Below are 57671 nucleotides of genomic sequence, written 5' to 3'. Positions count from 1 at the left end.
CATATAAGACATATACATCACCACAGACGACGCGCTGGCGATCGGCAACCAGCGTCGAATCATTGTTTTTGTACAAAAAAATCCGGAAGCGGTACTCTGCCGGTTCGGCCTTGATCAGGGCTGATAACTGAAACGGCTGACTAGCAGCGGCCATCGATAGCGTCTGACTGACAACGGTGCTCAGCTTACCCTCCCGCCAGAGCTGTACGCTGATCTGCCGGAATCCAGTGGCATTTACCGTACCGCTGATAGGTACGCTGGCCTGATTCTGACTGGTACGGGGGTAGAGTTGTAAGTCTTTCGGTAGCTGACCGAAACGCACCTGGGCCAGACTTACATTCACCAAAAACAACAGGACAGCAGGATAGATATGCTTCATGCAGCTTTTTATGATCTTAAAAAAGTGATAGTATTGCGTTGTTGTTCAATGGCTGGATGGCCAAACGAAAGTACAGGCTTTAACCGACTCGTTTCGCCCGCCAAGTACACTATTTAGGCAACGGATTACACTTATTTATGACCGACGTATCCGTCATTATTCTGACTCACAACGAGGAAAAACACATCGTTCGGTGTTTGGAAAGCCTGCTACCGTTTACCGATAAAATCTTTATCGTCGATTCATTTTCGACCGACCGTACCGTCGACATTGCCCGCTCAATGGGGGCCGTTGTCGTGCAGAATCCGTGGGTCAACTACGCCACTCAGTTCAATTACGGCATTGCCAACGTACCGTTTGATACCACCTGGCTGATGCGGATGGATGCCGACGAATATGTGCTGCCTGAACTGGCCGATGAGATCAACCGGCGCATGAGCACGCTGCCCGATTCAGTATCGGGCGTGTACGTCAAACGACGCGTTTTTTTCATGGATCGCTGGATGAAGCACGGCGGTTTTTACCCGATCTGGCTGCTTCGGCTCTGGCGTCGGGGGCAGGGCATGTGCGAACAGGTCTGGCACGACGAGCACATCAAGCTCTCGCAGGGCGATTCAATTCAGTTCGAGCATGATCTGGTCGATCACAACCTGAACAACCTGACCTGGTGGACGCAGAAGCACAATCATTATACCATTCTGGAAATGATTAACCTGCTCAATTACCGGTATCAGTTCGACCCGGAAAAAGCAGAAACCGTACAGCCTAAGTTATTCGGCACGCAGGATCAGCGCGTTCGGTATATCAAGCTGAAATACGCGTCGCTGCCCCTATTCACCCGGCCCATTCTTTACTTCCTGTACCGTTACTTCATTCGGCTGGGCTTTCTCGATGGCAAGCCCGGTTTCGTGTGGTGTTTTTTCCAGGCCCTCTGGTACCGTATGCTCGTCGATGCCAAGCTGATGGAAGTATTTCTCCGGGCCGGTCGCGACAAACAGGCCATTATCGACTATTTCCGCGAACAGTATGGAAAAGACCTTGCCCCACCCAAATCAGCCTGATACCGGGCCCGGCCGCACCGACCTGTCGCGCTACGACAACAGTTGGTTTAATCCCGGCCCGCGCTGGAAAATCCTGCTTTGGTTTATCGTTAATTCAGTCACGCTGAATACCTATTTACCGCTACCGGTGGCCTTGAAGCGATTCGTACTAAAGGCGTTCGGTGCCCGACTGGGTACGGGCGTCATGATCAAGCCGGGCGTCAACATCAAATATCCGTGGCTGCTCACCATCGGTAGTCACGTCTGGATTGGCGAAGAAGTCTGGATCGACAATCTGTGCCCCGTCACGATCGAAGATAACGTTTGCCTGTCGCAGGGCGCCATGCTGCTGACCGGCAACCACGACTATCGCGTACCAACATTCGACCTGATTGTGCGGCCGATTACCCTGCGAACGGGTGCCTGGATTGGGGCGCGGGCCATTGTGTGTCCGGGCGTCGAGGCCGGGTCGCACGCGGTACTGTCTGTCGGATCTGTGGCTACGCGCGCGCTTGAGCCGTACGGCGTTTACCAGGGAAATCCAGCCATTCGCGTGCGTGAGCGGACAATCAGCTGACACACGTCAGAACATAGTTTGTTGTATTTATCCAACGTGGTTACCTTTGTAGAAGTGGCAGGGTCATAATCGGCTTATTTTTGTCCAACATTCACGTGAAAATCTCGCTGATAACCGTTGTCTTTAACGGAGCCGCTTTCATCCGCGACTGTATAGATTCTATTGTTGGTCAGACGTACGACAATATCGAATACATCGTCATCGATGGCGGGTCGACCGACGGTACCGTCGACATTGTCCGGTCGTACGGCGACAAGATCAGCCACTTCATCTCCGAGCGCGACAACGGCCTGTACGATGCCATGAACAAAGGCATTGGTATGGCCACCGGCGACGTGGTCGGTATTCTCAACGCCGATGATTTTTACCCGCACGCTAACGTTATCCGTGACGTCATGGCGCTTTTCAGTCAAAGTCAGTGCGATGCGATCTACGGCGACATTGTCTACGTAGATCGATTGAATACGGAGAAGGTGACACGCTACTGGAAATCTGGCCCATTCCGACCCAATGCCTTTTTATGGGGCTGGATGCCGGGGCACCCGTCTTTCTTCGTTAAACGTAACCTGTACGAACAGCACGGGCTATTCCGTCTGGATATGAAAAGCGCGGCCGATTACGAACTGATGCTGCGCTTCATTCATAAACACCGGGCGACACTGGCTTATCTGAACGAAATTATCGTGGTGATGCGGGCCGGCGGGGTCAGCAACGCCAGCGTCGGCAACCGGCTCCGGGCCAATCGGGATGATCGGCTTGCCTGGCAATTGAATAGCTTACGCCCGTACACCGTCACGCTCTGGATGAAACCGTTGCGGAAAATTGGGCAGTTTTTTAGCAAGCCCCCGGCTACCTACCGGAAAACTGAATGATCGACTGCTAGTCCGTTTAATCGAATTATTCGTACGTTTTATTAGGATCGTATAAAATTTGTGCCCGACTACCAATCACGTTCAGCCTATCGGCACGATCCATGTCTGAACAAAAAAGCAGGAATCAGCCCGGCCGATTCCTGAATTCAGTAAGCAGTTGTGTGTCGATTGCCTTGAACCGAACCGCCTATGAACCCTGATTTAGTCATTGCCTACCTACAGAACAGACTGAGCGACGATCTCTTTAAGCTAGGGATGTACCAGTGCATTCTGTCTTTTCTGGTGGCCTGTTTCGTATCGGTACTAGCCATACCAGTCGTCATCAAGATTGCGGAACTGAAGTCGCTGATGGAGAAGCCCGGTGAACGCCGGTCGCACAAAGTACCGACGCCAACCCTCGGCGGTGTCGCCATTTTTGCCGCTATCCTGATTGCTTATTTTCTGTGGCCCAGCCTGGATCAGACCGATGTATATCGCACCAACCTGTCGATTGCCGGGATGACCGTCCTGTTTTTTACGGGTATCAAAGACGACCTTGTCGGCATCGACCCCAACAAAAAGATCGTTTTTCAGGTGCTGGCGGCTCTGATCCTGATTTTCTTCGGCGATCTCCGCGTCGATTACCTGTACGATATCATGGGTTTCCACCATATCAATATCGTCATCAGCATTCTACTTACCTGCTTTATTTTCATTGCCTTAACCAACGCCATTAACCTCATCGACGGCATCGACGGGCTGGCAGCGGGCATCGCGACCATCGCCAGCGGCACATTTGGCGGCTGGTTTCTGCTGACCAATCACTTTGCAATGGCTTGTATGGCGTTTACGCTGGCCGGAGCGCTACTCGGTTTTATGCGGTTCAACTTCTCGCGAACCAGCAAGATATTCATGGGTAATACCGGTTCGCTGATTATTGGCTTCATGCTGGCCTTTTTCGCCGTCCGCTTCGTCAGCCTCAACGCATCGTACCGGTACGAGCCAACGGCCTTTTTCAACGCGCCGATCATCGCCATCGTTATTCTGATCGTCCCGATTTTCGATACACTTCGGGTGTTTCTGGTTCGGATTCTGGCGGGTCGTTCGCCGTTCTCCGCCGACCGGAACCACATGCACCATATTCTGCTCGACAACGGCTTATCGCATATTCAGACCACGGCCGTAATGTGCTTTGCGTCGCTGCTAAACACGGTGTTGTTTCTCTTCTTTCACCGCGACATAACCAACACGGCTTCACTGCTGATTCTCGCCGGCATGTTTGGCCTGTATATGCTGACCAGCTTCACGCTCAAAATGCGGGCTATGTACGTAAACACCCACCCACGCCGTCGGCTGGCGGTATTACGTCGCGAAATTCTGCACGGCGTGTTCGGTCGCCGGATTGTAGAGTACCTCTAACTGTACTGTCTGCAAACGCAAAAAGACGCCAGAACGGCGTCTTTTTGCGTTTGCGTCAATTCTCTTCGCGAGCGGAGAACAGCCGCTTAAGCCAACTTTTCTGCTCGTCAGCCTCTGCCTGATTGTCTTTCAGCGACAGCTCGCGTTTGGCAAGTTTCGCCATGTCGGGCTGCCCCGCATCGACCCAGCAGGTGAACCAGAAATCACCCACCATCTTGACAGACGCCCGCATCTGCCGCTCGACCTGTCCGCTCAGCCGGGCGTGGTAACGCTGCGAGAAATCAGTAGCGTACACTTTATTAGTTAGACCGTTTCGCTCATCGAAGCCAAACTTACGCGTCTCCCCTACCTCGCCTGTCAGCTCCCGCTCCATCCGCAGTACGGAGTCGAGCGCGGCATTGGCCCGGAATACGGCCTGCCACGCGCTCCGCTGTGGTGAGGATACATACGCTGCCGAACCAACCAGAAAGTCGTAGTCCTGACTAAACAACTCGGGTAAGCGAGACTCCCAGAAACCGTGGATCCCCTGCTGCCCCGTCAGCTGACCGTTGTAATTACGGGTGGTATGCAGCGGTACGTTAGCATCGGCAATGTAGTGACCCAAATCAGCAGCTACGCGCAGAATCTGCCGGACGTTCTGCTGCCGGAACGCTTCCGTAAGCTGGTATTTAGTCAGCTGAATCTGCCACGGTACCAGTCCATGCAGCGCCAATGTATCGGGGCCGTATCGGTCGGCAGCGTCTTTATAAAACCGGGGCAGCGTAGCCGACGACGTATCTGGGTAAGCGTCGAGGTCAATGAAGTGCCGGGGTGCCTCACCTACTACCGCGTATCGCCGTTTGTCGGGGTTGACCGCGTTATCGATCAGGTAGTGGCTATGTTTCTTGAAGAATGGCATCATATCGGCGGGTAGCGTAAATATGGCCAGCCGATTAATCTGCTGATGCGCGTAAAAACCCCACTGAGGCTGCTGCTGATACCCTGTTCGACGCACGGGTCTGGGTAAACCCTGCGTTACTGGCAGGGCCACAAAGAAGAAAATTGTGACCCACGCGAACAACCAAATAAATCTATAGTACATTTGTCTAATCATGGTACTTTACAAGCAAATAATTAAACTATTCAAAAAAAACTTGTTTTGTATCAGAATAAAATTCTGAAATCAAAGAAAACACAGATAATCATGAATACCAAATCACGCGGTTACTTATTAGTTGTTGTCCTGATGTGTGCTTTTGCCCTTACAATCTATGGTGCGTACTCTCCGGCCCGGAAAGCGCAGAAACAGCAGATTGTGTGCATAAAATTTAAAAAAGGGGTCGAAAGTGCAGCAGTTGAGCAGCATATGAACGGTTTTGCCGCCCTGAAAGCCGAAATTCCACAGGTAGTAGGTTATACGTCTGGCAAGACTATTTTGCCAAATAAGGCCGCTGCGGAGTACGATGTGGTTCACTACATCACGTTTCAAACCGAGGCTGACATCAAGAAATTTGAAAATAGCCCGGCTTACCAGCAGTTCGTGAAAGAAAACAGCGCAAACTGGAGCAAGAAGCTGATCGTCAATGCCGATATTCGGTCGTAATCCGGGTAACAGTGAGAAAATTCGGCGGGAGAGATTGCTTTCTCCCGCCGAATTTTTTATTTTTGCGCCCTCATATCGCGACAACGAACTTATAGTACATACCGATGGCAAATCATAAGGCAACCAAAAAAGCAATCCGGTCGAGCGCAAAGAAGCGGCTGTTGAATCGCTACCAACACGTTACAACCCGGAACATGGTTAAGAAACTTCGTGCTACTACCGACCACGCAATGGCTGTTGAGCTGTTCAAATCGGTATCGTCGGCACTTGACAAACTGGCCAAGCGCAACATCATTCACAAGAACAAAGCGGCTAACAACAAGTCGAAACTGGCTCGGCTGGTTAACGGCCTGAAGCAGGCAGCGGCTTAGTTTGTCACTGGCAAACGCCCTTCTGAAACCTTACCTGTTGACGGGTAAGGTTTTTTTATGCACTTTGGTAGCCCCACCACCACAACTGGCTACCAATCATGCCTTACGAAACCTCCGGCACTATTCAGAGCTGGGCAGAAGAAGATCGGCCGCGCGAAAAATTGATGCTCAAAGGCAAAGCGGCCCTGTCGGAAGCCGAGCTGATTGCCATTCTGATTAACTCCGGCACAGTCGATCTGACGGCCGTCGACGTAGCCAAAATCATTCTTAAAAGCGTTGGCAACAACCTGAATGAGCTGGCCCGGCTGAGCATCAAAGACCTTTCTAAATTTCGGGGTATCGGCGAAGCGAAAGCGATCAGTATCGTAGCTGCTCTCGAACTGGGTCGCCGACGCCGGGAGCAGGACCGCCCCCAGCGCGCCCGCATCACCTGCTCGCGCGATGCTTACAACGAGATGCTGCCGCACCTGCTCGACAAACCCCACGAGGAGTTTTGGATTCTGGTACTCAACCGGGCCAACGAAGTGCTACGTCCGGTTCAGATCAGCACGGGGGGCGTATCGGGCACGGTAGCCGACCCGAAACTTATTTTCCGACACGCCCTCGAACAGCTTGCCTCGGGCCTGATTTTATTCCACAATCACCCGTCTGGCAATCTGACGCCCTCGCAGGCAGACAAAGACCTGACCCGCCGATTGAAAGATGCCGGTCGGCTACTCGACATTCCCGTGCTCGACCATCTCATATTTACCGACAAGGCCTATTACAGCTTTGCTGACGAGGGCATCCTGTAAACGAATGTGCTCTTCGCCCGGCTTTACACGGTATTCGCGCCCCCGGGCGACAACTATACAGCGTACAAGGCGTTGACACAGGTACGTATCGCCCACTACCTATGTCTGTTCCAATTGCCAAGTTGATAAGTGCGCTCAGGAAGAACTGGAAAAGTTATCTGGCCGAAGCAGGTGGCGTAACTTTATTTATGATTGCATCGTGCGCTACGGCAGTCGTGATTCATCACCCAGACTCCCCTGTCCGGCAGTTTCTGGGCGACTCGAAGATGTGGCGCCGGACAGTACAGGCGTTCATAATCGGGCTCTTTCTGATCGCCGTTAACTTCAATCCGTGGGGCAAAAAGTCGGGGTCGCATATCAACCCGGCCGTTACGCTGTCGTTTCGCTATCTGGGCAAAATCTCCGCCATCGATGCCTTCTGGTACATCACGTTTCAGTGCGGGGCCGCCGTTATTGCTGGTTGGGTTATGTTTACCATCCTTGAGCCGTGGTACAGCCATCAGGAGGTCAACTTCAACCTCAGCGCGCCGAAACCGGAGAACGGCGGCTGGCCGGTCGCGCTGGGGGCCGAATTTGTTATTTCGTCGTTGCTGATGATGGTTACGCTCATCACGCTGCACACGGAGAAGATTCGGAAGCAAAACAGCTGGTTCAACATCGTGCTGATCATGCTGTTTGTCATTTTCGAAGCACCTTTTTCGGGCATGAGCACCAATCCGGCGCGTTCGCTTGGAGCCGCAGCCGCTGCCGCCACCTTTCGGGATTACTGGATCTACGTGCTTTCTCCTGTCAGCGCCATGCTGCTGATGACCTGGTTGTTTAAGCACTACTGGAAGCCTAAACTGGAGGAAGCCGATCAGGGCAAACGCCCCAAACCAACGGGTATTTTTGAAACGACAGCCAACCCACCCGACTTCCCGATCGAGAATCCGAATGCCTAGGTCAGCACAAATGGTTTTGGGCTGAAGCTGATGATGAACACCACGAGGGCCAGCCAGCCCAATACCGTGCGTTTCAGATCGAGGGGTTCCTGTAATTCGGTGTCGGGGTGGTAGATGCCCAGAAAACGGCCCAGCACGAAGACGAACACCAGAAAACCGGAGTAGCCATTCCAGTCGGGTTGTAGCGTCGACACAAGGAGTTGCAGGGCTACTACACTCAGCGCAATCATCAGGGCAGTCATGCGCTGCTCGCTGATGCGCGTAAACACCAGATACATAAAGAAAACGTACAGCCCGAACGAGCCGAGTTCACTAAAGAACGCTTCGTCGGTTGGTACCGCAAAATCGACCGGCTTGAACACGCCCAATCCGGCGTAGAACGCGAAAACGATAAACAGGGCCGGTGCAACCCAGCGAAACCGCTCCTTGCCGATCAGCGCGTAAAGAATGTGTCCGCCATCGAGCTGCCCGATAGGAATCAGGTTCAGCGACGTAAAGAACAAAGCCAGATAGCCCGCCAGCAGATACGGATAGTGAATCATCTCGTAGGGATGCGGCAGCAAAGCCGGATCGGCCACGTATCGTTTGAAAAACGAAAATAGCAGGTTGTCGCCCATCGCAATGACGCCCCCTTCGGGCATCTTCTGGTAGGCATACTTCCCGTAGTCGAGTCCCCACTTTTTGTATTCGGGGTGAATGGTGAAGATGTACTCGGCGGGGGGCAGATGCGTGAACCCGTACCACAAAACGATCAGCGCCAGCACGAAGCCCGCCAACGGTCCGGCAATACCAATGTCGAAATACTTACGGCGGCTGTTTATGTAGTCTTTTATGCGAATAAACGCGCCAAGCGTACCGATACTTTCACCGATACCGAGCCAGAGCGGAATGTAAAACGGCAGGGTTACGCGAACCTTGTTGATTCGGGCGACGATGTAGTGCCCGAACTCATGTACGGTTAGAATCGCCAGAAACGGAATGGAGAAGTTCAACCCGGCCAGAAATTCATCCCAACCGAGCGTTTGCATACCCGGTACCGGAATAAATAACCGACCGTACATCCATTCGGCCCCGGCCATCGTCGTGGTGACAAGGGTAAGTAAAAAAAGACCTCCATGAAGGAGGTACGTTTTCAATTGTTGATTCATAAATCCGCGGTGTACTCCAGAATCGTCTTTGGCGGCTGCACATGCACAGCCTGAATACCTAACGCACCCGCAGCCTGTATGTTGGCGGCATTATCATCGAAAAACGCCGTTTCTTCGGCTACCAGTCCGGCTTCGGCCAATACGTGCTGGTAAATACCGGGCGACGGCTTTATCATCTTCACGTCGTAGGAGTAAAACACCCGCTCGAACAGTTCTTCGAGCGTCGGCTGATGCAATTCGGTCAGCATCCGATTGACCTGCCGGATATGCACCGGATTGGTGTTGCTCAGCAGAAACAGCCGGTACCGGCTTCCCAGCTCCCGAACCCGCTCCACGCGCGACACCGGCAGATCGAGTAATACCGAGTTCCAGGCAGTGTCAATTACTTCATCAGCCCAGCTTTCGGGTGCTCCGGTGCGGTTATGCAGCACTTTCCGGACGTGCTCGCGAAAGTTATCGTCATCAATCAGGCCCGTTTCGTACCGGTTCCAGATGTCATGTTCTTTCCAGATTGCTTTGACTTCTTCTTCCGGCAGATTGGCCAGCATCGCAAAGTTGCGCAGCGGGGCCGTCAGGTCAATCGGAATGATAACGTCGCCAAGGTCGAAGATCAGATTCTTGAGGGGGACTTATTCTCCATTCGCAGTAGGCGGTTCGTCAGTGGTGAACCGAAAGCCAAAGATACCGTTAGATTTGCAGAACAGGCATATACAGCGAATGGCAAAGTTAACGGTCAGGAACGTCGGCCCGATTCGGGAAGCGGAACTAGAAGTCAAAAAGCATACGGTTTTTATCGGTCCACAAGGCACCGGCAAAAGCACGTTGGCCAAATTGATTGCCATGTGCTACGATAGTAACTTATTCAAAGACGAAGATCGGAAGAGTTTGTTACGTAAATATGCATTCAACGGATGGTTAAATGAGAATTCTGAACTATTATTTGTACATGAAAATTACGAGATTATACTGAATGAATACATGGAGGCTATTGTCAACGATACTGAGTTTTCCTCCGTTTTTTCGAAGAGAAACAATTGGCTATTACGAAAGAAAGATCTTGCTGATATTGAAAATGGTGTTGATGATACAATCTTCTGGAAAAGACTTGAAGACGCTGAAGAAATCCTGAGCGATATCATCAAAAGAATGATACCATTTAGCTCTGAATATATCCCTTCCGAAAGAAATCTCATGGCTCTTCTCTCAGCGAATCTATGGGCTCTTAATTCATCTAATACAAGCATCCCCCTCTTGTCACCTATTTTGGCAGAAAATTCGAAATCGCCAGACGTCAAAATAAAGCTCTACCAATAGATTTTTTATCGATAATATATAAAAACATCAATGGAAATGACCAGATAGTTTATAATAATAATGACACAATTCCACTTTCTCAGAGCGCGAGCGGTTATCAATCTGCTGTTCCGTTAATTCTCACAGCGGAATATCTCAGGCAATTTGGTCGCTTGTTCATTGTAGAAGAACCAGAACTCAACTTGTACCCAACTGCGCAAAAAGAATTAATCTATTCGTTGATAGGTGGTTTGCAGCCTAATGTATCTTACCAAGATGCGGAGTGGGTGATTACGACGCACAGCCCCTACGTACTCAGCTCGTTCAATACGCTGATGCTAGCGTATAAAGTTGGGAATCAAAGCGATGAGCTAAGAGCAGAGGTTGAAAAAATAATACCGTCACGCTGCTGGATTAACCCGGATGAATTTGCCGCTTACTACGTCGACAAGGGAACAGTTCGCAGCATAGTTAGCGAACAAACTGGCATGATCGCTGACAACGAACTTGATGATGTTTCAGATGACTTAGCTGACGAACAGGATAAACTATTTGCACTTAGACGCTCCGTAACCCGTGCTTGATTTATTTACAAACACTTTCCCACAATTAAAATATAGTGACTGCTTAACCTCATTAACTGACAGTGAATTCTATATATACGATCACGAAACAGAAAAGCGTTGCTATCTGCAAGATGACGAACGTGGTATTAAGCATTTTCGAGTAACAAACACATCAGAAAATGCTGTTCACTTTCTAGCAATAGATAAGTGTTTACTGATGGATGATGCTAAAACGCAGCGTTGCGATTGCGCCGTTTTCAACGAACATACTCTTTGCCTGATTGAAATAAAAAGTACTTCGTCTATGACCCAACGTAAGAAGCTACGACGGGAAGCAAAAGATCAGTTAAAGGCTACCGTAACTTATCTAAGACAAGTACTGAATCTTACTACCGTAATTGAGGCTTACGTTTGTTTGCTGGCTGAATCAGACACTCGGCCACTGAACAGAGCCAGTTTGGTAGAAGAAGAGGAAGAGTTTGACGCTATGGGTGTCTCACTATTTCATCTCAACCATAAACATTTCGCATAAAAAAAGCCGCCCGGTTTCCCGGGCGGCTTCGCTATGATCTTGAATCAGGCTTTACTCAATGACAACCCCCATCGAGCAGAACTTGTCGATGCGTTGGTTGATGCGTTCGTCGGGTGAAAGGGCGTTCAGTTCGGTCAGGGCGTCGAGGATGACGGTTTTCAGGTGTTGGGCCATCGCCTGATGATCGTTGTGGGCACCACCCAGCGGCTCATCGACAATGCCATCGACCAGTTTGAACGAGGTCATGTCTTTAGCGGTCAGCTTCATTGCTTCGGCGGCCTGCTCCTTGAAATTCCAGCTACGCCAGAGAATCGTCGAGCAGTTTTCGGGTGAAATAACCGAGTACCACGTGTTTTCGAGCATCATCACCCGGTCGCCGATGGCAATACCCAGTGCTCCGCCCGACGCGCCTTCGCCGATGACGATGCAGATAACCGGCACCGTCAGCATAAACATCTCTTTCAGGTTACGGGCAATGGCTTCCCCCTGCCCGCGCTCTTCGGCTTCCAGACCCGGAAACGCACCCGGCGTGTCGATGAGGGTGATGATCGGCTTGTTGAATTTTTCGGCCAGCTTCATCAACCGCAGGGCTTTGCGGTAACCTTCGGGTTGGGCATACCAAAGTTGCGGTGCTGCCGCTGCTTGGTGTTGCGCCCCTTCTGCTGCCCGATAATCATGACAGTCTGATCCGGTCCGCCGTCGCGGGTGATTTTACCAAAACCACCAACCATCGCCGGATCATCGCGAACAGTGCGGTCGCCGTGCAGCTCGACAAATTCGTCGCACATCAGCGAGATGTAATCGAGTGTGTAGGGCCGGTCCGGGTGGCGCGACAGCTGAACACGCTGCCAGCGGGTCAGATTCTGAAAAATCTCCTGACGCAGCCGGTTGATGCTCTGTTCGAGCACCTCAACAGCCTCATCTACATTGATATTGCTTGTTTTGGCCAGCTGCCGGGTTTCTTCGAGCCGGGCTTCAAGGTCGGCTATGGGTTTTTCGAAGTCGAGATACGTTCTCATCTAGGTAAGTTTCGCACGGTTTGTAAAAGGGAGTTGTAGTGTTTTATAGTTGTAAAGCCGTGGAGTTGTAACGTTGCTGCCGCGCGCAGATAGCCGCCGTATGGCCTGACGCGCCAGCAACGTTACAACTCTATAACTAGCCAACTCTATAACTCTACAAGTCAAACGTTTCGCCTTTTTTCGGAATTATTACCTGCGGATAACCCGCTTCGGCCAGCGTATTGCGAAAGGCTTCCATACTTTCATACTCGCCGTGTACCAGGAAAATTGATTTCAATGTCTCGGGCGACTGTACCGTTACGAACTCCATCAGGTCGTCGCGGTCACCGTGTCCGCTAAACACATCGATCTTTTCAATGTTGGCCAGCACCTGATGCTCTTTTCCTTTGATCGTCAGCGTCGACTGCCCGTTGAGTAACCGCCAGCCGAGCGTTCCTTCGGCGCAATAGCCAATAATCAGGATGGTCGAGTACGGATTGCTGATGTTTTCGGCAACGTGGTATTCCACCCGGCCGCCCTGCACCATACCCGACGACGAGATGATGATGCACGGTTCGCCGTAGTTCGACACCGCCTTACTGGCTTTCGACGACTCCAGAAATTCGAAGTTTTCGAAGTCAAACAAGGTTTCGTTCTCCTTGTAAAACTCCTTGGCTTCGCCGTTCAGCATCTTGATGTGCTGAAGGTAAATTTTGGTACTCTCGAAGCCCATCGGACTGTCGGAGAAAACCTTGATGGGCGGGAAGTCACGTTCCGTGTACAGCTTGTTGAGCGTGTACAACAGCGCCTGTGTGCGGCCTACACTGAACGATGGAATGATGAGCCGACCCGGAATGTCGATACAGGTCCGCTGAATAACGTCGGCCAGCGCGTCTTCGGGCGAGCGGTTGTCTTCGTGGAGCCGGTTGCCGTAGGTGCTTTCGCAAATCAGATAATCGACGGCCGGAACCGGAGCCGGATCGACCAGCAGTGGGTAGTTCTTACGGCCAATGTCGCCCGAAAAGCAGATACTTTTCTTTTCCCCGTTCTCAACGACGTTGACAACGATATGCGCTGCACCCAGCAGGTGCCCGGCCGGAATAAAGGTTACGTCGACGTTGTCGGCTACGCGGAACCGGCGGTTGAACGAGATCGGGACTACGTTCTCCATCGTTTCGCGCACCTGCCGATCCAGAAACAGATCTTTCTGTAACTGCATCTGCTTATCGCGAACACGCTGTTTTTTGCTGGCGTTCAGTTCGTTGATACGCTTCTGATTGATCGAAGCCGCATCTTTCAGCAACACGTTGGTGAGTGCAAAAGTAGGCTCTGTGCAAAGTACCTGCCCCTCGTACCCTTCCCGGTACAGATTGGGCAGATTGCCAGAGTGATCGACGTGCGCGTGTGTGAGCAGCACCAGATTAATACTTGAAGCCTCAAACGGAAAAAAACTCTGTTGAGGACTCGTTGGAACATCCTGTCCATTCTGACGGGATCGTTCCAGGTCAGACCCGCAGTCGACCAGAATTCGGTAATCATCCTCCAGTTCCAGCAGGTACATGCTGCCTGTTACCTGACGGGCAGCCCCCAGAAACGATAATTTCATGCGTACAGCTTACTATTCAATGTCATTTATTCGTGATCTGAAGCGAGTTCGGTGGGGCGTTCAGTTCGGCGTAAGAGTGCAAAACTACAACATTACCCGTTAATAACGTTGCCCCGCCTGTCTTTGTCCCTGTACGATAAAATTAGGGCTCATTTGGTTGTCTCTGCTGCGCCTTTTCGGCAATTAATCGCCTGTTTTGCTGTTAACCCGGGCCGGATGTAAACCGCTTCCTTGTCCGGCCAGCCACAGTTAAGCAGTACGGCGCAGGATTTGTGCCGTACTTCGCACAGATCGCTCACCTGTACCTGAACTATGCCTGTTTTCTCACTGCGCCTAATTTTTTTCCTGATCCACGTTGTGTTCAGGCCAGCTCAGCCTCCCGCGCCCCAGCCGGTTCGTACCGTCCGGCCAGTGGTCGATTCGCTGGCTGTGCGACAATTGACGGCGCTGGTCGATTCGTTCCAGGCCGGGCCGGCGGTGCGTTACGGCACGGTGGCACTATCGGTTCGGCGGGTCAGCGACGGGCAGGAGATCGTTAACTACAACGCCCGGCAAAGCCTGCCGTCAGCCTCGACCCTGAAACTGATTACTACGGCAACGGCCCTGTCGGTACTGGGGCCGAACTACAGCTACACGACGGCGCTGGAATACGACGGTACTATTCAGGACAGCGTTCTGACCGGCAATCTGTATATCCGAGGGTCGGGCGATCCGTCGCTGGGTAGCTGGCGGTTTCCCGGCTATTACGACCTGACGGCTTTGCTGAAAAATTGGGCGGCTCAGCTAAAAGGGGCCGGTATTCGGGAGATTCGCGGCCGTATCGTGGGCGATGCGTCTCTCTACACCGACCTGACGACGCCCGACACCTGGCCCTACGGCGATCTGGGCAATTACTACGGGGCTAGTCTGAGCGCGCTGAATCTGAACGAAAACCTATACCGCGTTTTTTTCAAACCCGGCGCTGCCGTAGGTGCTGCGGCTACGTTTTTGCGCACCGACCCCACGCTGCCTTTTCTAAGCCTGCGCAACAACGTAATGACTGACGAAGCGGGCTCCGGCGATCAGGTAACGATCTACGGCGCGCCTTTCCAGAACCAGCAATGGTTGACAGGTAAAGTACCGGTGGGTGAAGAATTTTCGGTGAAGGGGGCACTGCCCGACCCGGCTTATTTCGCAGCCTATGCGCTGCATCAGCAACTACTAGCCGATCGCATAACCGTTACCGACGAACCGCAGTCAGCAGGTAGCGGATTACCCACAACGATGCCTTCGTTGGGGAAGCGCACGTTGATTTACGAGCACAAATCCCCCCCGCTCACTGACCTGATTACACAAACCAACTTTCAGAGCATCAACCTGTACGCCGAGGCCCTGCTACGCACGACAGCACTGGCGCTCAACAAATCAACAAAAACGACCGACGCCAGCATAAACCGGCTAACCGACTACTGGCGCAGTAAGGGTATCGATCTGAGCGGGTTTCGCATTAAAGATGGCAGCGGCCTGTCGACAGTCGGCGCCCTGACAGCCGGAAATATGACCGGTATTCTGAGCGCGATGGGCCGTGAGCAAACGTTTCCAGCCTTTCTGGAGACTATTCCCGTGGTGGGGCAAACCGGTACCGTGCGCAATCTGGCGAAGGGTACTGTAGCAGCCGGAAAGATTCGGGCGAAGAGCGGTTCTATCGAGGGTGTGCGGGCTTATGCCGGGTATTTTATCACGGGTAGTGGCGAACGCATGAGCTTCTGCGTGCAGGTAAGTCGGTTCACCCCCGGTCAGAACAGACGCGTGACGGCGGGTATCGAAAAACTGTTTGTCGGGCTATGTAAACTACCCTGACGGACCCTACACTTCCTGCCCACACACGGTAGCAACGTTGAACCAGTACTGCCCAATCGTTTTGGTTACTTCGCTCAGCCGCTGAAACGTGGGTGGCTTGGTGATGAAGCTGTTAGCCCCATTGAAGTACGACGTTTCTACGTCAGCGCGCGCATCGGACGTCGTCAGCACGACGATGGGTATGTGCCGCAGTTTTTCACTGGCTTTGATTTCGCGCAGCGCTTCCCGCCCGTCTTTGCGGGGCATATTCAGATCAAGCAGAATCAGATCGGGCAGGGGCAGTTTTTCATCGGCATACACGCCCCGTCGCTCGAGAAAATCGAGCATATCTTCTCCATCTTCAGCGAATGAAATCTGACTGGTTGGGTAATGCATCTGAAAAGCTTCACGCGTCAGAAAACGGTCGTCTTCGTCGTCGTCAACCAGCAGAATATGAATGGGCTTTGATGGGGTTTGATCGGTCATAATCCTGGCGCGACTGCCGTTCAGGTAAGATAAGAATGAATGTAGTTCCGGCGCCGGGCTGGCTGTGGGCCGTAATGTGCCCCTCATGCGCCATGACGATCCGCTTGCAGATCGCCAGCCCGATACCGGTTCCTTCAAACGCACTTTTGCCGTGCAATCGCTGAAAAACCTTGAAAATATGGTCTAAATATTTTTCGTCAAAACCGATACCATTGTCCTCCACCCGTATTTCGTGGTACGTCCGGTTGTCAGCCAGATTCGGATACTGGCCCACATTGGCCAATGTAGCATCGATATGCAGCCGTGGCACTACGCCCGGCCGAACAAATTTGAGTGCATTTGAAATCAGATTAGCAAACAGGTGGTCCATCTGTCCGGGTATCGCCTGCACCGTCGGCAAACGGCCAACTTCGATTTGAGCACCAAGCCCTTTTATTCGTAACTCCTGATCGTCAAGCACATAACGCACAACTTCATCAAGCGATACCAGTACCGGCTCTTCCCGGTGGTTGGAAATGCGCGAAAAATCGAGCAGGTCCTTGATGAGTTTCGACATCCGATCGGCCGACGACGAAATCTTCTGTACGTATAGATCGCTCTCCTTTTCCAGCGTGTTCCCGTGCCGGGCGGTGATCAGCGTAGCAAACGAACGAATCTTACGCAGTGGCTCCTGTAAATCGTGGCTGGCAACGTAGGCAAAGCGTTCAAGCTCCTCGTTCGATGTTTCGAGCTGCCGAATCTGCTCACGTAATCTGACTTCGTATTCGCGTAGCTGATCTTCGTTTCGCTGCCGCCGGTGCAGTTCGTCCCGCAACATGCGATACAGGGCAATAATCGTGAAGAACGTTAGTGTCGACAGCCCGAAAATGATAAGCTGTGTGTTCCGGTACGACCGCTCAGCCTGCGCCATCTGGCGGTGTAGCCGTTCGGTTTCCGCTGTTTGTATTGTTGCTATCGTCTGGCGCACGGCTTTCATCCGCTCACGGCCAATGTTGAGGTAAGCCCGCAGCGTATCCCGATTGGCCATCTGACCGGCATGCGTCAGCTTCAGTTGTTTATCTGACACAACCAGTTTAGCCACTATCTGTTGCCGAAGTTGCCCGACCAGAAAACGGATACCTGGGCCGTGGCTGAAGGCCATTCTGTAAATACTGTCCAGATGACCCGGAATTTGGGGCAACGACACTGTTCGCGGGTTCAAATAGCGATTTTCGCCTGTCAGGATATACCCGCGCGTGCCGGTTTCAATTTCCTGTACCAACAGCTGAAGCGTATTGGTCCTGTCGATGACCGCCTGCGCTTGCTCGGCGCCCTCGCTATCGTCGTTGTGTCGGCTGTAGCTCAGCAGCGACAGGGCGAACCCCAGCGAAAGTAGGCCCATAACCAGCACGAACCCCAGCGAAATGCGCCGGCGCATCAGCATTGACGACTGAGCGAAGCCTGGTTTCATGCGTGCCTGAGGAGTGACCGACAAAGAAAGGCTCAAATATAGACAATCTAACCGACCGCCCGCGATTTGTGCGCGGGCAGAGCAGTCTGCCGCCTAAAGCGATTCGACAACCAGATTATGATTGGTGTAAATGCAAACGTCAGCCGCGATATGCAGGCTTTCCCGCACCATTTCTTCGGCCGTCAGTTCGGTGGCATGCTTCTTCAGCGCTATTGCCGCCGACTGGGCGTACATTCCCCCCGACCCAATGGCGGCTACGTCAAAATCAGGTTCGATGACATCCCCGGTACCCGATACCAGCAGCAGGTCTTCTTTCGACGCGACGATCAGCATTGCTTCTAGCTTTCGCAGATAACGGTCGGTGCGCCAGTCTTTAGCGAGCTCGATGGCCGCCCGTTTGAGGTTCCCCCCGTAGGCATTGAGTTTATCTTCAAAGCGCTCGATCAGGGTGAAGGCGTCGGCCGTTGAACCGGCAAATCCGGCCAGCACTTTTCCGCCCATCAGCACCCGAATCTTGCGGACGTTACTCTTGGCAACGGTATTGCCCATAGTGGCCTGTCCGTCGGCACCGAGAGCGACATGCCCATTGTGCCGGATACCGACAACCGTTGTTGCGTGAATAGTAGGTTGCATACGTACGTGTTCGTTGCAGGCTATAACACGCGCCCGACGGCTTACGGTTCAATGCCTCTACACCCCTTCGCCGAACGGAACGGGGCGATTAACACTTTCTTCGAGCGAAATAAACGTCTCGGTTCGCTGTATACCGCTGACCTTTTGAATCTTGTCGTGCAATACTTCGCGCAGGTGCTGCGTGTCGCGACAAACGATTTTGGCGAAAATGCTGTAGATACCCGTCGTGTAATGCACGTTTACGACCTCGGGAATTTTCTCCAGCTGACGCGACACGTCGGCGTAGAGCGAACTCTTATCAAGGTAGATGCCCAGAAACGCGCTGATGTCCCAACCCAGCCGGGCACTGTCGATCACGAGTTGCGATCCTTTCACGACGCCCATCTGCTCCAGCTTCTTCATGCGGACGTGGACTGTACCGCCCGACACGTATATACGCTTGCCGATTTCGGTATAGGGCATATTAGCGTCCTGCATGAGCAGACTCAGGATTTTCAGGTCCGTATTGTCAATTTCTAAATTTTTGTCGGCCATCTGCCCTTTCCGTTTCTGTTTTCATAACAAATATACGCTCATTTTTAACGTATCATAAATTTAAAGCTTTTTTAGTGATAAATTTGCAATGAATAAAGGTCGTCTGTTACCTTTGTATTGTTGAAGCGGTTGGCCAGGGTCAACGGGTTGACTGCTTCGACATCTTTCTCACACTGTAGGATGTCGAAATTGGCAGACGTGCCCTCCTGTCTCGGGGTGGTGATAAGGGATAAACGCAGCATAATGCCGCCCTCGTGGCGACTGGGGTTGACCACCAGAGTTGTACTGTAGCTAACCGCACCGTGGGTGGTTCGAGTCCCCCTCCTACAGCACTAGACTGGTTCGCCAGTATGGTTTTAGTTTGTTGATGAAGTGTAATTCAGACACGCCGGTTTCTTTTGAAGCCGGCGTTTGTTTTTTACACCCGGCCAGCCCTACCCCATTCGCGGACTTTTTTGCCTATTTTTGCTGTTTATTCAGCAGACACTCCTGTTTTCCAGCGTGAAACATATCCGTAATTTTTGCATCATTGCCCACATCGACCACGGCAAAAGTACCCTCGCCGACCGATTGCTGGAATTTACCCAAACCGTCGGTGCCCGTGACATGCAGGCACAACTGCTGGACGACATGGATCTGGAACGCGAACGTGGTATCACGATCAAGAGCCACGCCATCCAGATGACCTATAATTACAAGGGCGAGACGTACGTGCTCAACCTGATCGACACGCCCGGCCACGTCGACTTTAGCTACGAAGTGTCGCGGTCGATTGCTGCCTGCGAAGGCGCACTGCTGCTGGTCGATGCTGCGCAGGGTACTGAGGCTCAGACCATCTCGAATCTGTACCTGGCCCTGAACAACGACCTGGTTATCATTCCAGTACTGAATAAAATCGACCTGCCGGGTGCTATGCCTGAAGAGGTAAAGGACGAAATGGTGGACCTGCTCGGTTGCGAGCGGGACGATATCATTCCGGCCAGTGGTAAGGAAGGCATCGGTGTACCCGAAATTCTGGCCGCTATCGTCGAACGGATTCCGGCCCCCAAAGGCGATCCCGACGGTGCACTACAGGCGTTGATTTTCGACTCTCATTTCAATTCGTACCGGGGTATCGAGGTTATCTTCCGGGTGCAGAACGGCCGGATTCGCAAAGGCGACCGCGTTAAGTTCATGAACACCGGCAAAGAGTATATCGCCGATGAAGTCGGTACACTTGGTCTGGAACAGGTGCCGAAATCGGTCATCGAATGTGGTGATGTAGGCTACCTGATTTCGGGCATCAAAGTCGCGAAAGAAGTAAAAGTCGGCGACACGATTACGTCGCTCGAACGCCCGGCCAAAGAAGCGATCCAGGGTTTTTCGGAGGTTAAACCAATGGTGTTTGCCGGTATCTATCCCGTCGAAACCAGCGAGTTTGAAGACCTGCGCGACGCCATGGAGAAGCTACAACTAAACGATGCAGCTCTGGTCTGGGAACCCGAAACGTCGGCGGCTCTGGGCTTCGGCTTCCGTTGCGGCTTCCTGGGCATGCTGCACATGGAAATTGTGCAGGAACGGCTGGAGCGCGAGTTTGATATGACCGTTATTACGACCGTACCCTCGGTGCGGTTTGAGGTCGTCACAACCAAGGGGGAGGAACTACAGGTATCGGCCCCGGCCGAAATGCCTGAACCAAACCTGATCGACTATATTGAGGAGCCGTTCATCCGGGCGCAGATTATAACGAAAGCCGAGTACGTCGGCGGCATTATGGGTCTGTGTATGGACAAACGCTCGACCCTCAAAAACCAGGTCTACCTCACTGCCGACCGGGTCGAGCTACAGTTCGAGATGCCCCTGGCCGAGGTCGTATTCGACTTCTTCGACAAGCTCAAAACCATTTCGCGCGGCTATGCATCACTCGATTATGAGTTTATGCAAACCCGCGAGTCCGACATGGTAAAGCTGGACGTGATGCTCAACGGGGATAAAATCGATGCGCTGTCGGCTATTGTTCACCGGACGAAGTCGTACGAATGGGGTAAAAAACTGTGCGAGAAACTGCGGGAGTTGATTCCCCGTCAGCAGTTTGAGATAGCTATTCAGGCGGCTATCGGTCAGAAAATTATTGCCCGTGAAACCCTGAGTGCCTTGCGCAAAGACGTACTCGCCAAATGTTACGGCGGTGATATTTCGCGGAAACGCAAACTGCTCGACAAGCAGAAGAAAGGTAAGAAACGCATGCGTCAGGTCGGTAACGTCGAGATTCCACAGGAAGCGTTCATGGCCGTGTTGAAAATCAACTAGATGCCATCGGGTACTTTACAATTCGATGCAAAGGGGCATCTGATGCCCTACGAGTTGATTGAAACAGACTGGAACTCGTTCGAGAATGTATTTGGCTGGAACGAGCATCGGCGTGATCTAATCAGCATGTTGCGGTCTTTCATTTTCTCGCTAAACAAGTTGTCGATCCTAACTATTACGTTGTGGATAGATGGTAGTTTCGTCACGAAAAAAGAGTATCCGAACGACATAGACGCGGTGATAGTCATACCGGCCTTCTATCACCATCGTTTTGAGCACCAGATGCGGACGCTTCGTGATCAATATCCACATCTTGATCTGTATTTTGTGCGATTGATTGAGCCGGGTGAACGTAATTATTTTCTGTATCTTTCCGATCGCACACAGTGGTTTTTTCAGTTTACCACGACAAAACCTGATCGGGTTACGCGCACGAAGTTCTCCAAAGGATTTGTTCAAATCACCTGGCATGATGAATCAATCTCATAATCTGCGAAGTGAAATAATCGATGTCCTGGGTCGAATTGAGCAGTTGAACGAATTAATTCAACTGCATACGGAGCAGCGACCCGCTGATTCATTGGCCATAGAGGGCTACGAACGGCTTAGAGGTCAATACATTCAGCAATTGGAAGAGCTGTTGTCATACCTGCACATTCGGGCAGACATTCAATTGAGAGCAGCATAGCCGTACGGCATTTAGATTAGTCAGGGTATGGATAAACCGTCAACTAAACCACGGTTTGCCCATACCCTGATTCATTCCTATAGCTAAGACTTCCCAACGCTGTATGAATCAGTCGTCGGCGCCATCGGGTTCGTTGCCATTACCATTGCATCGGTTTCACTGATTCGCGCACACAGTATCAATTCATAGACATACGTGTCCGTTGTCAAATCCACACAAGGCAGGGTATTCATGCTGACTTAAAACTATCCGGCCTACTGTGGGTTAATCAGACAAACCCGGCAAATCAGGACTTCGGTTTGCGCTAATTCACTAAAAAGACACAGTCATGGCAAATTACGATACGGTAACCCAGGCAATGGAATCCCTCCACGAACGTGGGTATACACACCAATTTGACGCTCAAAACGATCACCTGACCGAACAGGACAGCGATGTAAAGTTGAAGGGTGATGATTTTTTAGTCGATGAGTTTCACCGGTTCGAAGGCACATCAGACCCCGGCGATGAGATGACAGTCTATGCCATCACGACCAACAACGGCAAGAAAGGTGTGTTCGTAGCAGCTCAGGGTACGTACTCAGCCGTTTCGCCCGAACTGATGGCAAAATTCAACGTGGGTGAGCGGCCGACGGTCAATACTGATGGGGCTGTGCAGCCGATTGATCCGTTTGCGGCAAACTGATAAGCATTTTACCCATAATTCCAAGAATTAGACCCGGAAGCTGATAAAGTTTTCGGGTTTTTGTTTATCTTTGCGGCCCTTATAAAAAAGTAAGCCGTTCTTTTTCAGTGCTGATCTGCTATGAAGTTATCTGAATTTAAATTCGATTTGCCCGACAGTCTCATTGCCAAATACCCGGTTGAGCGGGGCGAATCGCGGCTGATGGTCGTCGACCGCAAGGCCAAAACCATTGAGCACAAGCAGTTTTCAGACATACTGAGCTATTTCAACGATGGTGACGTAATGGTCATCAACAACACGAAAGTGTTTCCCGCGCGGCTCTATGGCAACAAGGAAAAAACCGGTGCCAAAATCGAAGTTTTCCTGCTGCGGGAGTTGAACCGTGAAATGAAACTGTGGGACGTACTGGTCGATCCAGCCCGCAAGATTCGTGTCGGCAACAAATTGTATTTCGGCGACAGCGACCTCGTTGCTGAAGTAATTGACAATACAACCTCGCGCGGCCGCACGATCCGGTTCCTGTTCGACGGCAATCACGAGGAGTTTATGAAAGCGGTGGATGAACTGGGCGAAATGCCGATTCCCCGCGAAATCAACCGCGACGTTGAAGAAGCCGATCGCGATTATTACCAGACCGTTTTTGCGCAGCACGTTGGTGCAGTAGCAGCCCCCACGGCGGGCCTGCACTTCACCCGCGCGATGATGAAGCGGATGGAGATCAAAGGCATTCACTTTGCGCCGGTTACACTGCACGTCGGGCTGGGCACGTTCCGGCAGGTCGATGTTGAAGATCTGACTAAACACAAGACCGATTCGGAAAATTACCGCATCGGCGATGACGCTGCGCAAATCGTCAATACGGCCCTCGACGCGGGCAAGCGGGTTTGTGCCATCGGTACAACGTCGCTGAAAGCTGTTGAATCGTCGGTATCGGCAAACAGTCGGCTCAAGCCTGTTGAAGGCTGGACGGACCGGTTTATTTTCCCTCCTTACGATTTCAAAATTGCTAACTCGCTGCTGACCAACCTGCACCTGCCGGAGTCGATTCTGGTGATGATGACGAGTGCGTTTGGTGGTCACGAGCTTATCAAGGAAGCGTATCAGCAAGCCATCAAGGAGAAGTACCGCTTCTTCACCTACGGTGACGCGATGCTGATTCTATAATTTTTTTGACAGGAGTACAGGATTCGAAAAGTTAACAATCCTGTACTCCTGTCGATTCATAAACTCGTCGGGTACTAATCAGTCTGGGTTGTAGCTTTGTGCTATCGACCACTGATTAGTACCCGACGAGTTTTGAGTAACTACGCCATCATCGTTGCCGGCGGCAGCGGTAGTCGGATGAAAGCCGATATACCCAAGCAGTTTCTGCTGCTGCGCGACAAGCCCATTCTACAACACACGCTTGAACGCTTTCTGGCCGTTCTGCCAGCGTCGCAACTCATTCTGGTGCTACCCGCCCGTGAGCAGGATAGCTGGCGGGCTCTCTGCGAACAACACCAGTTTTTTCCCGGTATTCAGACCATCGACGGCGGAGCATCCCGATTTCAGTCGGTACGGTGCGGCCTGGCGGCTATCCCCACAACAGGCACGCTGGTTGCGGTACACGACGGCGTCCGACCGTTTATTTCACCTGACATTATCCAGAACAGCTTTGACACAGCCGAACGGCTGGGATCGGCGGTGACGGCGGTACTGGTAAAAGATTCCGTGCGTATAGTCGACGCCGATGGGCGCAGCCGCGCCGTTGACCGGCGGCAGTATCAGCTTGTACAAACGCCCCAAACGTTTCGGCTCGACTGGTTCCGGCAGGCGTTTGCAGTTGACGAGCAGCCATTTTTTACCGACTGCGCCAGTGTGCTGGAGTTTTCGGGCTTCCCAATTTCGTTGATCGAAGGAGCCTATGAGAATATCAAAATCACGACCCCCGACGATTTACGCTGATCCCCGCTGCCTATGCGTCACCGTCTTACGCCCGAACAGTACGCCGATGGTATCCGGCAGGGCGACCGACTATTGTTGAGTCGGGCTATTACGCTGGTTGAAAGTCGCCGGGCCGACGATCAGGCATTGGCACAGGCGGTACTGGGGCGAATACTGCCCGATGCCGGCAAGGCAATTCGGGTGGGCATTACGGGTGTACCGGGCGTGGGAAAAAGCACGTTTATCGAGTCGTTTGGCACACACCTGACGCAACTCGGCCATAAGCTGGCGGTGCTTGCCATTGACCCAACCAGTCAGCGATCGGGCGGGAGTTTACTGGGCGACAAAACGCGCATGGAAACGCTGTCGATGAACCCGTCGGCTTACATACGGCCTTCCCCGGCGGGCGACTCGCTGGGCGGGGTTGCCCATCACACCCGCGAAACGATGCTGCTCTGCGAAGCGGCAGGTTTCGACGTGATTCTGGTCGAGACGGTGGGCGTTGGGCAGTCGGAAACAGTCGTACATGGGTTGGTCGATTTCTTTCTGCTGTTGATGCTGGCTGGCGCGGGCGACGAGTTGCAGGGGATGAAACGGGGGATCATGGAACTGGCCGACGGACTGGCCATCACCAAAGCTGATGGCGACAACGTACCCCTCGCCCGACGCGCCCAACTCGACTACGCCAACGCCCTGCACTTGTTTCCACCCACCGGCACGGGTTGGTCGCCCCCGGTATTGACCTGCTCAGCACTGTCCGGCGAGGGCATACCGTTACTCTGGCAGACGATCGTCGATCATCAGCGGCAGATGCAGCAAAACGGTGTGTTTCTACAACGTCGGCAGGAACAGCAGCTCACCTGGTTTCGCGCTCTGCTCCGACACCAGCTCGACAGCCGTTTCTACAATCAGTCGGGAATGCGGGAACAACTCGCAGCGCTGGAAGCGCAGATCCGGCAGGGAACGTTGCTTCCCGTTGCCGCCGTTCAGGTATTGTTAGCGAGTGAGTAGCCTGGCGGGTACTCCAGCTACACGTTAAAATACGGGTCGATTTTGCTTTTACGGATATGTATAAATCACTGTTGCTGCTGACTGCCTTGCTGCTGAATCTGTCGGCGTGGGCACAGCGCGATACAACAATTACCATTACGACGTCGGGCGGGTTGCAGTTCGATCAGAAGCGATTGGTTGTGAAGCCGAACACGCGGTTGCATCTGGTTTTTCTCAACAAAGACGACATGGCCCATAACCTCGTCGTTACCCGGCCGAACGCCCGGCTGCGGGTGGTTGAGTTTGCGCTGGCGCTGGGCGACAAAGGGCCTGCCATGCATCACGTTCCGGCTATGGATGATGTGCTGGCGCATACCGTCAGTGTGGAGCCCGGTGCTGCTGATTCGTTGACGGTCAGGGTAGCCGACGGCGCTTACCCGTTTGTTTGCACCTATCCGGGGCACGGAGCCGTCATGTACGGTGTCGTTTACGCAACGAATGAGCCGGAGAAGCTGCCCGACCCCAAAACCGACCGCAACCTGCCCAATCTGGATCGCGTAGCCGAAGTTGGTATGCACCAGCACGCCAAAGCGTCGGGGCACCCCTATCCGCTGACACTCCCCGCCGTCTGCCGAACGTTTATGGCCGACTGCGGCCCGGCGGCTATCGCGGTCGGCCTGCCCGGTGCCGATGGTGGCCAATCGTACGTGTTCGACGCGGGTTCGTGTCGACTGCGTTATGCGTGGTCGGGGGGCTTTGTCGACAATACGGAGCAATGGGACGGGAAAGGGCAGCGGTTTACCACCGTTGTGGGCGACATCTACTACCGCGATACCGACGGGTTTCCGTGGCGGGTAGGTAGCCAAACGCCCGTTGTGCAGTTCAAAGGCTACCGCCTGATCGACCGGTACCCGGAATTCCGGTATCTGGTCAATGGTGTGGAAATCCGTGAACTGGTCCGGGCACGGGCGGGTGGTCGCGGGCTGGTGCGAACGTTTACCATTTCCCCCACCCGGCAACCACTGACCTTTAACGCCACGGCTCAGCCGGGCATTCAGTACAAACCTTCGGCCGGGCGGCTACAAAACAATCAGGTTCGGCTACCGGCTGGTACGCGTCAGTTTTCGCTTACGCTCTCAACGCTTTAATCTATGCTGCTCACCCTCCTGGCATCGCTGTGTTTCTGGGCTGCCCCCACCGATACGATTTCGGACTATTACACCATCGAAACGATTCCGACACCTGCCGGTCTGACGGTCGAAACGGGCGGGCTAACCTTTCTGCCCGACGGGCGACTGGCAGCCTGCTTTCACCGGGGTGAGGTAATGTTGTACAACCCCAAAACAAAGACTTGGAAGCTGTTTGCCGAAGGTCTGCACGATCCGCTGGGCATACTCGCAGTCAGCAATCGTGAACTGCTGGTGATGCAACGCCCCGAACTGACCCGCCTGACCGATACCAACGGCGACGGTGTGGCCGATACCTACGAAACGGTAGCCGACCAGTTTGGTATGTCGGGCAACTACCACGAATTTGCGTTCGGCCCCGTCCGCGACAGCAAGGGTAATCTGTACATCAGCCTGAACACAGCATCCAACGGCGCGGGTATCCGTGACGAGTTACGGGGACAGTACGACTCGCTGGGACGGCCGGGGCGGATGTATGCCTGCGTACCCTACCGGGGCTGGGTTATGCAGATTACGCCCAATGGCAAAGTGAAACCGTATGCCAGTGGCTTTCGGTCGCCAAATGGTCTTGGCATCGACGCGCAGGGGCGGCTACTGGTCACCGACAACCAGGGCGACTGGCTCGGTACCAGTAAACTCTACAACGTGGAAGAAGGTAAGTTCTACGGTCACCCAACGAGTCTGGTCTGGCGACCCGGCTTTCCCGATATCGACCCGCTGACGCTTTCGCCCCAAACCCTCGACAGCATGCGGACGGTCGAAAGTATCGCTTTTCCGCACGAGATTATGGCGCACTCGCCTACCCAGATGGTAGTCGACAACAGCGGTGGCAAATTTGGCCCTTTCGCTGGTCAGACGTTCGTTGGCGAGATGGATTTTCCGCACCTGCTGCGCGTTTTGCCCGACATGGTCGACGGACAGATGCAGGGCGCATGCGTACCTTTTTTCGCGAAAGGTGGGTCGAACGGGACACCGCTGCGGATTGGCAACAATCGACTGGCTTTTTCGCCCGACGGTAGTTTATGGCTGGGCCAAACCGACCACGGCTGGCTGGGCGACCGGGGCCTTCAGCGCATCCGATACACGGGCGGTACGCCACTCGATATTCTGGCGATGACACTCACCCCAACCGGATTCGATCTGACATTCACGCAGCCCGTCGACGAAGCCACTGCCCGTCAGCTGGCAAACTATCAAGTCCGCTCCTACTATTACGAGTACCACCGCGCCTACGGCTCGCCACAGAAAGACGTACAGACGGTGCCAGTTACCGCAGTACAACTCTCGCCCGACCGCCGAACGGTATCGCTGACGCTATCGCAACTGCGTCCGAAGCGTATTTACGAGCTGCATCTGGCCAAGCTGACCGCCGGTTCGAAGCAATTGATGAACTCCGTTATCTGCTACACATTGAATCGGCTTCGTACGCCCGCTGTCGGCCGGGCAAACTAGAAGTGTTCCGGGGTATAAACGCAAAAAGGGCGAACCGTCGGGTCCGCCCTTTTCAATATACTGATATATCCTACGAGTTGCCTAACGTCCGGTCTGGCTCATCGGCACGCTTCGCCGGGATTGCGCCGTCTTCCGTGGTTGTGTTCCAATCGGCATCGGCCACTTTATGACCCATGGAGTCGCTGGAATCAACAACGGATGCGCCTTCTCCGCTCGCTTCAGCATCATTGCCTTCGGCAGCTAACGCTTCGGCCTGCTGGTAATCGCCCGGCACATCGGTGTCGTTGCTGCTCGCTACGCGCGACGGCATATCGTTGTCTAGGTTTTTATCGTTCAACTGGGCCAGCTCGGGCGCGATACCCATCGTACTGTGCATTTGTTGAGCCGCGTACGACTCCGTGCTTTCTTTGCGGCTGTTGCTGCTAACGCTCATGGCTCTGTTCGGTTTAGTTGTTTCGTTGAGTAATTGCTATTACTAGCTTATCAGTAGGCAGGCTGGTTGTCGAGGTCTGTGCCGATCTGGCTGATCTGCTCCTCGTCGGCCTCGTCATTGCCAGTTGGCTGTGTGTTGTCCGGGTCGCCTTCATCATCTTCGTCGGCTTGCTCCTTCGCCGGAACTTCGGCGTCGGGTGTACCAACTTCGTCTGCCGACGCATAATCGTCGGGGCCACTCGTTGTCACATCGACCGTGCTGGTATTCGTCCGGTTTTCACCGCTAGTAGCACTTTCCATGCCTTCGTCCGTCACCTGCATCTGACTATCGTCCATATCATTCATGCGGAGCAGGCCATTTTCGCTATCCATATCTGTGCTACCAATGCCCCGGTTGTTGCGGCCATCCTGACCGCCAACTACCGTTTCGCTGTCGAGGCCATTCGCTGAGTTTTCTTCACTCTCGCGATGCTTATTGTCGATATTGGCCCGATCCTGATCGCTTCCGTCGGTGCCGAGCGGCTGCTCCTGCTTGCCAGCTATCTGAGCATCCTTCATTGAGTAATCGTCCTGTTCGTCACTCATCTTATTACATTGTTTACGTATTGATTAGAACTGACGATACCGGCAAAAGTTTTTAAAAAGATCGCGCGGCTGCCCACGAAACAGGGTGTCAACCGGCTTTTTCGGTGAACAGGTAAAACTCGTGTTCGGTAGTCGTCAAAATCTTTGTATCAAGTACTGAACATACATCGATATTAAGTTTAGGCGTAGTGATAAATACTCAAATTTTGTACGATGATTTCAGTATCCGGCTATTCGTTGTTACCTATCGCGCCACCTCCACCAACTTGATTCACTTATTCAACGGAGCTTTATTTATTGGACGGTAGGCCGGATTCTGGCTTCATCTCAGTTATTTTGCAGCACGTCTTTTTTAATGTTCATACATAGAGACGGTTACAGCCTCGACGATTTAGCTGACCGCCCCGGTGGACAGTACTCTAAATAGCAGTTTTAATAGTTGGATAAAGCGTAATGTGAAAAGCGGACTGACCTTGTCGGACCGCTTTTTTGTTTTCATCCGCCAGCCATAAAAAAGGCCCCGCTACTATGCAGCGGGGCCTTTTTGCCATAGAGCAGATATCGCTAGTCTACATCCCAGAACAAACGGGTTGAGAAGACGTCGATAGTGCCCTGTGCCGTTACGTTAGCGGTATTCGACCCGCCTTCCGTATTTGGGTAGAACAGCCGCAATGGACGACGGGCATCCGGCACCTGTACACTTTGTGGCGTAACGGGCAGATTGGTCCGGCGATATTCGGCCCACGCTTCCAGACCGCTGAAATTGGTCAGTGCCACCCACTTCTGGTAGGCGATAGCCGCCAGTTTATCCGTCGATGCTGTCCAGTCATAATTGTTGACTTTGCTTCCTTTGAAAGCAGACGCACCCGTTGAACTGGCGCCCAATACGCGGAACGACTGAACAATGCCTTCTTCAAAGTAAGCCTGCGCCGTATTGGGCAGCGTCACATCGCTGTAACGTTGCTTGGCTTCAGCCAGCAGAAACTGAACCTCTGCCGCCGTCATCAGTATGTACGCCCGATTGTAATCGCCTTTTACGAGCAGGCTGGGGCCGACCGAAGAAGTATTGGCGGGCAGATAACCAGAGCTGGCACCGAAAGGTGTACCTGAGTAGTTGGCCGCAACTTCAGCTTTCGTACTTACCCCCGGATTATTGCTGTTTTCGCCACCGGTTGCGTAGGCAATACGCTTCAGACGCAGGGTATCCCCGTTCATTTTTAGCGTATTGATCAGAAACTGAGTTGGGCGCGGGTAGTTGTTGAGTGCGCGCTTCGCCCCTGTTTCGCTATACCCCCATCGATCATAGGCAGGGTTGAGCTGCCCGGCTGCCGGCTGGAAGAACGATGGGCCACCAATGCTGGCTTCGTAACCCGTCAGAAAGCCCGATCCTTCCGTTACGATCTTGTTGATCTCCGGCTTGATATACGAATCACGGCCCGTAATGCGCGACTGGCGAATTAGAATCCGCATCTTCAACGAATTGGCAAACTGCACCCACCGGGTTGTGTTACCACCAAAGGCAATATCTGCCGTACCAAAACCACCCGTGAATGGGTTTGCTTTCAGATCGACGATGGCTTCATCGAGCGACGTTATCAGGGCTTCGTACACAGCCTTCTGATCGTCGAACTTAGGGGCCAGTACCGAAGCCCCTTTCAGAGCATCCGTATAAGGAATGTTGCCATACATATCGACCAATTGCTGGAAGATCATCGCTTTCATCACCTTCGCCGGGCCTTTCAGAAACTTCTGGCTGTTGGCATCGGCGTTGTTGATCACGAATTGGTAATCCTCCAGATTATCGTAGAACGTGTCCCAGTAGTTGAAATCGCCGTTCGTAAACTGGTAGGCAAACTGGGCCGTGTTGATGATGTACCCGTTGCCCTGCGACCATTGTCCGGCCCAATAGAAACCAAGTTCGTTGGCGTTCTGACCGGCGTTACCAGCATTGTTACCCGCCAGATTCGTTGCGGTGACGTTCAACGCGTTCGTAAATACGAAGTTGGGCGTCGAGGTAGGTAATTGGTTGGGGTTGGTATTTATATTCAGAAAGTCCCTGGTACTGCAACCACCTAGGGCGATCAGTGTGGCTATTGTTAACGCTTTTAGTTTCATCTCAAGTCAGTATTGACGATTACTAGAATGTGAGGTTGATGTTGACGCCGTACTGGCGAACGGGCGGAGTCTGCCCCGTCGTGTTGATACCGATACCAACTGCCGAGTTAGTCGTAGGAACTTGCGTAGCCTGACTGCCCGGCGTAGGGTTGCCCTGATAGCTGAATTCGGGGTCCGTGTAGTAGTTCAGTTTGTCGACAATCGTCAGCAGGTTGCGGCCATACAGCGCGATACTAGCCCCTGAGAAGATTTTCGTCCGTTCCATCAGGCGCTGGGGCAAACGGTACGACAGATTGATGTCGCGGAGTTTGATAAACCAGGCTGGCGTAACGAAATTTTCCGAGATCAGCCGGTAGTTGTCTACCCACAACGAATATTCAGCCTCACGTACGTTAACCGTTGTGTTCGGCACGACCGTTGTGCCATCGGGACCCAAGTAAGCCGAGTTTGGGAAGATATGGGGTGCCCGATCTTCCGTCCATTTACCCGTACCGGTGAATGTCATCTGACGACCTAGGTCGCTGAACATTACGTTGCCACCCCGATACTCGAAGTTGAACGTGAAGCCGAAATCGCCGTATTCCATTTTCGACCCCAAGCCCGCGATGTGCCGGGGCAGTACACCTCCACGTGGCAGCAGCGACGTATTGCGCAGGGGATAACCCGTCGTGGCATTAACCAGCACCCGGCCCGACCCATCCGGTGCATACTGGTAGCCGTCGGTTTTCAGAATCGGGAAGCGCGAATCTTTGATTACGTTCGTATTGGCATACGAAAGACCGCCGATCTGGAATTCGTTGATACCCGGGTACAAGTCGATAACTTTATTGTCGTTGTACGAGTAACGAACACTGGCATCCCAGGTAAACTTCCCGGCACGGGCGATGAGATACTTCAGTTCGGCTTCGTAGCCCCAGTTACGGGTTTCGCCCACGTTGATCAGCAGGTTCTGGAAACCAGTACTGTTAGGAACACGAACGGTAATAACCTGTCCTTTCGACGTCTGTGTATACGCCGACACATCGACGTTTACCCGGTTATTGAACAACTGGAATTCTGCGCCAACTTCACTCGAATAGACCTGCTCCGGCTTGAGGTTCGGGTCGGGAAGTGTATTGCCTACCGTTAGACCTACGGCATTACCGTACGGGAAACTGGCTCCGTTGGGGTAAGTCAGATCCAATCCGTACAGGGGAATATTGTCGTTGGCGTTCTTGTTGTAGTTGGCCCGTAGTTTCAGGTAGTTCAGCGTGTTACCCTTGATAGCCGGGAACGCGTCGGTCGCAATAAACGACACCGCTACGCCATAGTAAGGATACGACCAGAAGTTGGCTGCGCGGGTGGGCTTGTAAAAGCGCGATGTCTGATCGAACCGGAACGAACCATTTACCGTCAGCCAGTTACGGTAGTTCATCGTCAGGTCGGCATAGTAGCCAAGCCGGCGTTCCTGCGTCAGAATCTGCCCCCCGTCAGGATACCCTGCCGGTTCGACACGTTGTATACATCGGGAACAACGATTGAGCTTGATCCGACAGCTATGTTGTTGGTCGTCCGCTGATACAGGCTGTTACCCAGAATCAATCGGTTCGTCAGCGGTCCGAAATCCTTCGCCAGTTGAATCTGGAATTCGTTGTTGATGACGTTTTCCGTACCCGAATAATCCAGCACCGAACCCTGAATGTCGGTGATGGCCCGGTAAATACCCGTGCCGTCGCCATCCCGGAAGAAGGGAGACGGAATGAAGGCGCTGTTCTTCGCCCAGTCGGTATAGGTGAATTTGCCAGTCGTATTCTTACCCGTCCGGGAGTTGTTTAGCACACCCAGCCGCTCGACAAACGACAGCCAGGGCGTAGCCCGAAGCGTCAGATTGACGTTACCATTCAAGTTGGCATCCTTGTATTTAAGCCGGTTGTTGTCAGCTTCGAAATACGGATTATTGTAGTAATCGTTGTAGAACCCATTGGGGTTGGCCAGCGGATTTGTTTGCCAGTTGCGCAGGTCGCTCAGGGGCAGGTTGGCCGGCTGATTAAGTATGTTGTTGTAAAAATCCGACGATGTCCGGTCAACCACATTCTGTACGTAGGCTGCGTTGAAACTGGCCGTCAGTTTACCATACTCTTTCGTCGCAGACAGCCGTGTTCCCGTGCGGTTGCTCTTGTCGCCGGGCACAATACCGTTTATCGACTGATTTTCGAGGGACAGGTAAAAAGAGCTGGTTTCGTCGCCCCCCTGAAAATTGATTTGGTTGTTGACCGAAACGCCGGTATTGAACGCTTTCCGGCGGGCATTTGGAATGGCCGTGTACGGGATCAGCAGCTGACTACCATCTTCTGCCGTACGACCCTGAATCCGGGTTGACCCGTCGAACTGATCGCCATACTGCTGGTTTTCGTATGACCGCCAGTTGTCTTTCATCCGCTCCAGATAGTCGGTCTTGTAGCCCGTTCCGCCAAACGAAGTCGCGTAGTGCGAACCTGAACCGTACTTATCCTGAAGCTGGGGCATGAAGCTGATCTGATCGAAGTTCGTGCTGTTGGAGTACGAAACTTTGAGCTTACCCTTATTGCCTTTCTTGGTCGTGATGATGATTGCTCCGTTGATACCGGCCGAGCCGTACAGCGTTGCGGCCTGGCCACCTTTCAGAATCGATACGCTTTCGATATCGACCGGGTTTATCGTCGATAGAACGGTCGACGTGGTCTGCATACCATCAAGTACGACAAGGGCTTCGTTGTTACCCGTCAGCGATCGGTAACCCCGCAGTACAATCTTAACTGCCGGATCAACGCTGTTATTGACATTATAAACGGCCAGACCCGTTACTTTGCCCGATAAGGCCTGCGCCAATTGGGGCGAGCGACCTACAGTTACGTCTTCAGTTTTGACGTTTGACACGGCATAACCAAGCTCCCGCGGGTTTTTGCGGATACCCTGCGCCGTCACGACGAACTCCTGCAATGTCGACGCGTCGGCTGCCAGTATGACGTTGACAATGTTCTTATTGCCAATAGCCTCTTCCTGCCTTTTGTAGCCGATGAACGAGTACACCAGTGTAGTTGCCGTAGTCGGTACGCTGATGCTGTAATTGCCGTCAGCATCCGACGTGACACCACGGGTGGTGCCTTTGATCGTGATGTTGACCCCCGGTAGTGCGGAGTTGTCTTCTGATGAAGTGATCTTCCCGCTGACGACCCGGTCCTGAGCCAACAAGGGAATAGCAAGTAAACACAGCAAAAACTGTGTTAGTAGAAATTTACGCATAGAACATAGTTTAAGTTAATGTGATCTAACACTGATCAGATGGTATTAAAGACAAACCTATTAAAGATTTATTAAAAAATAAAATTGCGTATCCCACCATACCGCCTACTTATTCGTCTATTACATTATCGAACAACAGAATATTCTTTTGCGCAGATTCACTTATCACTATTTCGATAGATGTGAAACTAAAAGCAGATTGACAAAGTATGATGCAATTTTCATTCTATTTTTAACTCATAATCATCATAGTATTTTTACCCAGTTCAACAATAATTTTCCTATGTGTCGCAGAAAAATAATGAACCGTATTTTGCTTATTTCTTTGACCGTTGCAGCGTGAATTTGCTGATGTATTCAGCAGCCCGATTCAGGCACAAAATGGCCCTTATCGACACATATGACCATTACGGGCGATAGATGCGCTACAGATTTCTTACTTGCTCAGCTCTTGAGTCGTATTAATTTGGGCTAGTATATTCGTGGACATTTTAGTCTGTTTCTGCCAAAGTAAATTCACCGTAATTTTTATCCCTTTTCAACACCTTACCGTATTACTACTCACAGACAATTCACTTTCTATACGCAGTACTGTTTTTAAACTATAAGGCTTTAGCTTACCGTTTTTCCCGACGCATTAAATCTACTTATCACGATCCCTGCGTAGCACTATGTTTAATGCATTTTTAATAATACTGCTATACACACTACCGATGCCCCAAATACCCCATATTACGCATATAATACCTTTTGATAACATTGCCGATCATGTATACTCCCCGCCGATTGACCTGCTGTGGCAAAAAGGGTAAACGTAAGCAAGCAGGGCATCGTCCGGCGTTTTTCAACAGACTAAAACAGGAAGCGTATTTCGTACAAGCAAAAGGGAAACTTCATGTGAAGTTTCCCTTTTGCTTGTACGAAATAGAACCGTTGTCTAGCGGTTCGTGAGTGGCCGGTTGCTGAGTGGCATGATATCTTCCCACCGGTAGAGATGAAACGTGCGATCGTCGCTCATGGCGATGAACAGACCATATTGAAACTGCCCGTTCAGCGGCACGGAAATCGTTTCGGACCCGTCGCTTTGCGCAGCTTTTACCGTCACGACTTTCACCAGCGCGTGTTCAAACGGGTTCTGCGCCGTACCCTCCCGCGTGAAAATGTGAAACTTGTTGGCTCCCTGATCCGACACCAGGATGTAACCGGTGCTGTCGGTCAGGTTGTAAATTGAGATGCCTTCGTGGTCTTCGGTGAAGCCGGTCGTCGCGAACAGAGCCAGTTCCTGATTCCCTTTCTCCGGATCGGCGTAGTACTGGTGAACACCCTTTCCTTCGTCGGAATAATATACATAGCCCAGCTGATCGTCGACAGCAATAGACTCGATCTCTTTCAGTCCGCTGTATTGCCCGAACTTACGCACCAGCGTTGCCTGTACAGCCCCCATACCGTCGTCATCGAGCCGATACTGCCATAGATACGAGCCGTCTGTGGGGCCGTTTTTGCGACCAACGATGGCGTAAATCACACCCGCTTTATTTTTATAGAGCGAGATACCCATCAGATCGCGGTAGTCGGTACCGGTTTCGCCCACGAACATATCGAGTCCGCCTTTGTCGATGGGCTTCATATCGGGCAGGGAGTAGATGCGCAGCTTGTGCGTCAGTCGCTCGGTCGCTACGGCGATGTCGGTGGGTTTGCCGTTCAACATCAGGCCGTATTCGATGTCGACATTGTCGGGGCGTTGCAGACCACGCACCGTTTTATCGGCCTGTAGCTTGCCGTTCAGGTCGAACACGTAGAGCCCGCCGTCTTTGTCTTTATCCGTCCCGACAATCAGGCTTTTAGCAGGATCGCCAGGATTGATCCAAACGGCCGGATCGTCGGTATCGTGCAGGACGGAATCTGTTATCACGACTGGTTTAACGACGTCCGCTGCCGATTTGTCGGCCGTCGACGTCGTCTGAATTGTATGTTGCTGCGTCTGACAGGCGACAACGCCCAGCAGTAGCAGAAGAGGTTTGTAGTTCATGGTTTAAGGTCTAAGGTTCAAGGTCTAAGGTTTAACGTTAAACATTGAACCTTAGACCTTGAACTCAACGACTAGTTCGCCCCGTAGGCGCCGATGGTGGTCGAGGGGACGGGCGATTTGTAGGTGGTACCGTTGGCGAAGCTCAGACCGGTGATTGAGTACATGGGCGTGAAGCTTGTGGTGCCTTTACCGATGGCGGGCGAACCGCTCATCAGGCGGAAATCCCAGGCCGTGTTGAAGGTCGCGTTTTTCAGGTCGGTGCTGAGCGGGTAGTTCACAAATTTCGGATCGTTATCGCCCACCGTTTTGCTGGTAACGTCGCTCGTACCAGCCAGAATTTCGCTGGTGGTCTGGAAGCCGGTTACGCCATCCTGCGTAGCGCCGTAGTACAGGTTGTTGCTCACTTTTGAACGGTTGTCTTCCGGATTTTTCGGATCACGCTTGACACCGAAACGGTCGTTGGCCAGCAGGTTGTTATACAGTTCGGCGCGTACCGCAATTTCCACCCAGATCGATCCGCCCTTGATGGTTGGCCGACGCCAGCCCGCGTTTACGATGGTGTTGTTGTAGCCAATTACGTAGGCTTGTGGGGTGCGGTCGCCGGTGTTCGAGAGTTTCAGCGCGTTGGTGTTCGGGCTATAAACCAGATTGTACGCAACGTCGGCCTGCACGCCCGACTTGATGTTGATGGCATCGCCACCCGATACACCCGTGGTGTAAATCTTGTTGTTGGCGATAATCACTTTACCGCCTTCGATGTAGAAACCGTCTTCATTCTGGTTGTTTAACCGGCTATTGACGATAACCAGCTTACCGTTGACGTTCGAGTAGTTGACGGCCGGTACGTGGTTGCCCGCTGCGGCTTTGTACAGACCCGCTTTTACCGACGGTGAACTTTCGGTCGTAACGGCACCGCCATATTCCAGAATGGCGTTGTCGATAAGCATCTCCGTACAGGTTGGCGCGGCAATGATGCCCCCCCACAGATTCCCGAACAGGTTGGCCGTGGTTTTCCAGGCATCGGGTACGGTAAACTTCACCGGGCTGGCCGACGTACCCACCACGTACAGGTTGCCTTTCACGATAAATTCCGGCTTCACCGTCGAGTCGCTGAACACGACGTTTACCCCTTCCTGAATCACCAGCGACTGGCTGGCCGGTACCTGAATGTGGCCCGTGACATTATAGGTGTTGCCTTTCGACCAGACACCCGACACGTCGCCCGATACCGAATTGTTGACCGTTGGGGTCGTCGTTGGCGTAACGGTCGAACTTGTATCGTTGGTTTTGGAACAGCCGGTCAGCAGCAGCGTCGCGCCGATAGCCAGCATAAACAGTTGTTTCATGGTAATCAGTTGGTTAGATGTTCGTTGGTTTGGTTACAGCTTGTAGCGGACACCCAGCACGTACGACCGCTGGTAGAAGTCGCGCCGGATCAGCGTTTGGCCTGGTAAGTCCTGATTGGGCGCGTCGCCGTTGTTTTTGTTGATGTTCCGGATAAAAATCTCGGCGGGTGTATTGAGCAGGTTATTCGCTTTGCCGAATAGGAGCAGGCCCGTTTTACCGATTCGCTTTTCCAGCGACGCATCCATCTGAATGAATCCCTTCTGGTACAGGTCGTTATCCACAAACTGCGATACCGTGTTGATACGCGGCCCGGTGTAGCTGGCGGCAAGCTGCCCATCCCAGCCGTGGTTCGTGTCGCGATACAGCAGCGACAGATTGGCGATGTGGGCCGACTGTCCGTACAGTGCGCGCGTCTGGTTGACGGTGATCGTTTGCAGATCGCCCTGGGCGTTGCGGATGCGCTTCGACTTGGGCGTGGTGATGCTCGAATTGGTGTAGGTGTAGTTTGCCTTTACGCCCCACTGCCGGAAGTACTTTATCGCGTCGAGTTCGAGTCCGAAGTTGGTGGCGTTACCGAAGTTGCCCGGCCCGTAGTACAGGTCCTGCCCCCGGATGGCGTCTTTTTGCAGCGTGTATTCGATGGGGTCTTTGATGTGCTTGTAGAACAGGCCGACCATAAACTGCTCCAGTGGGCGGGGAAAGAATTCGTAGCGCAGGTCGACGTTGTCGGCGATGGCGCGTTTCAGGTTGGGGTTGCCCCGCTCCTGGTACTCTTCGTTGACGATGCGGTACGGTACGATCTCGAAAAAGCCGGGCCGGTTCAGCGAGCGGAAGTACGACAGCCGCCAGTTAGTCAGCGGGTTAGACCGGTAGCGGAAGTTTAGGCTGGGCAGCAGATCGGTATAAATCTGACTGCCGGTGGGGTTGTCTTCGCCAATCGGGAATTTCATGGCGTACCCCTGATTGGTGTGCTCAACCCGTAGCCCGCCGATGACTTCCAGCGGTTTATCGACCGTGCGGAATTGCAGATAACCCGATGTCGTCTGCTCCGTCGCGTCGTAGTTCAGCGCCGACGCCACCGATCCCAGCGGATTCTGGATAGCGTAGCTGATCTGGTTGTAATCAGTAAAGTCGACGCCGTAGACCGCAAACGGGTTGCTGGGTCGGATGGTGTAGTTATTGTAAAAATTCGTGCGTCGTTTGTCGCGGTAGAGCCCCCGGCCATCCATTTCACCTGCGTATTCAGCAGGTTGGTTTTCAGCGTCAGGTTCAGGTAACCGGCGAGGTCGTTGTCGGTGTTGTGTTCCCACCGTCGCTGCCCGTCCTGCACGGTCGTACGGGTTTCCACGAAGTTTTTCCGGGTGCCCAGCAGCGAGATATACGTTTGATCAGGAACGGCATTGGTGGCCAGCGAATACACCGCCGACCAGTTGAGGGCCAGCACGTCGGTGAGTTGGTGGGTGCCCTGTAGGGTGCTGTTGTAGATTTTCTGCTGCGTCAGCCGCGAGCGGGTTTCAAAGCCCAGCGTTGCATTACCCTGCACCGGATCGTAACCACCGATGCCCAGTTGCGTCGTTTTCGTTTCGCGAATCTGCGCGTTGTTTAGCCCAATAAATGCGTTGAACCACTGAAGTTTATGCCGGCCAGGCCCACCGCCGTTACCGAACCGGTAGTCGATCTTGGCGTGAACGCCGTAGCGAGTCTGGTGTTCGGAATACTGCCGTTCGCTTTGCTTGTCGAGCGTAACTCCGCGCAGTGTATCGACTACGTCGCCGGTGAAGAACAGGCTGTTGCTGCCCCGAAATGTGTTTTGCAGACTCCCCGCCAGCATTACGCCCAGCCGCCGGTTCAGAAAACGGTTGCCGATGGCGAAGCTCCCGATCAGGTTGGGCGGAGGGGTTGCTGAGGTATAGGTCGATGAAGCTTTGTTGAAATCCGTCGATTTGGCCGAATACGCATTTCCGAACTGCTCGTAGGGCGATTGGGGGTTAATGTTTTTCGTATCGAAGCGCACAAACGGCCGGTTGGCAAAGAGTTCGCTGTAGCCGGTTGCCAGGTTCGCCAGTACGGTTGGCCGGTCAGGGGCGTCGCGCATGACCATGTTGATGGCACCGCCGACCGCATCGCCTTCCATGCTGGGCGTAAGTGCTTTGTAGACCTCCAGCCGGTCGAGCAGTTCCGACGGAAAAATGTCGAGCGGGACGTAGCGGTAGCGGTTGTCAGGGCTGGGTATCTTCACCCCGTTGACCAGCGTGTAGTTGTACCGTTTGTCCATCCCGCGCAGGATCGCGTACTGACCGTCGCCGTTGGAGTTTCGTTCGATGCTGATACCCGACACGCGTTGTATGACGTTGGCAACGGTTAGGTCGGGCGACAGTTCGATGGTGCGGCCCGATACGACGTTGGTAATCTGGTGGGCATTGCGTTCGAGGTCGCGGGCGGTGTTGTCGCTGCTGCCGTCGCGCTTACCCGACACGATAACCTCACTCAGCACCTTCTCGTCGGACTGGAGCGCAAAGTCAACCACAAGTTCGGGCTGATCGATCGTCACCTGCCGAGCCGTAGCCTGATAACTGATATAGCTGATCTGAAGGGTGTGGGTACCCCTCGGTACATTCCGGATGATATAGGTACCGTCGAGGCCCGTTACGGCGTAGAGCTTTGTGGCTTCCAGCCGAACCGTTGCGCCAATGATTGTTTCGCCCGTAACAGCATCCGTTGCCCGCCCTCGGAGGGTAGCAGCCGATGCTACCTGAGCGGTTATCAGCCCGACAAGGATAAGCCAGTAAATTGTTCGCATTTCGTTCGTACAGACGCCCGGTGGTTGGCTATCGTCTGCCGACACAAAGGTTATCGGAGCAGGCAGGTCAGGCCAAACAAAGCCCGGCCCTCTCCCGCAAACCGACCGTGAACAAAAAGGCAACAGCGTGAACAATAACCAGACAACCCACTGACAACCAATGATATAATCCGTTACAAACTGCCAATTATCATTATGTTAAGGATGGTGGTCAGTTCGTAAAACTAGCTCCCAAAACGCTGCACGAAAGCCGACAGCGATTCGCCCTCTCCCAACTCCAGCTTTTTGCGTAGCCGGTAGCGCGATACGCGCAGACTGTCGGCCGAGATGCCAAGCAGGGTGGCGGTATCGGCCGAGGTCATGTTCATCCGTAGCAGAGCCGCCAGCCGCAGTTCGGCCGACGTCAGATCAGGGTGCTGACGCAGCAGATCGGCCATAAACCGGGGGTGAACCTGATCGAAAGTCGCCCGGAAATCATCCCAGTTTTTGTCATGGCTGAAACTCTGCCCGATCTTCTGCACGACCTGCTTCAGTTGTCGGCGCTGGTCGCGCTTGTCGTCGCTGAGCAGCGTGTTCAGGTCAGCACGCAGGTCGTCCAGTACCTGATTTTTCTGAATCAGGTGCAGCGTGTGTGATGTCAGTTGCTGCCCCTTCAGTTGCAGTTGGTAGCGCAGATTTTCTTCCGACAGCTGCTTGTTGGTCAGTTCAGCCTCCATAAGGTCGCGCTGCGTCTGATAGATTTGAGTCGCCTGCTGTGAGCGAGCCGCTTCCGTCCGGATTTTCAACCGTTGCCGACTGATGATAACCAGTGCCAGCCCGCCGGTTAGTAACAGCCCCGCGATAGTACCGCCCGTAATAAGTACGTTCAGGCGTTCCCGATCGTGTAGCTGGGCAATCTGATTGTCTTTGCGCTCGACATCGTGCAATGTCTGCATAAGGGCAATTTGTCGGTTCGTTTCGATGGCGTAGAGCGTGTCGGTCAGGTCGTGGCTGGCTTCGAAGTAGTGGTAAGCACTGTCGTGCTGCGCCAGTAGCTGAAACGTCTTGCCCATGTCGCGATAGGCCCCGTTCAGCTGGTACTTATCATTCAGTTGTCTTGCCTGCCGAACACTTTGCCGGTACTGTTGCAGCGCCGGGGTGTACTGCCCCGTTTTCCGATAAATATCCCCCAGGTTGTTGATCAGGCCAATCTGCCCACTCCGGTCGGCGGAGGGCAGCAACCGCAAAGCCGACTGATAGTAGAATCGGGCGGAGTCGTAGCGGGCCTGATCTTCGTAAATACTGCCCAGGTTCTCGTAGATAACCGCGAGGCTGGCGGGCTGACGGGTGCCCCGGTGCTGGGCCAGTGCCCGGTGCTGGTAGTGCAAAGCCGTGGGCAGATCGCCTTCTTTTTCGTACAGATGCCCAATGTTGCCGTAGGTCTGCGCCAGGCCCAGCCAATTTTGCGTTCGTTGGTAGATGTCTTCCGCTTCATCGAACTGTCGGCGCGCCAGCCGTGGTTGCCGGTTGTAATAGTAAACCGTACCGAGCTGATTCAGATTTTCGGCCAGCCGATCGGCCTGATCCGTCCGGCGCAGTATGTTCTGCGCCTGTAGCAGATGCCGGATTCCGGACGCGTAATTACCCTGATGGTACAGCAACAAACCCAGCTGTTGCTGTTTGTCGGCCTGCCCGCTCAGGTCACCTCGCTGAGTGGCCTGCGCCAGTTGCCGGTTCAGCCGCACATATACGCTGTCGGGCGATGAGCGATCAAGGGGGTAGACGTTCTCCCTGATCTGCCCGTACGTTTCTATATAGCCGCAGCTAAGCAGTAGGCATATCAGCCAAGCCCCCTTTGTATTGGCAGATAAACGTACTGGTCGGATGAGTCGATGCAGCTGATGGGTTTGTTGCAGCCAGTCGAAATTAATGGGTATCCGCCTACTGATCTGTTAAGGTTTTATGAACCCGGCGCTTCGACGCGGCATCGACGGACCAAAACGTGACTAAAACCGTCACGTGGGCACCCAAATAACTTACTCCCGTATTAACCAGGCTATAAAAAATAATGTGCTAAAATCGATTTTGAGAATTAGCAATTTTGTCTAGGTCAATAATTCAATAACAAAATATCATACGGCTTTACTCTAGTAACACAATAGTACCTATACATATTAACATTTCACTAGTGAGTATTTACCCTGCGGAATACTGAGTATAACACGCTAAAATGCAATTTCTCTCATCTATTGTAGCCGTCAGTTATCACCAACTATTGTTCGGTTTCTTTGTAATTTGCATTTAATAAAATTTTCTTTAATCTCTCTTTAATCAACATTATCAAAATATTAAAGGCGGATTAACGGATTTTATCAATTCTCTGTACATCTATTTCCTTGTTAACTTTTATGAAAAAAGTTTTATTCGGAAGCTGGCTGCTGTCGCTCCTGTTTTGCCTGCCGCTTATGGCGCAGGATGCAGTCGTGACGGGCCGCGTGACTTCATCAGACGACGGAACGACTTTACCCGGTGTAAGTGTCGTAGTGAAAGGAACATCAAGGGGAACGACAACTGACGCCAACGGCGCTTACCGGATTTCTGCCGGTTCGGGTGCCACGCTGACATTTTCGTTTGTGGGCTTCAAGTCGCAGGACGTAGTAGTTGGCAACCGGACAAGCCTGAACGTCGTTCTTCAAAATGACGCGTCGACGTTGAACGAGGTCGTTGTAACGGCGTTCGGTATTCAGCGTAACGAACGGGAAATCGGCGGGTCCGTTGCCAAGGTCAATAACCAGCAGATCACGCAGGCAGCACCAATCAACGTAGCCACGGGCCTGACCGGCAAAGTATCCGGGCTTCAGATCAACACAACGAACAACGGGGTGGGCAACAACGTCCGTGTGCAGCTCCGGGGTGCCCGTTCATTTCTAGGTAATAATCAGGCACTGCTGGTTGTCGACGGTGTAATTACCGACATTAGTTTCCTGAGTGCCATCAACCCCAACGACGTCGAGACGACGACTGTTCTGAAGGGACCAAGTGCAGCGGCTCTGTACGGTTCTGACGCGTCGAACGGGGCACTGGTCATCACGACAAAACGCGGCAGTACGAGCAATACCCCCCAGATTTCGTACAGTAACTCAACTCAGTTTGAGAGCGTTTCCTACATGCCCAAGCTACAGACGCGCTTCGGCTCGAACGGTGGTGAAGGAGCACCGTATATTGACCGCAATGGGCTGCGCCTGTACGTACCGTTTGAAAACCAGAGCTTCGGCCCCGCCTACGACGGATCGCAGGTAGCACTGGGCGGTCCGGTACTGGTACCACGTCAGGGCGGGGGTTACGATACACTCACGGCGCAGGTGCCCTACTCGGCACAGGCAAACGATCAGCGCCGGGCTTTCTTCAACACGGGGGTGCTGAGCCAGCACGACGTTAATTTCCGCATTGGCGACGCCAAAAACTTCTTTGGCTTAAACCTGCAACGGGTCGATCAACGGGGGGTCGTCCCGAACGACCGGTATAACCGGACAGTGATCGGCGTGAAAGGAGGCCGTTCGACCGACAAATTCACCGTCAATGCGGGGGGCACGTTTACCTATGCCAACAGTAACATTGCCGGGGGCGATTTCTCGCAGGGGCGCCCTGTGTACTGGAACGTACTGAACACCCCCGCCCACGTCCCGCTGACTTCCTACAAGGATATTACCTCGCCCTACGCCGATGTCAACGGCTTTTATAATGCGTATTATCCAAACCCATACTGGCAGGTGACGGGTAACAATTCCCGGCAGATTACCAACACGTATACGATACAGGGCTTTGCGGAAGCGTCGTACAAATTTCTGCCGTGGCTATCGGCGTTGTATCGGGTAGGTGGTCAGGCCAGAATCAGCTCCTACAAGGCCAACCGGGCGGCTGTCGGCTTCTCTGATTTCGCGCTGACCGACCCGGCCAGTGCCGGTAACATTGCGTCGTCGCTTAAGGCGGTCAATGCGCGGGTGGAAGACATCAACCAGCTAACGACCCGCTTCACGGGCGACCTGCTCGTTACGCTGAACCCCAAGTTCGGCGACTTTACCACTACGCTGATTCTGGGTCATCACCAGCAGCAGGATTACACCCGGTACCAGCGTGATTACGGTGCGTCGCTGCAAATCCCGGATCTGTACAACATCTCGAACGTCATCGGGCAGCCCGAAGCGAATGAGTACTACCTGCGCAGCCGTCTGGTCGGTGCCTTTGCCGACTTCACAATTGGCTACAAAAACTGGGCGTTCATTCACGCTACCGGCCGGAACGACTGGACTACGCTGCTGGCCCCGGCCAATCGCTCGTTCTTCTACCCCGGCGTCGATGCTTCGCTGATTCTGACCGATGCCATTCCGTCGCTGAAAAACGTAACCTGGCTCAGCTATGCCAAGCTGCGGGGCGGTATCTCGAAAGTGGGCAACATTAACGTTTCGCCCTATTCGCTTCAGAACACCTTTATTCCGGGCACGAATGCGTACACCGGCGGCACCGCCTTTCCGTACGGCAGTCAGTCGGGATATCAGATTAGCAATCAACAGAACGACCCCAACCTGAAACCAGAGTTTACGACCAACCGGGAGGTGGGTGTTGAAGTGGGAGTGCTGAACCGGTTCAATCTGGAAGTAGCCTACTTCAAGTCAAACACCATCAACCAAACCGTACCCATTCAGATTTCGCGGGCTACCGGCTACACGGCCGCGCTGATTAACACCGGGGAGATGGAGAACAACGGTGTGGAAGTCGACCTGCGCATCCGGCCCATCATCCGGTCCGGCAATTTCCTGTGGGAAGCCAGTGCCAACTACACCTACCTGGAAAACCGGGTACTGTCGCTGTACGGCAGCGGAGCAAACGCGCTCGACCGGCTTAACATTCCTTTCGCCAATGGTACTACATCTGATGCGTATGCGGCCATTGGCCGGTCGTTTCCGGCGTTGTACGTCACCGATATTCAGCGTGTCAGCGGTGACCCCAGCAGTCCGTATTACGACCCGACGGGGCAGTACGTGGGCCGGCCGATTGTCAACGGTGCCGGCGAAACCGTATTGGACCCCACGCTGGTATACGCCGGTTCGACGCAGCCCAAACACCGGCTGGGTATCAGCAATACGTTCCGCTATGCCGACTTCGGCCTGACCTTTCTGTGGGATTACCGGGGTGGCAACGTGATTTACAATGCGCTGGGCAACCCAATCGAGTTTACCGGAGTAGGTGAGCGGTCGGCGGATAACGGCCGGCAGAATTTTGTGTTTCCCAACTCGGTGGTTCGCAATGCCGACGGCAGCTTCGCGCCCAACACTAACCTGACTACCCGCGACGGCAATCTGACGTTCTGGACCAACTCAGCCTACCACAACGCGGGTACCAGCTATGTAACGAGTGCCGCTTTCTGGAAGCTGCGCGAAGTTGCCCTGACCTACGACGTGCCGGTGGCTTTCCTTCAGAAGACGAAAATCATCAAGTCGCTGAACGTTGCGCTGACGGGACGCAACCTGCTGATGTTCCGGCCCAAGTCCAACTACTACACGGACCCTGAATTTTCCAACGACCAGAGCAATGCCGTTGGTACGACCAATGAATACCAGACCCCGCCAACCCGTTTCTACGGCTTCCGGGTTAACGTGGGCTTCTAATTCAACAGATCATTATGAAACGAGCAAACACCTATACAGCCGCAGTACTGGCTCTTCTGCTGATCGTTGGGTCAGGCTGTAAAGAGTCATATTTCGACATCAACAACAACCCCAACTCAGCCACGCAGTCGCCGGCTGAACTGGTACTTCCTTCGGCCCTCAACGCCACTGCGACGTACATGAACACCAGCTTTGCCTTCCTCAACCTGTGGATGGGCTACTGGAACTGGAGCGGTAATTATTCAATCGGTCAGCAGGACAAAAACTATCAGTTTACGACCAGCTTCAACAATGCGATCTGGAATACGGCTTACACCCGGCTGAAGGATTACAACTACGTCGAAACACAGGGTAAGAGCCGCAATCAGCCCTATTTACAAGCCATCGGTAAGGTCATGAAAGCGTTTCATTACCAGATTCTGGTCGATACGTATGGCAATGTTCCCTACACCAGTGCCTTGCAGGGCTTATCCAACGCACAGCCTGCGTACGACAACGGACAGGCGATCTACGAGAGCCTGATGGTGCAGCTAGACAGTGCGCAAACGCTGATTCAGCAGGGTAATACACGGGTCGGGAATGGTGAAACGTCGCTCGGAATAGGCAACAACGACGTCATGTTTAAAGGTGACATGGGTAAGTGGGCGCGGTTCACCAACACGCTGAAGCTGAAGATGCTGCTGCGCCAGTCAGAAAAGTCAGACCGCCAGGCTTATATTCAGACGCAGTTGGCCAAATTGAAAGCGTCGACCGCAGGCTTCCTGCGGGCTGGTGAAAATGCGTCGGTAAATCCCGGCTATATTAACTCCGACAATCGACAAAGTCCGTTTTACGGCACGTTCGGCTATGGCGTCAACGGGGCAACGGTAGAAAACTACAACCTGTACCGCGCCAATAAGTACGCTGTTGACTTCTACCGTACGACCAACGACGACCGGATTGGGTTTTTCTACGCGCCGGTTGCCGGCACGGCTAATTTCGTCGCGACGAATTTTGGTACGGTCAACCCACTGGTCAACAGTCAGACATCGGGTCTAGGCTCCGGTGTACTGGTCAGTGCGTCGCAGGACGCCGTCGTGCTGAGTTCACATGAAGCTCTGTTTCTCCAGGCTGAAGCTGCCCAGCGCGGCTGGATCTCCGGTTCTGCCCAGACCCTGTATGAGTCGGCCATTACGGAGTCCTACAGAAATCTCGGTGTCGAGGACGATCAGGGCACGGCGGCCCAGTATGCCCAGGCGTACTATTCGCAGGCTATCAATAACGTAGGCTGGACCGCTTCGACCAATAAAATTCAGGCAATCATTACGCAGAAATGGGCCTCCCTGAATGGTTTTTCTCCGTTTGAAGCCTGGAGCGACTACCGGCGACTCGGCTTGCCGGCCGTACCCATTTCGCAGGAACCTAGCACCACCATCAAACAGATTCCGGTTCGGTTACTATACCCCCAGACTGAGTACAGCTATAACAGCACTAACGTAGCGGCTCAGGGAACCGTCAGTCAGTTTACGTCAAAAATTTTCTGGGAGAACTAACGCATCAGCACCATGAGACTTATTATATCGCTCCTGTTTGTGAGCAGTCTGGCAATTAGCCTGACAGGCTGCCTGAACGACGACGAGCATTACACCGATTTCAAAAACGTAGGGGCTATCGCTGAGATACCGTCTACCGCTTACGCCAGTAACGGCGTATTACAAAACCGCAGCTATTTAAAGCAAACGGCCATCGTTGATTCGTTCGACGTAAATATCGCGTCTCCGAATCCACCAACGCAGGACATACAGGTGACTGTAGCACTAAGCCAGACGGCACTAACCGCTTTCAATTCGGACAACGGTAGTAGCTACGCAGTGTTACCAGCTTCGGTGTTTCAACTGATTACGCCAACCGTAACGGTTAAAGCCGGGCAACGACTGGCGTCGGTAAAGTACCAGGTTAACACGTCGTCGCTGCGTTTTACGGACAGTTACGCGCTACCGTTTCAGATCGTAAGTGCTTCGAATGGGGTTACGGTCAGTGGCAACTACGCCACTAAAGTAATTGCCGTCGTACTGCGTAATAACTACGAAGCCAGCTATCTGTCGACGGGCTATTTTACGCACCCGAACCCGGCCTCGTCGCGGGCGATCAACCGGGAAAAAACGCTCAGCAGCATTGATGAAACGACCAGCGAAACCGAATTTGCCGATTTAGGCTCTGGCTATACGATGTGGCTGAAGGTTAATGCTGATAATACCGTGACGATTACGCCGAAGGGTTCAGCTAGTGCTACTACGTCGGCCGCTGGTGCCAACACGTACAACCCCACTACGCGCACGTTTACCCTGAATTACAAATACAGTGGTTCAGGGGCGACCGGGTTATTCGCGAAACGCTCGTACGCGAGTAGTTTCGTCCCCAATAACGAGAGAAGCCCGTTCAATGAACGGGCTTCTCTCGTTATGCATGCTCGCATCAGGCTACGACTCCGTAACTACTTCGGGCGTTTCTTTACCCGTCAGTTCAGCCAGTAACTCATCGACATTGACGGTAGCAAAGCTGCTGGCGTAGTCGGCCATAGCGTAGGGAATGATTAGTTCGCGCTCGTTGATAAGTCCCCCGCAGCTATACACCACGTTTGGCACGTAGCCTTCCCGCTCATTCTCGTCGGGGCTCAGAATTGGCTCCTTCGTACGCCCGATGACCTTGCTTGGATCATTCAGATCAAGCAGGAACGCGCCGATAGCGTATTTACGCATCGGTCCAACACCGTGACTAAGCACCAGCCAGCCCTCCTCGGTTTCGATGGGCGAACCACAGTTGCCGAGCTGTACGTATTCCCAATGATAGGTCGGTTTCAGAATCAGTTCTTTCGTCTGCCAGAAGTACAGATCGTCGGAGTACATCAGGTAGATATTCTCGCCGTCCTGTCGCGAAATCATAGCGTACTTGCCGTTGATCTTACGCGGAAACATAGCCATCCCCTTGTTCGACACCTCAGCCCCATTGAGCGTGCTGACGCTGAAGTGCGTAAAGTCTTTGGTTTCGAGCAACTGCGGAAACGTTACCCGACCGTTATAGGCCGTGTAGGTAGCGTAGTACGTAACCTCGCCATTGTCGTCGGTGAACTGCACGAAGCGAGCGTCTTCGATACCGTTCGTTTCATTGGGCGACGATGGGAAAATGCACCGCTCATCCAGACTCTGATCGTCGTCGAAGTGAATTTCGTAGTTCGATTTGGCCAGGGCCAGCAATCCGCTCGCGATGGTGTCGTACTCGGCATTGTACCGGAACTGAGCTGATATCCGTTTGATTTGCGCTTCCAGCTCCGACAGACTGAACTCGTCGCCCAGACCCAGCATCATTTTTTCCTGAATGCTGTTTTCGAGCCGAAGCTCATACAGCTTCCGCTCAAACTGACTGCGATTGAATCGGTGGTTAGGCACCGTTTCGGGCGACGTGACGTAGCGAAGCGGCTTACGCAGCACGATTTTTCCTTCGGCATCGATATATCCCATCCGAAACGAGATCGACGATACGTGTCCTTCGCCGGTGGCTCGCAGGCTGAGGATAAAGCGTTTGTAGCCCGGCGGTACGTTGGTCTGATCGGGGTGCCAGATCATCGACGGATTAAATAGAGCCGCCGACTCAAGCGAATATTCCATCGTGAAGTAAGCGCCCAGCAGCAGCTGCCGCTCGGTTGATACAGGTTCGTCGGTCAGCAAATGCGCTTTTATTTGCCCAAAGCGCTGCGTCAGAAATCGTTCCAGCCGGTAATGGCGCCCGCCGAATTCGCGAATCACCTCGCCGAGCTTCCGGTCGACTTCTTCATCGCTCATTGCATTGACCCGCGCGATGATTTTCAGCGTACGGGTAGTCCCTAATTCAAATGGACGAAATAATACACGGGTGGGGTCGGGACTCAGCACTATGCCGGTACGGGTGGCTTTAACACTCATTAGTAAGATCGCAGGTCGTTATAAACACGAAATAGAACGAAGAAGACGCCGAAAACAAGGTACACAGATGCTAATTCTGTGCCACTCGTTTATCAGCGTCTCTAAAGGTAACGAAACAAGCTAATGCTACGCGTTCGTCAGCGCGGGCAGGCCCATCTTAACAGATTTAGTAGCGGTTCGCTGCTTCTGCGCAGTGTACAGGTCGGTCAGCGCCATGAGATACGACAGCGTCGATTCGGCCCCCTGGTTTTTGTTGACCCGGTCGATGTGCAGCCCGTCGCGGCAACCACCTGTTTGCTGATCGTATAGCGGCAAGCCTAGATCGTTCAGGCCTGTAAACCATTTGAACACCCGGATAGCCGTGCGGTGCCACTCGTCGTCGCCCGTGACCAATGCCGCGCTCAAGCAAGCCGACACCACCGACTGGGCTTCCAGTGGCTGCTGATCGAAGTATGCACGTGATTTTCCTTTCTCGTAGAACCCGTTGGATCCAATAGGCTGGAAGTGCCCGCGCTCCGACGTCTGAATATCGATCAGCCACTTCAGCGAGTTCAAGCCTATCGCTGACAGCCGTTCATCGCCCGAGCGGATAAGTGCGTGTGCCAGTACGGCGTTATCGTAGGTAAGGATATTCTCAAACCAAGGCCAATCCTCCGTTGCCGTTTCGGTGTAGCGGAACATTAGTTTGTCCAGCAGTTGCCGTTGAATGTTCTTGGCCAGCCGGTCGTCGTTGAATTTCTTCTGGTATTCGTAAATACCCAACAGAGCAAAGGCCCATGCCCGTGGCGACGTCATGTGGCGGATGCTGGGCAACACACTCTCCAGCAAACTCATCGCCCACGTCACCGCGTTCAGTTCGGTTGCCCGACCAATACAAACACCCAGTGCCCAGATTGTCCGGCCGGTGCTATCGTCCGATCCAACCTCTTCAAGCCAATGCCGGTCGTAGCTCATGAAGTTGCGGAACCGCCGATGCTCCTCCGAGTAAGCGTGGTTGATGAACGCGCAATAGTTATCCGACGCCTGCGACAGCTTCCGGTCGACGATGCCGTCTTCCTTCAACATAATCGTCAGGATCAGTGCCCGTGCGTTATCGTCGGTGCAATAGCCTTCCTCGTAGAATGGCAGGTGATAGCGGGCGTGCTGAACAATACCCGTCGAATCGGTCAGGCGGAACAGGTGGTCAAGCCGAATAGCCGGTAGCTTGAACGCTGCACTGCCGTTGCCGCCCATCGTGTACGGCGTTTGGCTGTTGATCGTGCTCATCCGTTCCCGACGCGCTTTTGCGAACGAGTTGGCGTATTCCTGAATAGTATGCTCCCAGATCATGCTCCGGCCCATCATGTATGCTTTTTTGCGCATACTGTGCCGGGCTGGTTCGTCGGTCAGTAGATTGATAATTTCGTCGGCAATCGCCTTATCGTCGCCGAAGGGTACCAGCACTCCACGGCCGTCGGCCAACAACTCCTCTGCGTGCCAGTACGGCGTCGATACTACCGCTTTTCCGCAACCAAATGCGTACGACAGTGTACCCGACGTGATTTGAGCCGGATTGAGATAGGGTGTGATATAAATGTCAGCAGCCCCCAGGTATTCCAGCAAATCTTCGATCTCTACGAACTGATTGTAGAACCGCACATTGTCGCGGACACCACAATCGGCCGCCAGCTTTTTCAAACTGTCGCGGTACGCTTCGCCCTCGTGCCGGATCAGGTGGGGGTGCGTTGCGCCCAACACCATATACACCACGTTCGGAAATTTCTCCACGATTCGGGGTAAGGCGCGGATAACGTTCTCGATACCCTTGTTCGGCGACAGCAGACCAAACGTCAGCAGGGTCTGCTTGCCCTCCATACCAAACTTATCTTTGTAGAAATGTGGGTCTACAAACGACATATCGGGAATACCATGCGGAATCAGATCGATCTTCTCCGCTGGCACTTCATAGATGTTAATCAGAAAGTCCCGGCCCTTCTCCGACATGCAGATTACCCGCGACGATAGATCAGCGATGCTTTTCAGCACCAGCATCTGCTCTTCATTGGGCGACTTCAGGATGGTATGAAACGTCGTCACGACCGGCATGGTCAGATTGCGCAACAGCGTCAGGATATAGCTGCCAGCAGGCCCGCCAAAAATGCCGTACTCGTGTTGCAGACAAACGACGTCCGTATCCTTAGAATTAAGAAACTCGGCCGCTTTCTTGTAAGCATCGTGGTCGTGCTGGTAGAAGTCGTACCGCACTTCCGAAGGGTAATCATAGCCTTCTTTCGTGTCATTCACCGACACCACAATTGCATTGGAGTCCGTGATGAACGAATCGTATGACGTATACAAATCGGACGTAAACGTGGCTATACCGCACTGTCGGGGCAGGTAATCACCTATGAACGCCACATTTTGGGGATTGTGATTCCAAACGGCTGGGTCGGTATGTGTAGTATTCATAGTAATAAGGAGCCTGAGTCAAGCAAATAAGGCAGCTGTTGTATAGGCTACCATATGCTATTCACCTTATAAAAAGAGGTTACACATGCTTTTTGTTTGGATATAATCCTATTTCTTGCAATCTACCGGGCGAAACCGGTCCCTCATACTGCGAATTATATTATTAATTGTACTTTTCGACTATTACCTATATACGTTTCTCTGGCTTAGTTAGCCCGTAGACTGAGTTGTGAACAATCATCCTCCCCGTTCGTGAATCCATTGTTAGGTGTAGAGTCAGGGTCTGCAACACCCCCCGCCGATTCAATCTGTGCCTGCGGTATTACCAAGCCCGCTTTTGTTGGCAAAACCCGAAACGATATAGTATCGTAACTTCCGGCCGCGATGGTAACGGTTGTTCCCCGCACAGTGGCCCCTGACAGTTGCACGCCTGAACCATCAAGAAACGTAAGCCCGTCCGGCAACTGACACCCGACCTGTACTCTACCCGATACGAGCCCGCCCCGATTGCTGACAACAAGACTTAGTGACACGGGAGAGCCGACTGCCATCGCCGTACGGTCGGCAACCATCGCCAGACTCAGATCGGCCTGATCGGCCACGGGAGTGGGCTGATTACTGGCCACGGACGGTAACGGGTCGGCATTTATCGACACAGGCATCGTATATACAGGCCCACTACCAGCCCGGAATTGAACCGTTGCCATATCATCCTGGCCGTCGCCTGTACTTGTGTTGGGTCTCGAATCCGTATCGATCTGACTGACTCTTACAATCTCTCCGGCCAGCACGTAGGTTCCCTCCCTTGTGGGCGACACCTGAAACTGAATTTGCTTACTCTCCGACGGGTTGATTGAGCCGATCTTCGAAAAAACCATGCCGCGTTGGTAAATCGATTCACCACCTGTTACGTAGCTCAATCCCGTCGGTAATGCACATCGGATCCGTACGTTCGTGGCGGTCTTTGCACCTTCGTTCGTAGCAACTATCGTTACCGTAACTGGCCGGTTTGATTCTGTCGTTGGTCTATCAACCAGCAACGACAGATGCAGGTCAGCAACGTCGATTGGCTGCGGCAAACGGGGAGAGGCATTTCTAAAAAAATCGTCGTTCAAAAAGTCGTTCCAGGCATCTCCCACCTGAATCAGGCCATTCCCTGAAAAATGAACGCCATCGGTTCGGGGCATTTGAATGACATCGGTATCAGGTCCGTAAAAAACAGCGGGGACCTGTTGCACCACCCGGTTTTGCGCCGACACCACAGGCTCGTAGTGCGTCAGCCCGTAGTTCGCGTAAAGATTGTTATCCATTGACGCCCGCGCTACCACCCAGGCCATGTCGTACCCGGCGTCCTGCCGGCACTGGCGAATCACCGTTTGCAGATCGTTGAAATAATTAGCGGCTGATGGGTCTGTGTCGTAAAATTCGGATTCGCCCTGATGCCACAACACGGCCCGCAAGCCAGTCAGGGGCATGTAGTCCTGCACAATACGTTTCAGATTGCCGTATGGCATACCGGGCCGAAAATATTCATTGTACGACGTTGCAGTGCTGTCAGCTGAAATGCTTTCCCGCCAGTTACGAACCGCCGTTCCGGACCAGGCCGAATTCATAAACGCCACCGGCACATTGAGTCGAGCTGCCAGCCGATCGCCCAGCCGACTCCAACACCAGCCCGTAAGTCCACGGGGACCTATGACGCTGGTAGCCGATACACGCTGACTGTACATTGGCAACGGCATGCTGACGGTGTCCGTCTTGTTTAAATGAGGAACACAGACAACACGCTGATCGCTGGCACCAACGGCATCCCGATTTTCAATCCCCTGTCCGTTGGACTGGCCAGCAATCGCAAACACTTCGCCAATACCCACAGGTTCTACCTGCCCAGTGGCTACGATGTCACTGCCTCGCCACGCTCTTAACTCCAGCCGATACCAGCCACCACTAGCTGTAAGCTGCCCGGAAAAATGCCCTTGCTGTACTGAAGTTGTGAGATTATTCCAATCAGTAGCCTGCCCCCCATTCACAACTACCAAACGGGTTTCTATCCGTTCAGCATCCGGAAGGCATGTTCCCGATACGGTAAACTGCGACCTGTTATCATTGTCGCGTTGAAAAACGATCGAAGGTGTCGGGAATGTAACATTGATTTGGCCAACCAATCGTAAAGGCAGCGCGACAAATGCACAAGCCACGACTGTCAGCAGCCAGTGAGGATATACACACGTACTATTCATAAACTGATGCGTACAAAATTTGGCGCTAAAATCTACGCATCGCAGATTCCGGCCAAGTACTCATCAAGCTATTTACTGGACGGTGTATACTTAAATCTCCTCAAGCACGGTGGAGAATGAAGCTAACTTTCCAGCAAAGCGAAATTGCATTCGATCGTGAAGTACATCAGTGTACGTATCACTAAACAGCTGATAGTCGGCCATGTTGGCAAAATCAAGCTGAAAAGATACAACCACACCCTGCTGACCAACATCACTGACCAAGCGCAGTAACCGATGGTTCAGTGGTAACCCCGTGTTCATTACAGCTGGAATGTGTTCGCTCCGTATCCAGTAAAGCCACTCGTGCTGACTAGCTGAATCAAAGGTGTACGTTGTGTTGTAAAGGATCATAGACTACTAACTAGGACGCAGCGATTGAAGTTGATGCTTTTGGCCGTTTCTTTGCGGGAAAAACTTTCTTATGTACAACGGATTGGTTCACGCGCACTCAGGTCTCCGCTGGCTTGCTCTTTTATTGTTAGTTGGTTCGGTTATCGTCGCTATTTCGAAGTGGCAGGGCAACGGTGTGTACACCGACGGCAACCGCAAACTTTACTTGTTCACACTCATCAGCGTTCACCTTCAACTGGTTCTTGGCCTGCTACTGTACTTCATCAGTCCAAAGGTCAACCTCTCCCTGATGAGCGACAAAGTGTACCGCTTCTATTCCGTTGAGCACATCACGGGGATGCTCATTGCCATCATCCTGATTACAATTGGGTACTCACGCTCGAAGCGGGCCACCGACAGTGTAGCGAAGCAACGGTTGGTCGGAATCTTCTACGGTATCGGCCTGCTACTGATTCTGGCGTTTATTCCGTGGCCCTTTCGCAACCTAGGTGCGGGTCTGTTCTAACAAAAAAAGCCCGGTTCAACCGGGCTTTTCTATTTTTTTGAAACGTTGCCGAAAACAGAAAGCGGTCACTGCTTGCGCAATGACCGCTCCGTATTTCATCAGGTGGCACCTACCTACTCTCCCGCTTGTGACAGCAGTACCATCGGCAGTACGGGGCTTAACGACTCTGTGCGAAATGGATAGAGGTGTTCACCCGCCTTACCAGCACCAACCTGTTGACCCTTCTGAAGTGCACTTACTATGCAGCCTCAATATCTTTAGTCTTTATACCCGTAGGGAGAACCAATCTAACCAAAAGCACAACACATACCACACACCACAATTCACATTCAGCTTTCCGCTGACAAACAAAACTCACGCGTCCGGGGCCATTAGTACGGCTCAGCTCCATGCATCTCTGCACCTCCACCTGCCGCCTATCAACGTCGTCGTCTCCAACGCCCCTTTATACCGGAACATTCATCTCGGGGCCAGTTTCGCACTTAGATGCCTTCAGCGCTTATCTTAACCCAACGTAGCTACTCGGCCGTGCCTGCGGCCAGACAACCGATCCGCCAGCGGTTGGTCCATCCCGGTCCTCTCGTACTAAGGACAGACCCCCTCAATATTCCAACGCCCACCACAGATAGGGACCGAACTGTCTCACGACGTTCTGAACCCAGCTCGCGTGCCACTTTAATCGGCGAACAGCCGAACCCTTGGAACCTTCTCCAGCCCCAGGATGTGACGAGCCGACATCGAGGTGCCAAACCTCCCCGTCGATGTGAGCTCTTGGGGGAGATCAGCCTGTTATCCCCGGCGTACCTTTTATCCTTTGAGCGATAGCCCTTCCATGCGGAACTACCGGATCACTATACCCGACTTTCGTCCCAGATCGGCCTGTGTGCCTCACTGTCAAGCTGGCTTCTGCTATTGCACTCCCCTACCGATTACCGTCCGGTATGAGCCAACCTTGGGAAACCTCCGTTACCCTTTCGGAGGTGACCACCCCAGTCAAACTACCCACCAAACAGGGTCCCCGTCTCCAGGTTAGACCGCCAGTCAGCCAAGGGCGGTATTTCAAGGTTGGATCCACGATGCCTGGCGACACCGCTTCAACTCCTCCCGCCTATCCTACACATGCCTGACCGGCGATCACTGTTAAGCTGTAGTAAAGGTGCACGGGGTCTTTCCGTCCCGTGGCGGGTAAGCGGCATCTTCACCGCTACTACAATTTCACCGAACTCATGGTTGAGACAGTGCCCAGATCGTTACACCATTCGTGCAGGTCGGAACTTACCCGACAAGGAATTTCGCTACCTTAGGACCGTTATAGTTACGGCCGCCGTTTACTGGGGCTTCAGTTCAAACCTTCGCCTTGCGACTAAGCTCCCCCCTTAACCTTCCAGCACCGGGCAGGTGTCAGACCCTATGCGTCAACTTTCATTTTAGCAGAGTCCTGTGTTTTTGGTAAACAGTCGCCTGGGCCTCTTCTCTGCAGCCTCCCATCACTGAGTAGGCCCCCCTTCTCCCGAAGTTACAGGGTCATCTTGCCGAGTTCCTTAACCATGATTCTTTCGCGCACCTTAGAATATTCTTCCCGGCTACCTGTGTCGGTTTGCGGTACGGGTGTCTACACGCTTAACGCACCCTGACTTTTCTTGGAAGCCCCTTCAGTGATTCGCTTCAGCCGAAGCTTCAGCTCAACGCCCTATTCCGTCA

At 53.0% G+C, this 57671-nt stretch carries 47 protein-coding genes, 2 rRNA genes and 1 pseudogene (2 of these 50 only partly in view); 24 read left to right on the top strand and 26 right to left on the bottom strand.

The window, feature by feature from the left end:
* Window positions 1-379, bottom strand: partial view of a sialate O-acetylesterase gene (locus HH216_RS11860; RefSeq protein WP_169551007.1) — the beginning only. 1601 nt of this gene lie to the left of the window's left edge; 379 of the gene's 1980 nt are visible here — the first part of the coding sequence; the start codon lies at window positions 377-379; its stop codon lies beyond the left edge, outside the window.
* 137 nt (window positions 380-516) lie between these two features.
* Between HH216_RS11860 and HH216_RS11855 the strand changes: the two genes are divergently transcribed.
* The 4 genes from HH216_RS11855 (at window position 517) to HH216_RS11840 (ending at window position 4266) form a co-directional block, all read left to right on the top strand.
* Window positions 517-1440 carry a glycosyltransferase gene (locus HH216_RS11855; RefSeq protein ID WP_169551006.1) on the top strand — a complete coding sequence of 308 codons (924 nt, stop codon included), beginning with the start codon at window positions 517-519 and terminating at the stop codon, window positions 1438-1440.
* Window positions 1406-1996, top strand: coding sequence for a WcaF family extracellular polysaccharide biosynthesis acetyltransferase (locus HH216_RS11850; protein WP_169551005.1), 591 nt, complete (start codon window positions 1406-1408; stop codon window positions 1994-1996). Before HH216_RS11855 ends, HH216_RS11850 begins: the two co-directional genes overlap by 35 nt.
* 95 nt (window positions 1997-2091) lie before the next feature.
* On the top strand, window positions 2092-2868 hold the full coding sequence (locus HH216_RS11845) for a glycosyltransferase family 2 protein (RefSeq protein WP_169551004.1): 777 nt from the start codon (window positions 2092-2094) through the stop codon (window positions 2866-2868).
* Window positions 2869-3057: 189 nt separating this feature from the next.
* Complete coding sequence (locus HH216_RS11840; protein ID WP_169551003.1) at window positions 3058-4266, top strand: glycosyltransferase family 4 protein; 1209 nt, start codon at window positions 3058-3060, stop codon at window positions 4264-4266.
* Window positions 4267-4321: 55 nt separating this feature from the next.
* On the opposite strand, the gene HH216_RS11835 is transcribed toward HH216_RS11840, so the two are convergent.
* Window positions 4322-5260 carry a zinc dependent phospholipase C family protein gene (locus HH216_RS11835; protein WP_408641780.1) on the bottom strand — a complete coding sequence of 313 codons (939 nt, stop codon included), beginning with the start codon at window positions 5258-5260 and terminating at the stop codon, window positions 4322-4324.
* Between the two features lie 144 nt (window positions 5261-5404).
* Between HH216_RS11835 and HH216_RS11830 the strand changes: the two genes are divergently transcribed.
* From HH216_RS11830 to HH216_RS11815, 4 genes are all read left to right on the top strand, one after another.
* The gene (locus HH216_RS11830) at window positions 5405-5848 is read left to right on the top strand and encodes a Dabb family protein (protein ID WP_408641779.1); all 444 of its coding nucleotides are present in this window, start codon (window positions 5405-5407) and stop codon (window positions 5846-5848) included.
* A gap of 104 nt (window positions 5849-5952) precedes the next feature.
* Window positions 5953-6219 (top strand): 30S ribosomal protein S20, encoded by a 267-nt coding sequence (gene rpsT, locus HH216_RS11825; protein WP_169551001.1) that lies wholly within the window; start codon window positions 5953-5955, stop codon window positions 6217-6219.
* 98 nt (window positions 6220-6317) lie between these two features.
* Window positions 6318-7013: a RadC family protein gene (radC, locus tag HH216_RS11820; protein WP_169551000.1), complete on the top strand. Its 696-nt coding sequence runs from the start codon at window positions 6318-6320 to the stop codon at window positions 7011-7013.
* A gap of 101 nt (window positions 7014-7114) precedes the next feature.
* The gene (locus HH216_RS11815; protein ID WP_169550999.1) at window positions 7115-7954 is read left to right on the top strand and encodes an aquaporin; all 840 of its coding nucleotides are present in this window, start codon (window positions 7115-7117) and stop codon (window positions 7952-7954) included.
* Here HH216_RS11815 and HH216_RS11810 read toward each other — a convergent pair.
* On the bottom strand, window positions 7951-9102 hold the full coding sequence (locus HH216_RS11810) for a site-2 protease family protein (RefSeq protein ID WP_169550998.1): 1152 nt from the start codon (window positions 9100-9102) through the stop codon (window positions 7951-7953). The two genes, HH216_RS11815 and HH216_RS11810, sit on opposite strands and share 4 nt — an antisense overlap.
* The gene (locus HH216_RS11805; protein WP_169553356.1) at window positions 9099-9716 is read right to left on the bottom strand and encodes an HAD family hydrolase; all 618 of its coding nucleotides are present in this window, start codon (window positions 9714-9716) and stop codon (window positions 9099-9101) included. Before HH216_RS11805 ends, HH216_RS11810 begins: the two co-directional genes overlap by 4 nt.
* A gap of 103 nt (window positions 9717-9819) precedes the next feature.
* Here HH216_RS11805 and HH216_RS25870 point away from each other — a divergent pair, with 103 nt between their 5' ends.
* From HH216_RS25870 to HH216_RS11795, 3 genes are read left to right on the top strand one after another with little or no spacing between them, the layout of a single operon-like run.
* Window positions 9820-10416 (top strand): AAA family ATPase, encoded by a 597-nt coding sequence (locus HH216_RS25870; RefSeq protein ID WP_254448798.1) that lies wholly within the window; start codon window positions 9820-9822, stop codon window positions 10414-10416.
* On the top strand, window positions 10383-10979 hold the full coding sequence (locus tag HH216_RS25865) for an AAA family ATPase (protein ID WP_332871511.1): 597 nt from the start codon (window positions 10383-10385) through the stop codon (window positions 10977-10979). The genes HH216_RS25870 and HH216_RS25865 overlap by 34 nt, the downstream gene beginning before the upstream one ends.
* Window positions 10972-11493, top strand: a complete 522-nt coding sequence (locus HH216_RS11795) for a hypothetical protein (protein ID WP_169550997.1) — start codon at window positions 10972-10974, stop codon at window positions 11491-11493. The genes HH216_RS25865 and HH216_RS11795 overlap by 8 nt, the downstream gene beginning before the upstream one ends.
* A gap of 51 nt (window positions 11494-11544) precedes the next feature.
* On the opposite strand, the pseudogene HH216_RS11790 reads toward HH216_RS11795, so the two are convergent.
* Together HH216_RS11790 and HH216_RS11785 are read right to left on the bottom strand one after the other, a co-directional pair.
* Window positions 11545-12512, bottom strand: a pseudogene (locus HH216_RS11790) (acetyl-CoA carboxylase carboxyltransferase subunit alpha).
* 154 nt (window positions 12513-12666) lie between these two features.
* Entirely contained in the window at window positions 12667-14097 is a 1431-nt protein-coding gene (locus HH216_RS11785) for an MBL fold metallo-hydrolase RNA specificity domain-containing protein (protein ID WP_169550996.1), read from the bottom strand.
* A gap of 312 nt (window positions 14098-14409) precedes the next feature.
* Between HH216_RS11785 and dacB the strand changes: the two genes are divergently transcribed.
* Window positions 14410-15936: a D-alanyl-D-alanine carboxypeptidase/D-alanyl-D-alanine endopeptidase gene (dacB, locus tag HH216_RS11780; protein WP_169550995.1), complete on the top strand. Its 1527-nt coding sequence runs from the start codon at window positions 14410-14412 to the stop codon at window positions 15934-15936.
* Window positions 15937-15942: 6 nt separating this feature from the next.
* Here the strand turns inward: dacB and HH216_RS11775 are convergent, their stop codons facing one another.
* The 4 genes from HH216_RS11775 to HH216_RS11760 all read right to left on the bottom strand — a co-directional run bounded on the left by HH216_RS11775 (window position 15943) and on the right by HH216_RS11760 (window position 19018).
* Window positions 15943-16401: a response regulator gene (locus tag HH216_RS11775; RefSeq protein WP_169550994.1), complete on the bottom strand. Its 459-nt coding sequence runs from the start codon at window positions 16399-16401 to the stop codon at window positions 15943-15945.
* Window positions 16355-17851 carry a sensor histidine kinase gene (locus HH216_RS11770; RefSeq protein ID WP_254448797.1) on the bottom strand — a complete coding sequence of 499 codons (1497 nt, stop codon included), beginning with the start codon at window positions 17849-17851 and terminating at the stop codon, window positions 16355-16357. The genes HH216_RS11775 and HH216_RS11770 overlap by 47 nt, the downstream gene beginning before the upstream one ends.
* Before the next feature lie 93 nt (window positions 17852-17944).
* On the bottom strand, window positions 17945-18484 hold the full coding sequence (hslV, locus tag HH216_RS11765) for an ATP-dependent protease subunit HslV (RefSeq protein ID WP_169550993.1): 540 nt from the start codon (window positions 18482-18484) through the stop codon (window positions 17945-17947).
* Between the two features lie 57 nt (window positions 18485-18541).
* Complete coding sequence (locus HH216_RS11760) at window positions 18542-19018, bottom strand: Lrp/AsnC ligand binding domain-containing protein (protein WP_169550992.1); 477 nt, start codon at window positions 19016-19018, stop codon at window positions 18542-18544.
* A gap of 501 nt (window positions 19019-19519) precedes the next feature.
* Between HH216_RS11760 and lepA the strand changes: the two genes are divergently transcribed.
* From lepA to HH216_RS11720, 8 genes are all read left to right on the top strand, one after another.
* A complete protein-coding gene (lepA, locus tag HH216_RS11755) occupies window positions 19520-21307 on the top strand; it encodes a translation elongation factor 4 (RefSeq protein ID WP_169550991.1) in 1788 nt (595 codons plus the stop codon).
* Window positions 21308-21796 (top strand): DUF6932 family protein, encoded by a 489-nt coding sequence (locus HH216_RS11750; protein WP_169550990.1) that lies wholly within the window; start codon window positions 21308-21310, stop codon window positions 21794-21796.
* Between the two features lie 527 nt (window positions 21797-22323).
* Entirely contained in the window at window positions 22324-22680 is a 357-nt protein-coding gene (locus tag HH216_RS11745) for a hypothetical protein (protein WP_169550989.1), read from the top strand.
* A gap of 120 nt (window positions 22681-22800) precedes the next feature.
* Window positions 22801-23844, top strand: coding sequence for a tRNA preQ1(34) S-adenosylmethionine ribosyltransferase-isomerase QueA (gene queA / locus HH216_RS11740; RefSeq protein WP_169550988.1), 1044 nt, complete (start codon window positions 22801-22803; stop codon window positions 23842-23844).
* A gap of 177 nt (window positions 23845-24021) precedes the next feature.
* Window positions 24022-24624 carry a 2-C-methyl-D-erythritol 4-phosphate cytidylyltransferase gene (locus HH216_RS11735; RefSeq protein ID WP_408641790.1) on the top strand — a complete coding sequence of 201 codons (603 nt, stop codon included), beginning with the start codon at window positions 24022-24024 and terminating at the stop codon, window positions 24622-24624.
* 12 nt (window positions 24625-24636) lie between these two features.
* Window positions 24637-25614 (top strand): methylmalonyl Co-A mutase-associated GTPase MeaB, encoded by a 978-nt coding sequence (gene meaB, locus HH216_RS11730; protein WP_169550986.1) that lies wholly within the window; start codon window positions 24637-24639, stop codon window positions 25612-25614.
* A 56-nt stretch (window positions 25615-25670) separates the two neighbouring features.
* Window positions 25671-26741, top strand: coding sequence for a plastocyanin/azurin family copper-binding protein (locus HH216_RS11725; RefSeq protein ID WP_169550985.1), 1071 nt, complete (start codon window positions 25671-25673; stop codon window positions 26739-26741).
* Window positions 26742-26744: 3 nt separating this feature from the next.
* Complete coding sequence (locus HH216_RS11720; RefSeq protein WP_169550984.1) at window positions 26745-28232, top strand: PQQ-dependent sugar dehydrogenase; 1488 nt, start codon at window positions 26745-26747, stop codon at window positions 28230-28232.
* 70 nt (window positions 28233-28302) lie between these two features.
* Here the strand turns inward: HH216_RS11720 and HH216_RS11715 are convergent, their stop codons facing one another.
* The 10 genes from HH216_RS11715 to HH216_RS11680 form a co-directional block, all read right to left on the bottom strand.
* On the bottom strand, window positions 28303-28665 hold the full coding sequence (locus HH216_RS11715) for a hypothetical protein (protein ID WP_169550983.1): 363 nt from the start codon (window positions 28663-28665) through the stop codon (window positions 28303-28305).
* Window positions 28666-28715: 50 nt separating this feature from the next.
* Window positions 28716-29249 (bottom strand): hypothetical protein, encoded by a 534-nt coding sequence (locus tag HH216_RS11710; protein ID WP_169550982.1) that lies wholly within the window; start codon window positions 29247-29249, stop codon window positions 28716-28718.
* Between the two features lie 564 nt (window positions 29250-29813).
* Window positions 29814-31364 (bottom strand): SusD/RagB family nutrient-binding outer membrane lipoprotein, encoded by a 1551-nt coding sequence (locus HH216_RS11705; protein ID WP_169550981.1) that lies wholly within the window; start codon window positions 31362-31364, stop codon window positions 29814-29816.
* Window positions 31365-31386: 22 nt separating this feature from the next.
* Window positions 31387-32778 (bottom strand): TonB-dependent receptor domain-containing protein, encoded by a 1392-nt coding sequence (locus tag HH216_RS25860; protein WP_254448796.1) that lies wholly within the window; start codon window positions 32776-32778, stop codon window positions 31387-31389.
* Between the two features lie 38 nt (window positions 32779-32816).
* Window positions 32817-34625: a carboxypeptidase-like regulatory domain-containing protein gene (locus HH216_RS25855; RefSeq protein WP_254448795.1), complete on the bottom strand. Its 1809-nt coding sequence runs from the start codon at window positions 34623-34625 to the stop codon at window positions 32817-32819.
* Between the two features lie 937 nt (window positions 34626-35562).
* Window positions 35563-36654: a phytase gene (locus tag HH216_RS11695; protein ID WP_169550980.1), complete on the bottom strand. Its 1092-nt coding sequence runs from the start codon at window positions 36652-36654 to the stop codon at window positions 35563-35565.
* A 71-nt stretch (window positions 36655-36725) separates the two neighbouring features.
* Window positions 36726-38000: a right-handed parallel beta-helix repeat-containing protein gene (locus HH216_RS11690; protein ID WP_169550979.1), complete on the bottom strand. Its 1275-nt coding sequence runs from the start codon at window positions 37998-38000 to the stop codon at window positions 36726-36728.
* Window positions 38001-38033: 33 nt separating this feature from the next.
* Window positions 38034-39170, bottom strand: coding sequence for a TonB-dependent receptor domain-containing protein (locus HH216_RS25850; RefSeq protein WP_332871510.1), 1137 nt, complete (start codon window positions 39168-39170; stop codon window positions 38034-38036).
* Window positions 39065-40801, bottom strand: a complete 1737-nt coding sequence (locus tag HH216_RS25845) for a TonB-dependent receptor (RefSeq protein ID WP_254448794.1) — start codon at window positions 40799-40801, stop codon at window positions 39065-39067. Before HH216_RS25845 ends, HH216_RS25850 begins: the two co-directional genes overlap by 106 nt.
* A gap of 224 nt (window positions 40802-41025) precedes the next feature.
* Window positions 41026-42525, bottom strand: coding sequence for a tetratricopeptide repeat protein (locus tag HH216_RS11680; RefSeq protein ID WP_254448793.1), 1500 nt, complete (start codon window positions 42523-42525; stop codon window positions 41026-41028).
* A 663-nt stretch (window positions 42526-43188) separates the two neighbouring features.
* Here HH216_RS11680 and HH216_RS11675 point away from each other — a divergent pair.
* From HH216_RS11675 to HH216_RS11665, 3 genes are read left to right on the top strand one after another with little or no spacing between them, the layout of a single operon-like run.
* Complete coding sequence (locus HH216_RS11675; protein WP_169550978.1) at window positions 43189-46446, top strand: SusC/RagA family TonB-linked outer membrane protein; 3258 nt, start codon at window positions 43189-43191, stop codon at window positions 46444-46446.
* A gap of 14 nt (window positions 46447-46460) precedes the next feature.
* Complete coding sequence (locus tag HH216_RS11670) at window positions 46461-47978, top strand: SusD/RagB family nutrient-binding outer membrane lipoprotein (protein ID WP_169550977.1); 1518 nt, start codon at window positions 46461-46463, stop codon at window positions 47976-47978.
* Between the two features lie 12 nt (window positions 47979-47990).
* The gene (locus HH216_RS11665; RefSeq protein ID WP_169550976.1) at window positions 47991-48959 is read left to right on the top strand and encodes a BT_3987 domain-containing protein; all 969 of its coding nucleotides are present in this window, start codon (window positions 47991-47993) and stop codon (window positions 48957-48959) included.
* Here the strand turns inward: HH216_RS11665 and HH216_RS11660 are convergent.
* From HH216_RS11660 to HH216_RS11645, 4 genes are all read right to left on the bottom strand, one after another.
* A complete protein-coding gene (locus HH216_RS11660) occupies window positions 48906-50384 on the bottom strand; it encodes a glycoside hydrolase family 130 protein (RefSeq protein ID WP_169550975.1) in 1479 nt (492 codons plus the stop codon). The genes HH216_RS11665 and HH216_RS11660 overlap by 54 nt on opposite strands.
* 126 nt (window positions 50385-50510) lie before the next feature.
* Window positions 50511-52832: a glycosyltransferase family 4 protein gene (locus HH216_RS11655; RefSeq protein ID WP_169550974.1), complete on the bottom strand. Its 2322-nt coding sequence runs from the start codon at window positions 52830-52832 to the stop codon at window positions 50511-50513.
* A gap of 206 nt (window positions 52833-53038) precedes the next feature.
* Complete coding sequence (locus HH216_RS11650) at window positions 53039-54706, bottom strand: sialate O-acetylesterase (protein WP_169550973.1); 1668 nt, start codon at window positions 54704-54706, stop codon at window positions 53039-53041.
* 456 nt (window positions 54707-55162) lie between these two features.
* Window positions 55163-55465 carry a DUF4286 family protein gene (locus HH216_RS11645; RefSeq protein WP_169550972.1) on the bottom strand — a complete coding sequence of 101 codons (303 nt, stop codon included), beginning with the start codon at window positions 55463-55465 and terminating at the stop codon, window positions 55163-55165.
* A 70-nt stretch (window positions 55466-55535) separates the two neighbouring features.
* Here HH216_RS11645 and HH216_RS11640 point away from each other — a divergent pair, with 70 nt between their 5' ends.
* Window positions 55536-55970, top strand: coding sequence for a cytochrome B (locus tag HH216_RS11640; RefSeq protein WP_169550971.1), 435 nt, complete (start codon window positions 55536-55538; stop codon window positions 55968-55970).
* Between the two features lie 100 nt (window positions 55971-56070).
* Here the strand turns inward: HH216_RS11640 and rrf are convergent.
* Window positions 56071-56182: ribosomal RNA gene (rrf, locus tag HH216_RS11635) — 5S ribosomal RNA — on the bottom strand.
* 138 nt (window positions 56183-56320) lie between these two features.
* A 23S ribosomal RNA gene (locus HH216_RS11630) occupies window positions 56321-57671 on the bottom strand (it continues 1481 nt past the right edge of the window).

Source organism: Spirosoma rhododendri, from assembly GCF_012849055.1.
Lineage (GTDB): Bacteria > Bacteroidota > Bacteroidia > Cytophagales > Spirosomataceae > Spirosoma > Spirosoma rhododendri.
This window is presented reverse-complemented; position numbering and strand designations above follow the sequence as displayed.

Excerpts from the sequence above, each read along its gene's own strand:
- HH216_RS11855 (WP_169551006.1), top strand. The coding sequence starts at position 517 with ATGACCGACGTATCCGTCATTATTCTGACTCACAACGAGGAAAAACAC.
- HH216_RS11850 (WP_169551005.1), top strand. The coding sequence starts at position 1,406 with ATGGAAAAGACCTTGCCCCACCCAAATCAGCCTGATACCGGGCCCGGC.
- HH216_RS11840 (WP_169551003.1), top strand. The coding sequence starts at position 3,058 with ATGAACCCTGATTTAGTCATTGCCTACCTACAGAACAGACTGAGCGAC.
- rpsT (WP_169551001.1), top strand. The coding sequence starts at position 5,953 with ATGGCAAATCATAAGGCAACCAAAAAAGCAATCCGGTCGAGCGCAAAG.
- radC (WP_169551000.1), top strand. The coding sequence starts at position 6,318 with ATGCCTTACGAAACCTCCGGCACTATTCAGAGCTGGGCAGAAGAAGAT.
- HH216_RS11815 (WP_169550999.1), top strand. The coding sequence starts at position 7,115 with ATGTCTGTTCCAATTGCCAAGTTGATAAGTGCGCTCAGGAAGAACTGG.
- HH216_RS11810 (WP_169550998.1), bottom strand. The coding sequence starts at position 9,102 with ATGAATCAACAATTGAAAACGTACCTCCTTCATGGAGGTCTTTTTTTA.
- HH216_RS25870 (WP_254448798.1), top strand. The coding sequence starts at position 9,820 with ATGGCAAAGTTAACGGTCAGGAACGTCGGCCCGATTCGGGAAGCGGAA.
- HH216_RS11785 (WP_169550996.1), bottom strand. The coding sequence starts at position 14,097 with ATGAAATTATCGTTTCTGGGGGCTGCCCGTCAGGTAACAGGCAGCATG.
- dacB (WP_169550995.1), top strand. The coding sequence starts at position 14,410 with ATGCCTGTTTTCTCACTGCGCCTAATTTTTTTCCTGATCCACGTTGTG.
- HH216_RS11775 (WP_169550994.1), bottom strand. The coding sequence starts at position 16,401 with ATGACCGATCAAACCCCATCAAAGCCCATTCATATTCTGCTGGTTGAC.
- HH216_RS11770 (WP_254448797.1), bottom strand. The coding sequence starts at position 17,851 with ATGAAACCAGGCTTCGCTCAGTCGTCAATGCTGATGCGCCGGCGCATT.
- hslV (WP_169550993.1), bottom strand. The coding sequence starts at position 18,484 with ATGCAACCTACTATTCACGCAACAACGGTTGTCGGTATCCGGCACAAT.
- HH216_RS11760 (WP_169550992.1), bottom strand. The coding sequence starts at position 19,018 with ATGGCCGACAAAAATTTAGAAATTGACAATACGGACCTGAAAATCCTG.
- HH216_RS11750 (WP_169550990.1), top strand. The coding sequence starts at position 21,308 with ATGCCATCGGGTACTTTACAATTCGATGCAAAGGGGCATCTGATGCCC.
- HH216_RS11745 (WP_169550989.1), top strand. The coding sequence starts at position 22,324 with ATGGCAAATTACGATACGGTAACCCAGGCAATGGAATCCCTCCACGAA.
- queA (WP_169550988.1), top strand. The coding sequence starts at position 22,801 with ATGAAGTTATCTGAATTTAAATTCGATTTGCCCGACAGTCTCATTGCC.
- HH216_RS11735 (WP_408641790.1), top strand. The coding sequence starts at position 24,022 with ATGAAAGCCGATATACCCAAGCAGTTTCTGCTGCTGCGCGACAAGCCC.
- meaB (WP_169550986.1), top strand. The coding sequence starts at position 24,637 with ATGCGTCACCGTCTTACGCCCGAACAGTACGCCGATGGTATCCGGCAG.
- HH216_RS11725 (WP_169550985.1), top strand. The coding sequence starts at position 25,671 with ATGTATAAATCACTGTTGCTGCTGACTGCCTTGCTGCTGAATCTGTCG.
- HH216_RS11720 (WP_169550984.1), top strand. The coding sequence starts at position 26,745 with ATGCTGCTCACCCTCCTGGCATCGCTGTGTTTCTGGGCTGCCCCCACC.
- HH216_RS11715 (WP_169550983.1), bottom strand. The coding sequence starts at position 28,665 with ATGAGCGTTAGCAGCAACAGCCGCAAAGAAAGCACGGAGTCGTACGCG.
- HH216_RS11710 (WP_169550982.1), bottom strand. The coding sequence starts at position 29,249 with ATGAGTGACGAACAGGACGATTACTCAATGAAGGATGCTCAGATAGCT.
- HH216_RS11705 (WP_169550981.1), bottom strand. The coding sequence starts at position 31,364 with ATGAAACTAAAAGCGTTAACAATAGCCACACTGATCGCCCTAGGTGGT.
- HH216_RS25860 (WP_254448796.1), bottom strand. The coding sequence starts at position 32,778 with ATGAACTACCGTAACTGGCTGACGGTAAATGGTTCGTTCCGGTTCGAT.
- HH216_RS25855 (WP_254448795.1), bottom strand. The coding sequence starts at position 34,625 with ATGCGTAAATTTCTACTAACACAGTTTTTGCTGTGTTTACTTGCTATT.
- HH216_RS11695 (WP_169550980.1), bottom strand. The coding sequence starts at position 36,654 with ATGAACTACAAACCTCTTCTGCTACTGCTGGGCGTTGTCGCCTGTCAG.
- HH216_RS11690 (WP_169550979.1), bottom strand. The coding sequence starts at position 38,000 with ATGAAACAACTGTTTATGCTGGCTATCGGCGCGACGCTGCTGCTGACC.
- HH216_RS25845 (WP_254448794.1), bottom strand. The coding sequence starts at position 40,801 with ATGCGAACAATTTACTGGCTTATCCTTGTCGGGCTGATAACCGCTCAG.
- HH216_RS11675 (WP_169550978.1), top strand. The coding sequence starts at position 43,189 with ATGAAAAAAGTTTTATTCGGAAGCTGGCTGCTGTCGCTCCTGTTTTGC.
- HH216_RS11670 (WP_169550977.1), top strand. The coding sequence starts at position 46,461 with ATGAAACGAGCAAACACCTATACAGCCGCAGTACTGGCTCTTCTGCTG.
- HH216_RS11665 (WP_169550976.1), top strand. The coding sequence starts at position 47,991 with ATGAGACTTATTATATCGCTCCTGTTTGTGAGCAGTCTGGCAATTAGC.
- HH216_RS11660 (WP_169550975.1), bottom strand. The coding sequence starts at position 50,384 with ATGAGTGTTAAAGCCACCCGTACCGGCATAGTGCTGAGTCCCGACCCC.
- HH216_RS11655 (WP_169550974.1), bottom strand. The coding sequence starts at position 52,832 with ATGAATACTACACATACCGACCCAGCCGTTTGGAATCACAATCCCCAA.
- HH216_RS11645 (WP_169550972.1), bottom strand. The coding sequence starts at position 55,465 with ATGATCCTTTACAACACAACGTACACCTTTGATTCAGCTAGTCAGCAC.
- HH216_RS11640 (WP_169550971.1), top strand. The coding sequence starts at position 55,536 with ATGTACAACGGATTGGTTCACGCGCACTCAGGTCTCCGCTGGCTTGCT.